This is a genomic window from Micromonospora sp. NPDC005087, from assembly GCF_042872965.1.
GTDB lineage: Bacteria > Actinomycetota > Actinomycetes > Mycobacteriales > Micromonosporaceae > Micromonospora.
Window position 1 is genome coordinate 130,643 of record NZ_JBIALB010000006.1, and the last position, 55,759, is coordinate 186,401.

The window sequence follows — 55,759 nt, forward strand, 5'->3', positions numbered from 1 at the left end:
CGGCACGACGGCGAACCGGGTGGGCGGCTGGTACGCGAACTCCCCGCCCGGAATCACTTCCACCGCGTTGACCGCGGCGAACCCGGTGGCGGTGGTCACCACCGGCGAGGACTTCTTGCCGGGGACCGTCATCACCCAGTCACCCGTCAGCCCGGCGGGCCGGGTCGTGCCGTCAGTGACGACCACCGTCAACCCGTCCACCTGGAGCCCGTAGGAGTTGCCGGCCGCCCGCCCGCCGTCGGCTTCGAACCCGGCCAGCCGCAGCCGCGCCCCGCCCACGTCGGGCAGTCGCACGGTGAACCGGGTGGCCGCGCCAGCACTGTCGGAGTCGGCTACCGGCAGCCGCAGGGCGAGCCCGTTGGAGCTGGTGACCAGCAGCGACACCGCGACCCGGAGCGGCTGTTCGGCCCTGCTCACCGGGGTGCGGACCGTGCCGGTGATCGCGCGGGCGTCGGCGGGCAACTCGATGCCCGCGGGCTCCCCCCGCGCCCCGACCATCCGCTTGTACTGGTCCGACACCGGTTCGTCGCTCAGCCGGTCGGCGAGTCGGACGACGCCGGGGGCGCTGGCGGGGTCAACGCCGATCACGGTGACCGGCAGGTCCTCCCGGCCGACCCGCGTCTCGTCCCGCCACGCCGGCAACACCCGGTCCACGCCCGGCAGCGCGGAGAGTTGACCGGCGCGGCTCGGCGGGGCTGACCCGGTCCGTTCGGTCACCCGCAGGTCGGCGCCGACCGTGTGACTGGCCTGCTCAACCTGGGACCGTTCCCCCGTGCTGATCAGGGACCAGGCCAAAGTGCTGCCGCCGACGGCGAGGGCGAGGAGCAGCACCGGGCCGGCGTGTGGACGCCGACCGGCCTGCCACATGCCGAACATGGTGGCCGTCCAGGGCCGTCGGTCGACGAACCGCTCGGCGAACCGCGTGAGCGGCGGGAGCACCCGCAACGCCAGCACGGCGCCGGCCAGCACGCCGAGCGTGGGGGCGGCGATCAACAGCGGGTCGAGCCCGAGCCGGCCACCCGAGCCGGCCAGCGGGGAGGCGTACCGGCGCAGCTGCACCCAGGCGAGCACGGCGAGCGCAACCAGCACCAGGTCGACGCTGGCCCGCTGGACGCTCGCGGCCCGGTTCGGCCGCGACCGGGCGGCCATGTCCGCCACGTACGTGCCGGCGCTGCGCAGCGCCGGAAGAACCATGGCGACCAGGCAGCCGGCCGCGGCGGCCGCGGCGGCCGCCCAGACCAGGGTGGTGTTACCGCCGGCGGTGGAGAGTTCCGCCGACCCGCCGGGCCGGATGTACCGCAGCGCCTCACCGGCGATCAGCGGGCCGAGCACGGCGGCCGGGGCGACCACCAGGGTCGCCTCGCGGGCGGCCAGGCCGGCCAACTGCCGGCGAGCGGCGCCACGGGCGCGCAGCAGCGCGGTCTGCGAGCGGCGATCCTCGTGCAGCAGGGCCGCGACCAGCACCAGCGCGTACCCGCCGAGCACCAGGATGAGCAGCAGCGGGGTGGCGAGCGATGAGCGGCCCACCAGGTCGGCGCGGGCGATCCGGTCCAGCAGCAGTTCCATCTTGGTCACCGCCTGCCCGGAGCTGCCCAGTTGAGCGGCCTCGGGCACCGCCGTGGTGGCCTCGGTGAGGGCTTTCCGCATGGCCGGCAGGTCGGCGGCGTCGACGCCGCCGAGGTCCGGTTCGGCCAGCCAGGACGCCGACACCGAGCCCGGGAAGGTGGCCGCGAAGTCAGCCGGGTCGAGCGCGAACGGCCCGTACGAGGTGGTGGATCCGACGCCGCCCTCCCCCACTCCGGGGGCCAGGAGCCAGTACGCGTCTGTCGGGTCGCGGGGCCGCCAGGTGCCGGCGACCACGAGTTCGCCGCGCTGTTCGGTCGACCGGTCGCGCACCGGGACGCGTTCGCCGACACTCAGGCCCAGCTGGCCGGCGACCCGCTCGGGGAGGCTCACCTGGATCGGGTTCGCCCCGGGCCGGGGCCACGCCCCGCTGGTCAGCTCCGCGTGCCCGGCCAGGTCGTCGAACGTGGCCACATTCGCGAAGATGGGCTCGTCGTCGGTGCGGGGCACGGGTCCGAGGTCGCCGGTCAACTCCCGGCCGGTGCCGTACCGGGCCGCGGCGACGGTGACCGGGACGCCGGCGAACCCGCCGTCGAATCCGGCCCGCACGGCCTCGTCCCGGGCGGCGAACTCGGCGGCGTCGCGCCCACCGGAGCCGCTGACCAGCAGGCCGCGCTCCTCGGCCGGCGAGGCTGCCACCAGCGCCCGCTGCCCGGCGTCCACCGCGCGGCGGTTGTAGTCGGAAAGGCCGGTGACCAACACGACGGCGACCAGGGCGGCGATCACCGCGGCAACCAGCAGACCGCGCGCCTCGCGGGCCCGCCTCCACACCAACTTCATCCGACGCCTCCCCTGGCCCTGGCGGGCCGACGACCATCAAGACAGGTCATCTACCGGGAAAGGTTCGCGCCCGTTACTTGATCGTTACTCGGGAGCGTCAGGTGAGCTCGGCCCGCACGCCAGGACGGCTAGCTGCCGCCCCGAACGTTCCGTATTCCGAACGCAACCGCGCCGATCACCAGCACGACGCCCAGGAACTGGAGGCCCGGCGAGTCGTCGGCCTCGCCGTGCACGATGGCGGCGACGCCGAGCGCGGTCGCGAGAATGGCCGCGACGGTCAGGACGTACCTCATGAGGTCTCCTCTTCAACCCACTCGAGCAGGTCGCCGGGCTGGCATTCGAGCACCCGACACATCGCTTCCAGCGTGCTGAAGCGGACGGCCTTGGCACGGCCGTTCTTCAGCACCGCCACGTTGGCTGGCGTGAGCCCGACACGTTCGGCGAACTCACCGACGCTCATCTTGCGCTTGGCCAACTCGACGTCGATGCGGACGACGATGGGCATCAGATCACCGCTTCCATGTCGGTCCGCAGCGTGGTTGCCTGCCGCAGCAGCGCACGCATCACCACCATCAGGAGCCCCAGCACGGTGACGCCCACCGTCAGGAGGAACAGCAGGAGTGGCACTCCCGGGTCATCCGCGTTGAACCCGACGTAGAGAAAGACACCCACGAGCACCACCCACGCGGCGGCGATGGCCCACACGATCGCGTCCACCCACTTCAGGGACGCCTCGGTGAAGATGCGGTCGTCCTTGACCAGGCTGAGCAACTTCCACGTCGAGACGATGACCACCTGGACGCACAGCACCCAGAACACCGCCACGGCAGTCGCCGGCCACCGAAGGTAGGCGTCGTCCGGCGACTCCTGGGCCATGTGCGCGAACTGCCCCGGCAGCGAGAAGGTCTGGAACAGGACCAGGACCCCGAACAGCACCACGAGAAAGACCCGGAGAGCGGCAACCGCTCGATGTTCTGTCACCATGCATCGAGCTTCGCTCGCTATCTATCGAAAGTCAATCGGTATGTTGTTTCCTGTACTGAGTGAGCCGGCAGGTCTGCCGCGAGCAACGCCTGATATTGACCCTGGCGGTATCGGCTCCTCACGTGCGCCGGTGGTATTGGTTGCGACGCGGAAGCTGCTCGGGATCCAGCCAGGCCGGCGGCACGAACTCCGGGTGGCCGTCGCCAGCGAGTTGGACCGCCCAGTCGGTCTGGTGGACGTGTCAGTGGTGGTGGCCGCAGAGCAGCACCGCATTGTCGAGGCTGGTCGGACCGCCGTCGGCCCAGTGGTCGATGTGATGGGCGGCGCACCAGCGGGGTGGTCGGTCGCAGCCCGGGAAGGCACAGCCGCCGTCCCGCAGCACCAGTGCCCGCCGCAGCGGGCCGGTGACAAGGCGACGTTGTCGGCCCACGTCGAGAACCTGGCCGGCACCGCCGAGCACCGCGGGCAGGATGGCGGCATCGCAGGCGAGCCGGCGCACCGTGTCGGGGGTGAGCTGCAGGCCGATGTCGAGGGCGCCGGCGTGCAACTGCCGCGTCAGTCCGTCGTAGCTGGTGGTGACGACAACCTGGGCGCTCTCGCCGCCGTGCTCCGGCAGCCCACCGGTGCGCAGCGCGAGCCGACACACGTCGGCGAGAGCGTCATGGCGGCGCTGCCCGGCGGAGCGGGTGTCGTCGGGCCCGGAGGGTGCGCTGAGCGGGTCGATGACGGCGCGCAGCAGCGCGGCGCCCTCCGCGTCGAGGGTGCCGGTGAGCCGTAGCCGCTCGCCGGCCTGCTCGGAGATGGTGACGTGCCGGTCGCGCGCAGCCCGGGCGGCCTCGGCGGCGAGGGCCGCCGCGGCGCCGTCGTCGGCGAGGTCGTCGGCGAGGTCGGGAGCGACATGGTCGAGAATCCGGGCACCCATCCGGCGCAGCAGCGACGGGTCGAACTGCTCGGCCCACTCGACCAGCAGGCCAACGGCCTTGTCGGCCACCTCGGCGCCCGCCGAGGCCGACACCACGGCGGCCGTGCCGGCGATGACCCGGGCCTGCTCCACAGTGACCGCCCCGCTCGCCAGAGCGTCGCGCACGCCGGACGGAGCCGCCTCGACTGAGGCGGCGAGGCCGACCAGCCGACGGGCGGCGGAGACGTCGAGTCGCAGGCGGTGGCGCAGCCACACCGCCGACGAGGACGCGCCCTGCGCGACCAAGGTGCCCCGACCGTGCAACTGCCGAACAACCGCCAACTGCGCTGCCGCCAGCCGCTGCTGAAGCCGGTGCGTGGCATCGAGCGCCGCGATCAGATCGTGCTCGGAGAGCGCCCAGACGGCGGCGTCGACGCAGGCCGCCACCGCAATCTCCGCCCGCGCCAACTCATCGATCACACCCAAATTTTAGAACAGGTGTACGACAGTTCCCGGCCGCGCCGAGGGCCCTTCTCAGCCTTCGGCCAACTCCGGCCGATGCTCCCTGATCCAGGCCATCACATCCGACTTCCGCCAGACCTTTCCCTGCACCAGGTCCGCCACCGGATCCGGGAAGTTCCGGTGACTGGTGATCACGTACACCCGCTGCTTGCTGATACCGCCGAGCATCACGCGAATCTCCGCAGCGCCCACCAGCTCCATACGGCGGACCGTAAACAGTTGACCAGACTCCTTGACCCGAGGCAACGCCTCGGTCACCGTAAAGGGTATGCCCGCGCCGAACACCTCACCCGCCGATTACCGCGGTCCACTGAGAAACCTTCATCCCGTGCACCAGCACCTGCCGCGCCGACCCCTGTGGCTCTGCCGGGTGTGCGCTGCCCCCTGGCCGTGCGCCTCCGCCCGGATGCTGATGCGGGTGGAGTACCGGGCAGACCGGGTGGCATTGTCGATCTACATGGCCGGTCAGCTGTTCGACGCCACGGCCGACCTGTACAGGCTCAACCCCAACCCCGCACCCGACCCGCAGGAGTTGTTCAACCGGTTTCTGGCATGGACGGCCCAGCCGCCGCCATGAGGCAGGGGTCGGTCAGGCGCTGTCGTCGCCAGGGGTGCGCTTGGCGCGGCTGGGCTGGACCCGCTTGGGCTCGCCGGGCATCTTCGGGTGGTCCGGCGGGTACGGCAGGTCGCCCTGGCCGGCGGCGGCGTCCCGCTCGGCCCACTCCAGCAGCGGGGTGATGTCCCACGGGGTGTCGTCGATGCCGGCGTGCGGGTCGGCCCGCTCCTTGAGCCGGGCCGGGACGGTGCGCAGGTCGAAGTCGTCGGGGTCGACGTCGGGCAGCTCGTCCCAGGTGACCGGGGTGGAAACGGTGGCACGCGCGTTGGCCCGCAGCGAGTACGCGCAGGCGATCGTCCGGTCCCGGGCCATCTGGTTGAAGTCGACGAAGACCCGGCTGCCCCGCTCCTCCTTCCACCAGGCGGTGGTGACCAGCTCGGGGCAGCGGCGCTCCACCTCCCGGGCGAGCGCGATGGTCGCCCGGCGCACCTCGGTGAACGTCCAACGTGGGGCGATGCGCAGGTAGACGTGCACGCCCCGACCGCCGGAGGTCTTCGGCCAGCCGGTGGCGCCCAGCTCGTCGAGCACCGCGCGGACCTCCCCGGCGGCCCGCGCCGCGTCGGCGAAGTCGGTGCCGGGCTGCGGGTCCAGGTCGATGCGCAGCTCGTCGGGGCGGTCCACGTCGGCGGCGCGCACCGGCCACGGGTGGAACACGATCGTGCCCATCTGTGCCGCCCAGGCCACGTGGGCCAGATCGGCCGGGCAGAGCTCAGCCGCGCTCCGGCCGCTCGGGAAGGTGATCTCCGCGGTCGTCACCCAGGGCGGGACACCCCGGGTCGGCACCCGCTTCTGGAAGAACATCTCGCCCTCGACGCCCTCGGGGAAGCGTTGCAGCGTGGTGGGCCGGTCCCGCAGGGCGCGCATGATCCCGTCGCCGACCGCGAGGTAGTAGTGGAAGACGTCCGCCTTGGTGAAGCCCCGCTGCGGGAAGATCACCCGGTCGGGACTGCTCAGTCGGACGGTGTGCCCGGCCACCTCGACCTCGGCGACCGCTGCCTTGGTGCCACCCATCCCGCGACCTTATGCCACGCCCCCGACGTTCGACGTACGGTTGGGGCGTGAGTCTTGACGACAACGAACTGCCCCAGACCGATGACGAGTGGCGGGTCCGGCTGACCCCCGAGGAGTTCCACGTGCTCCGGGAGGCCGGCACCGAACGCCCGTGGACCGGTGAGTACGTGGACACCAAGACCGCTGGCGTCTACAACTGCCGCGCCTGCGGGCTGGAACTCTTCTCCAGCGACACGAAGTTCGACTCGCACTGCGGGTGGCCGAGCTTCGACGACGCCATCCCGGGTCGGGTCAAGGAGATCGAGGACCGCAGCCTCGGCGCGGTCCGTACGGAGATCCGTTGCGCCCGCTGCAACAGCCACCTCGGGCACGTCTTCCACGGCGAGGGCTTCACGCCGAAGGACACCCGGCACTGCGTCAACTCGGTCTCCATCCGGCTGGAATCGCGCTGAGCTGAGCAGCCACCGCGCGGCGGGGCGTCAGCGGCGTACCCCGGTCACCGCCGCGCGGCCGGCGGCCCCGGTCAGCAGCTCGACCTCGGCGGTGCGGGACTGCTCGATCCGCCGGGCCAGGTCGCGAACCTGCTCGCTGCGGCCCACGTCGACCTGGGCCCGGGCCAGGTCGGCCGCCGCCCGCTGGTGGTCGGCGAGCACCTCGCGCAGCACCCGGTCGACGTCGGCGTCCGATGCGGCCCGTAGCCGGTCGAGCGCGGCGTCGTCGCCGTGTCCGGCGTGGTGGTGCGCGCCCGCGCTGGCACTCGGGCCCGCCGTGAGCAACCAGCCGCGCATGGCGGCCAGCTCATCCGCCTCGGTCGCGTCGATGGCGGCGGCCAGGGTGCGCAGCGAGCCGTCCCGCACCCGGTCCCGAGCCAGCCGGACGATCTCCAGGGTGCGTTCGCTGTGCCCGACCATCGTGGTCAGGAAGACCACGTCGATGCCGCTCAGCGCGTCCCCGGCCGCTGCCGACCCGGCCGGGGACGTGGGCGCCGGTTGAGGCACGGCCGACGGGGTCGACGCGGGCGGTCCGGCGCAGGCGGCGGTGAGCAGCAGCACGGCGAGCAGGGGCGCCAGCGGGGTTCGGCGGGTCATGCCGGGTTGCTCCGATCACGCGAGGACGGCGACACGGGTGCGACCGGGGCCGCACCCGTGCGGTCAGACCTGACTCCAGAGCGCCGGCACGTTCGGCGGCTCCCACCCGGCGATGGCGGTGTGCGCCTGCCGGCAGCGGTACGTCGACCCGCCGTAGGTGGCCTGGTCACCGACCTGATACGCCCGACCGGCCGCCCAGGTGCCGCCCGCAGGCGGGTTGGTCGGCGTCGGGGTGGGGGTCGGCCGCGGGGTCGGAGTCGGGGTGGGGGTCGGTGTGGGGCTGGGCCCCGGGCCGCCACCGCCGCCGATCTGCACGTCGATGCAGGAGTAGAAGGCGTTCGCGGTGTCGGCGATGTTCCACACCGCGAGGATCTTCTGCCGGCCGGAGAAGCCACCGAGGTTGACATTGTGCGAGACGGTGGCGCCCGGCTGTTGGCCGTTGCCGTTGACCGAGGCGACCCGGGTGTTGCCGATCCAGTACTCCCAGTTGCTGGTCGCGTGCCGGGCGGTGTTCACCCACGTGAAGGTCAGCGAGCTGCCGACCGACGTCGCCGGCCAGCCCCGGCTGTCGTCGTTGAGGACGGCGAAGTGGGCGATGCCGGCGTGGCAGCTGCGGAGGCCCTTGGGCCCCTCGACGCTCTGCGGCTCGTACTTGATCTGCCCACAGTCGGGCACCCGGCCCTGGGCGCAGAGCGCCTGCCGGCTCGGTGGGGCGGACACGTAGCCGTGCGCCTGGGCGGGCGCGGCGACGGTGAGGGTGGCGGCGACGGCGCCCGCCGCCACCAGCGGGACGGTGATTCTTCGACGCATCGGGGCAGCTCCTTCTCCAGGTCCGGTGAGTGCCCCTCAACGTAATTTAAACTTTGTTAACAGTAAAGACCCCCATCGATAAATACATCGATGGTGACGAGTTTTCTGTCAGAGCCGGAGCAGGCCACCCCGCTCGTCGACCTGGTCGGCCGACTCGTCGTCCAACCAGACCCCACCGCTGGCGAGGTAGCGGAACCGGTACTCGCCCGGCCCGAGCCGCACGGTCACCGTCCGGGTGCCGTCGCGGCGGCTCACCAGCTCGTGCCGACCGGGCTCCCAACCGTTGAAGCAGCCCACCACGCTCACCGGGCCGGACGGGATGTCCCGGGGCAGGCAGAAGGTGACCCGGGTCTGGTTGCCGAAGAGTTTGTTGCGCTTGATCATTGCGATCCCTCCCGGTGCTGCGGCGGTTCACTCGGCCTAACGGACGACACGCCGGAGCCGACACGCCGCTGAGGTCGTCCGGGTAGCGGCATTCCGCCCGGTACCGCCACACGGCGAGGCATTCTGAAGACACATGTCCTGATACGGGGGTTTCTATGGCTACGTGCGAGGTCTGCGGCAACGACTACTGGATGGCGTTCGAGGTGCGCACGGTCAGCGGCGACGTGCACACCTTCGACTCGTTCGAGTGCGCGATCCACCGACTGGCACCGATCTGTGAGCACTGCGAAATCAAGATCGTCGGGCACGGCGTGGAGGTCAACGGCCGGTTCTTCTGCTGCGGGCACTGCGCCCGCGCGGTCGAGGGCGCCGAGGGCGCCGAGATCCGCGACGCCGTCGGGGCACGCCCCGCCTGATCCCGCCCCTGCGGTACGGTCGTGGAATGCGGCCGTTCCTGGGCGTCCTGCCCCCGCCGCGCTCCTGACCGGAGCGCCACGCCTCTCGCCGAGCGGTCACTGACCCGACTCGGCCACCTCGCCGTACGCGCTCCGTCGACGTCGTCCCGTCAACGGCTCACCCTTTCGGAGCGCACCCGTGTCCACCTCCCGTACCGCGCCGCCGGCCGCCCCGGCCCCGGCCGTCACCCAGGCCCGCACCGGCCTGATCCAGATCACCGTCACCGGAGTGCTGTGGGGCACCACCGGCGTAGCGGTGCAACTGTTGCGCGAGAGCACCGGGCTCAGCCCGGTGAGCATCGGTTTCCACCGCCTGGCCATCGCCGCGCTCGTCCTGCTGGCGTGCACCGCCGGTCGGCTCGGCGCGATCCTGGCCGCCCTGCGCGCGGCGCCGGTGCCGCTGCTGCTCACCGGCGTGGGCCTCGGCCTCTACCAGGCGCTCTACTTCGCCGCCGTGGCCCTGGCCGGAGTCGGCGTGGCCACCGTGGTCAGCCTCGGCCTCGCCCCGGTGCTCGCCGCGGCGTGGGAATCGGTGCGGGCCCGCCGGATGCCCGGCCCGCTGCGGCTCGGGACGCTGGGTGCCGCCGTGGCCGGCCTCGCCCTGATCACCGGTGCCACCGCGGAGCCCACCACGGCGGCGCCCGCCCCGCTGCTCGGCCTGCTCGCGGCGGCCGGATCCGGCCTCGGCTACGCCGTGACCACCCTGATCACCCGGCAGGTGTCGCAGCGCACCGCGCCGATGACGCTGACCACCATCTCCACCGTGATCGGTGCGCTGACCCTGGCCCCGCTGGCGCTGGTCGCCGGGGTCGGCGTACCGGTACGCGTCGACACCGTGGCGCTGCTGCTGCACCTGGGCGTGATCACCACCGCGGTGGCGTACGCGCTGTTCTACGCCGGGCTGCGCACCACCGCGGGCAGCGTCGCCGCTGTACTGACCCTGCTCGAACCACTCACCGCGGCGGCGCTGGCCGTGGCGTTGCTGCACGAGCCGCTCCCGCTGCCGGTGATCGTCGGCGGCGCGCTGCTGCTCACCGCCGTGGCCGCCACCTACCTCGCCCCCACCCGGGCGGACGTACCGTGACCATCGGCAGGACGCCTCGGGCCCCGCCCGACCGGACGGCCTACCATCGGTGGGTGCCCCAGCAGACCATCGAGGTCCGGACGGCGTCCTTCGCCGACCTGAACGCCCACACCTTCCACGACCTGCTCAAGCTGCGCATCGACGTGTTCGTGGTCGAGCAGCACTGCCCGTACCCGGAGCTCGACGGACGGGACGTGGAACCCGGCACCCGGCACCTCTGGCTGACCGACGGCGGCGCGCCGCTGGCGTACCTGCGGATCCTGGCCGACCCGGACGGCGTCGCCCGGATCGGCCGGGTGGTGGTGGCCCCCGCCGCGCGCGGCGGCGGGCACGCCGGCCGGCTGATGACCGCGGCGCTGGAGGTGGTGGGCAACCGGCCCTGCGTGCTGGACGCCCAGTCGCACCTGGTCGCCTTCTACACCCGGCACGGCTTCACGGTCAGCGGCCCCGAGTACGTCGAGGACGGCATCCCGCACACCCCGATGCGTCGCGACGGCATTGACGGCTGACGATCTGCCTGGCATCGTGCCGGGTAGAGCCATCGCGGGAGCCTGCGAGTAGGCACGGGAGCGGGCATCTCCCGGCGGTCCGGGTGTCGTCGTCCGACCTCATCCCCCCGGGGGCTCCATGTCCACTCTCGTCCGATCACCACGCGTGCTCTGGCTGCTCGCCAGCGCGGCGGCCGCCACGCTCCTGCTCACCACCGCGCTGACCACCGCACTGGTCCGGCCCGCCTCGGCGCACGGCTCGGTCGTTGACCCGGCCTCGCGCAACTACAGCTGCTGGCAACGCTGGGGCAGCGACTTCCAGAACCCTCGGATGGCCACCGAGGACCCGATGTGCTGGCAGGCCTGGCAGGCCGACCCGAACGCCATGTGGAACTGGAACGGCCTGTTCCGCGAGGGCGTGGCCGGCAACCACCAGGGCGCCATTCCCAACGGTCAACTGTGCAGCGGCGGGCGCACCCAGAGCGGTCGGTACAACGCCCTGGACACCGTCGGCGCCTGGAAGGCCACCCCGGTGTCGAGCAACTTCCGGGTCCGCTTCTTCGACCAGGCCAGCCACGGCGCCGACTACATCCGGGTGTACGTGACCCGACAGGGCTTCAACCCGCTGACCGAAACGCTCGGCTGGGACGACCTGGTGCTGTCCGGCCAGATCGGCAACACCCCGGCCTCGCAGTGGAAGCAGGAGACCGGCGGCGTCTCCATCGAGATCCCGGTGAACGCGTCGGGCCGCACCGGCCGGCACATCGTCTACACCATCTGGCAGGCCAGCCACCTGGACCAGTCGTACTACCTGTGCAGTGACGTGGACTTCTCCGGCGGACCGGGCACCCCGCCGCCCACCACGCCTCCGCCGACCACTCCCCCGCCCACCACGCCGCCACCGACCACGCCGCCACCCACCACTCCCCCGCCGACCACGCCGCCGCCGGCCGGCGCCTGCACGGCGACGTACGCGGTCACCGGCCAGTGGCCCGGCGGCTTCCAGGCCGAGGTGCGGGTGACCGCCGGCGGCTCACCCACCAGGGGCTGGTCGGTGAGCTGGAACTACGCCAACGGCCAGCAGGTCACCTCGGCGTGGAACGCCGCCGTCGCCAGCAACGGCACGCTGGTCACCGCGCGCAACGTCAGCCACAACGGCAGCCTCGCCGCCGGAGCGAGCACCACGTTCGGTTTCCTCGGCTCGTGGAACGGCAGCAACCAGGTTCCGCTGGTCTCCTGCACGACGACCAGTTGATCCCCGGTCGGCGCCGCACCCGGGCGGGGGTGCGGCGCCGGCCGGCGGGGAAATCCGGTGGTGCGCCCCCGCCGGTCACCGGCATCATCCCGACATGATCGAGATGACCGTGCTCACCCCCGACGACTGGCCCACCTGGCGCGAGCTGCGGCTCGCCGCCCTCACCGAGGCACCGGAGGCGTTCGGCTCCCGGCTGGCCGACTGGCAGGGCGACGGCGACCGCGAGCAGCGCTGGCGCGACCGGCTGAGCATCCCCGGCTCGCACAACCTGCTGGCCAGCCTGAACGGGCGGCCGGTCGGGATGGCCAGCGGCGTACCCACGCCGGACCCGCTCGTCGCGGAGCTGATCTCGATGTGGGTGCACCCCGAGGGGCGCGGCCGCAAGGTCGGCCACCAACTGATCGACGCGGTGGCGAACTGGGCCCGCGAGAGCGGCGCCGACCGGCTGCGCCTCAGTGTGATGCCGGACAACGCGGCGGCGAAGGCCCTCTACCAGCGCGCCGGCTTCAGCCGCACCGACGAGCTCGGCGACCTCCTGCCCGACGGCGTACGCCGCGAACAGGTCATGCTCCGCCCGCTCTGAGCCGCGCCCCCGGGCTCAGACCAGGCAGTTGACGATCTCGGCGACCGAGCGGCGGCGACCGGTGTAGAAGGGAACCTCTTCCCGGACGTGCCGGCGGGCGCCGGAGGCACGCAGGTCACGCATCAGGTCGACGATGCGGTGCAGCTCGTCGGCCTCGAACGCGAGCATCCACTCGTAGTCGCCCAGCGCGAACGAGGCCACGGTGTTGGCCCGCACGTCCGGGTAGCCACGGGCCTGCCGGCCGTGCTCGGCCAGCATCTCGCGCCGCTCGGCGTCGGGCAGCAGGTACCACTCGTACGAGCGGACGAACGGGTAGACGCAGAGGTACGGGCGGGCCTCCTCCCCGGCCAGGAACGCCGGGATGTGGCTCTTGTTGAACTCCGCCGGCCGGTGCAGCGCCATCTGCGACCAGACCGGGGTCATCGCCCGCCCCAGCGTGGTGCGGCGGAACCGCAGGTACGCGTCCTGGAGCGCGTCACTGGAGGCGGAGTGCCACCAGATCAACATGTCCGCGTCGGCGCGCAGCCCGGATACGTCGTACACGCCGCGGATCACGACGTCCTTGCCGGCCAGCTCCTCGAAGAGGGACTCGACCTCACCGGTGACGTTGTCCCGCAGCGACGGCAGCGGGGCGCTGGCCCGGAACACCGACCACATGGTGTAGCGGATGCTGTCGTTCAGCTCCCGCATTCGGGCCGCGTTGGTCTGCTCGGTCATCTCGCCGATCCTCCCAGTGCTGTGATGATCTCGTCGGCCGCCGTCTCGCCGGAGCGGACGCAGACCGGAATGCCGACGCCGTCGTAGCCGGCGCCGGCAAGGACCAGGGTGGGGTGCGCGGCCCGCAACGCCGTCCGCGCGGCGGCGACCCGGTCGGCGTGCCCGGGGGTGTACTGGGGCAGAGCCCCTCCCCATCGCTGCACGTGCCCGTCGACCGGGGCGGGCAGCGGCGCGCCGAGTACCGCCGACAACTCCCGGTGCACGGTGGCCGCCAGATCCGCGTCCGGGCGCTGGAGCTGCGCTTCCTCGCCGTACCGACCCACCGAGGCGCGGACCAGCGCCAGCCCGTCGGGCCGGCGCAGGTGCCCCCACTTGGTGGTGAAGAAGGTGGACGCCTTGATCAGCAGCCCCTCGGTGCTCGGCACCAGGAAGCCGGACAGCTCGGGCAGCTCCGGCTGCGGCAGCGCCAGGGTGACCAGCGCGACGCTGGCGTAGTCCAGCGCACCGACGCCCGCGGCGGCCGCCGGGGCCGGGCCGGCGAGCAGCCGGGCCGCCGGGCGGGCCGGCACGGCCAGCACCACGGCGTCCACCTCGACCAGCTCAGGGTCCCGGGTCGGGCCGACCGTGAGCCGCCAACCCGTGTCGGTCGGGGTCAGTTCCCGGACCGCGGCGTCGCGCCGCACCGTCGCGCCGCTGGCCGTCACCGCCGCCTCGACCAGCGTGCTCAGCCCGCCGGCCAGGGTGCCGAAGACCGGAGTGCCGGGAGCGCGCGGCGCGGCGGCCTGCGCCGCCCGGACCGCGCCGGTCAGGGTGTGCTCCACCCGGGCCGCCCGGGCCAGCGCCGGCATGGTGGTGACCAGGGAGAGATCGTCGGCGCGGCCCGCGTACACGCCGCCCAGCATCGGGTCGACCAACCGGTCGACCACCTCGTCACCGAAGCGGGACCGGACCAGCGCGCCCACCGAGACGTCCGCGTCGGGCCCGACCAGCGGCCGGCCACCGTCGGTGTCGGCGTCCGCGACCGGGCGGGCGACCGTTCGCACCCGATCCAGATCCCCGGGTACGCCCACCAGGGTGCCGCCCGGGATGGGGCGCAGCCCCCCGTCGACCACCAGGGCGGCCTGCCCGACGGTGGGGTGCACGATCTCGTCGGCCAGCCCGAGCCGGCGGGCCAGCGCCACCGCGGCGGACTCGGCGCCCGTCGGGTCGCGCATCAGGAACGACTCGGCGCCGAACTCCACCGGCTGCCCGGCCAGCTCCCCGGTGCGCAGCTTGCCGCCCAGCGCGCCGGACTGCTCGTACACCGTGATCTCGGTGCCCGCCGGTGTGCGGTCGCGCAACCGGACCGCGGCCGCCAGCCCGGCGATCCCGCCGCCGACCACCGCCACCCGCCAGGGCTGCCGCATCGCGTGTCAGCCCTGGTCGGCCCGGCGGCTGGAAAGCTCGTGCACCAGCGCGACCACCCGGGTCAGCACGTCCGGGTCGGTCTCCGGCAGCACCCCGTGGCCGAGGTTGAACACGTGCCCGTGTGTGGCCCTGCCCTGGTCCAGGATCCGGCGCACCTCGGCCTCCACCACCGGCCAGGGCGCGAGCAGCACGCACGGGTCCAGGTTGCCCTGCACCGCCTTGTCCGGGCCGATCCGGCCGGTGGCGACGTCCAGCGGGGTCCGCCAGTCGACGCCGACCACGTCCGCGCCGGCCTCGCCCATCGCGCCGAGCAGCTCGGCGGTGCCCACCCCGAAGTGGATCCGCGGGATCCCGGCGTCGACCAGCCCGCTCAGCACGGCGGTCGAGTGCGGCAACACGTAGCGGCGGTAGTCGGCCTCGGAGAGCGCGCCGGCCCACGAGTCGAACAGCTGCACGGCGGATACCCCGGCCTCGACCTGCACCCGGAGGAAGGCGAGCGTCACCTCGGCCAGCCGGCCGCAGAGCGCGTGCCACAGCTCCGGATCGCCGTACATCAGGGCCTTGGTCTTCGCGTGGGTCCGCGACGGGCCCCCCTCGACCAGGTAGCTGGCCAGGGTGAACGGCGCGCCGGCGAACCCGATCAGCGGGGTGTCGCCCAGCTCGACCACCAGCTGCCGGACCGCCTCGTCCACGTACCAGACGTCGTCGCGGTTGATCGGGCGGATCCGCTCCACGTCGGCGGCGGTGCGGATCGGCTCGGCGACCACCGGGCCGGTGCCCGGCACGATGTCCAGGTCGACCCCGGCCGCGGCGACCGGCACCACGATGTCGCTGAACAGGATCGCCGCGTCCACTCCGTGCCGGCGCACCGGCTGGAGCGTGATCTCGGTGACCAGCTCCGGGCGACGGCAGGACTCCAGCATCGGCACGCTCGCCCGGATCTCCCGGTACTCCGGCAGTGAGCGGCCAGCCTGCCGCATGAACCAGACCGGGGTGTGCGGGCCTGGCCGGCGCCGGCATGCCCGGATGAAGGGCGAGTCGGCCGGCCCTCCGGGGCGCTGTTCTCCGTCTCGGGCGGCAGTGCCCGTGGTCTCCGTGCTCATCGCCGCAATCGTGCCACGGCACCCACCCCCTCCCCGCCCGGGGTGAAAGGAAGAACACCTTCCCGCCGCCGAACGGGGCGTCGGCGCGCCGTCGAAGCCGGGGGACCGACGGCGGCATAGGCTGCCTGCATGGCCCCCCCGATCGCGCTCCCGGAGACCTTCGCCCGCGCGGTCACCGGGCTGCGGTCGGCGGCGCCCCGGCCGGAGATCACGCTGGAGGAGGTCGGTGCCCCCCAGCGGCTGGCCCCGTACGCGTTCGCGCTCTCCGCGACGGTGCTGCGCGACGGCGACGAGGTGACCACCGGCCGGCTGATCCTGCTGCACGACCCGGTCGGGCACGAGGCATGGCAGGGCACCCTGCGGCTGGTCACCTACGTGACCGCCGAGCTGGAGGTCGACCTGGCCGCCGACCCGCTGCTGCCCGGGGTCGGCTGGACCTGGCTGACCGACGCGCTGGACGCCCACGACGCCGGTCACCGCGCCATCGGGGGGACGGTCACCCAGACCATGTCCACCCGGTTCGGCGACCTGGCCGGCCCACCCACCGCCGGTGACATCGAGATCCGCGCCTCGTGGACCCCGGTCGACGACGACCTGACCCCGCACCTGCTCGGCTGGTGCGCGCTGCTCTCCTCCACGGCGGGCCTGCCTCCACCCGGGGTGACCGCCCTGTCCGACCGCCGCCCCGCCGGCGCCACCTGACCCGTCGACCACCCTCGACCGGCATCCAAAGGCCACCTTGCGGACACCCGACCGACACACGCCGGACCGGCTGCACCCGCCGGATCACCGCGCGCACTAGGGTTGGCAGGTGACCGACGAACCACCCCTGCGCCGTCGGCCCGCCGAAGAGCTCCAGGGCACCGCACCCCAGCACCCGCCGTCGGCCCAGCCGCAGCCGGCGGGCGACGGGGTCGACCCGACCGACGGTGGGCCCGTTCCGCTGACCGCCCCGCGTGACGGCACCCCCGATCCGGTGGCCACTCCGACCGAGCTGGCCGAGGTCGTGGCGCGTTTCGCCGCGGGCACCGGCCCGGTCGCCCTGGACGCCGAGCGGGCCTCCGGCTACCGCTACAGCCAGCGCGCCTACCTGGTGCAGCTGCGCCGGGCCGGTGCCGGCACAGTGCTGATCGACCCGCTGCCGCTGCCCGACCTCAGCGCGCTGGACGCCGTGATCGGTGAGGCCGAGTGGGTGCTCCACGCGGCGAGCCAGGATCTGCCCTGCCTGGCCGAGGTGGGGCTGCGCCCGCGCCGGCTGTTCGACACCGAACTGGCCGCCCGGCTGGCCGGGTTCGAGCGGGTCGGCCTGGCCGCGCTGACCGAGCAGTTGCTCGGGTTCACCCTGGAAAAGCACCACTCGGCGGCCGACTGGTCGAGCCGACCACTGCCCGAGTCGTGGCTCACCTACGCCGCCCTGGACGTGGAGATGCTCACCGACCTGCGTGACGCGCTGGACGCCGAGCTGGCCCGGCAGGGCAAGTCGGCCTGGGCCGCGGAGGAGTTCGCCGCCCTGGTCCGGACCGGGGCCCGCCCACCCCGGGTCCGCGCGGAGCCCTGGCGGCGTACCTCCGGCATCCACCGGGTGCGCGGGGCGCGGGCCCAGGCCCGGGTCCGCTCGATGTGGTACGCGCGGGACCAGATCGCGGCCCGGCGGGACGCCGCGCCCGGCCGGGTGCTGCCCGACTCGGCGATCATCGCCGCTGCCGAGTTGGACCCGAAGGACGAGAAGACCCTGCTGACGCTGCCCGGCTTCGGCGGTCGGTCGGTGCGCCGGCTGGCCCGCACCTGGCTGGCCGCGCTCGACGACGCCCGGCAACTGCCGGATGACGCACTGCCGGTCACGCCCGCGGTGGAGGGCCCGCCTCCGCCACACCGGTGGGCCGAGCGGGACCCGGTGGCGGCCGGTCGGCTGGCCCGCTCCCGGGAGGTGGTGGTCCGCATCGCCAGCAAGCACAACCTGCCCCCGGAGAATCTGATCACCCCGGACTCGGTGCGCCGGTTGGCCTGGACCCCACCGGAGGAGCTCACCGAGGACACCGTGGCGGAGACCCTGCGGGGCTTCAACGCCCGCGAGTGGCAGATCGCCCTCCTCACCCCCCACCTCACGCCCGCCCTCAACCCGGACCCTCCCACCCCCGAACTCCCCTGACCCACCCCCACCCCGACCGCGGTTGGTGATGAAGTAATTGCCGTCCGGCCCGACGGGTGTGGGGTGGGCCACAGTGGGGGGTGGGGACGAGTTTGGTTACTGGCGAGTAGCATCCGGGGGACCTGCCCGTGTCGGCGACCCTCGTTCAGTCCGGAGTGCCGTCTGTCGGCGCGAAGGCCGGATCATGGTCGAAAAGGAGGCTCAAGTGCCCCGTGAAGTTCGGGATGTCGTCTTCGTCGACGGCGTCCGTACCCCGTTCGGCAAGGCGGGCGGCATGTACGCCAACACCCGCGCCGACGACCTGGTGATCCGCTGCATCCGTGAACTGCTGCGCCGCAACCCGCAGCTGCCGCCGGAGCGGGTCGAGGAGGTCGCCATCGCGGCCACCACCCAGATCGGCGACCAGGGCCTCACCATCGGGCGGACCGCCGCCCTGCTGGCCGGTCTGCCCAAGACCGTTCCCGGCTTCGCCATCGACCGGATGTGCGCCGGCGCGATGACCGCGGTGACCACCGTCGCCGGTGGCATCGCCATGGGCGCGTACGACATCGCCATCGCCGGCGGCGTCGAGCACATGGGCCGCCACCCGATGGGTGAGGGCGTCGACCCCAACCCGCGCATCATCGCGGAGAAGCTGGTCGACCCGTCCGCGCTGGTCATGGGCGCCACCGCGGAGAACCTGCACGACCTGGTCCCGCACATCACCAAGGCGCGCACCGACGCGTTCGCGCTCGCCTCGCAGCAGAAGACCGCGAAGGCGTACGCGAACGGCAAGCTCCAGGACGACCTGGTGTCGATGTCCATCCGTGACGCGGAGGGCGGCTGGGGTCTGGCCACCGTCGACGAGGCTCCCCGGGACACCTCGCTGGAGAAGCTCGGCACCCTGAAGACCCCGTTCCGCCCACACGGCAAGGTCACCGCGGGCAACGCGGCCGGCCTGAACGACGGCGCCACCGCGAGCCTGCTCGCCGACGAGGCCACCGCCCGCGAGCTGGGCCTGCCGGTCGCCATGCGCCTGGTGTCGTTCGGTTTCGTCGGCGTCGAGCCGGAGGTGATGGGCGTCGGCCCGATCCCGTCGACGGAGAAGGCGCTGCGCATCGCCGGGCTCAGCATCGACGACATCGGCCTGTTCGAGCTGAACGAGGCCTTCGCCGTCCAGGTGCTCGCCTTCCTCGACCACTTCGGCATCACCGACGACGACCCGCGGGTCAACCCGTGGGGCGGCGCGATCGCGATCGGTCACCCGCTGGCCTCCTCGGGCGTGCGGCTGATGACCCAGCTGGCCCGCCAGTTCGCCGAGCACCCCGAGGTCCGCTACGGCGTGACCGCCATGTGCATCGGCATCGGCATGGGCGGCACCGTGATCTGGGAGAACCCGCACTGGACGGAGGGCAACAAGTGAGCGCGCTCGCCGCACCGAACGAGGTCGTCACCAGGGCGCTGCTGCGTCAGGTGAACGTACCGGGGCTGGACCGACCCGCCGCCCTGATCACGCTGGACAACGGCTTCGACCACACCAAGCCGAACACCTTCGGCCCGGGTGGGCTGGCCAGCCTGGACGAGGCGATCACCGCCGCGCTCGCCGCCGACCCGGCATTCATCGCGGTCACCGGCAAGCCGTACATCTTCTGCGTGGGCGCGGACATCGTCGGCCTGCCGCAGCTCGCCGACCGCGCGCAGGCGCTGGAGATCGGCCGGCTCGGCCACCGGGTCTTCGCCCGGCTGAAGGACAGCACCGTGCCCACGTTCGCGTTCGTCAACGGCGCGGCGATGGGTGGCGGCCTGGAGCTGGCACTGCACTGCCACTACCGGACGCTCTCCGGCGGCGCCGCGGCCCTCGCGCTGCCCGAGGTCTCCCTCGGTCTGGTGCCCGGGTGGGGCGGCACCCAGCTGCTGCCGAACCTGATCGGCATCCCCGCCGCCACCCAGGTGATCATCCAGAACCCGCTCATGCAGAACAAGATGCTCAAGCCGAAGCAGGCCGCCGAGCTGGGCATCGCTGATGTGCTGCTGGAGCCGGCCGACTTCCTGGAGCGGTCTCTGGAGTGGGCGGCCGGCGTGGTGCGTGGCCAGGTAACCGTGACCCGGCCCGAGGTCGACAAGGACATGTGGGCGGGCGTGCTCTACTTCGCCCGGCAGACCCTCGACCAGCGACTGCACGGCGCGGTTCCGGCCGCGTACAAGGCGCTCGACCTGCTGGAGACGGCGAAGGACGGCGACTTCGCCGCCGGTACCGCCGCCGAGGACGAGGCCCTCGCGGACCTGGTCTTCTCCGAGGAACTGCGCAGCGGCCTGTACGCGTTCGACCTGGTGCAGCGGCGGGCCAAGCGGCCAGCCGGCGCGCCGGACAAGGGCCTCGCCCGGCCGGTCACCAAGGTCGGCATCGTCGGCGCCGGCCTGATGGCCAGCCAGCTGGCGTTGCTGTTCGCCCGCCGCCTCCAGGTGCCGGTCGTGATGACCGACCTGGACCAGTCCCGGGTGGACAAGGGCGTCGGCTACGTGCACACCCAGATCGAGAAGGCCGTCACCAAGGGCCGGATGGACAAGGGCACCGCCGCCAAGCTGTACGGCCTGGTCAGCGGCACGGTCGACAAGAGCGCCTTCGCCGACGCCGACTTCGTCATCGAGGCGGTCTTCGAGGACCTGGGCGTCAAGAAGCAGGTCTGGGCCGAGCTGGAGAAGATCGTCTCGCCGGAGGCGGTGCTGGCCACCAACACCAGCTCGCTCTCCATCACCGAGATGGCCGCGGAGCTGGAGCACCCCGAGCGGGTGGTCGGCTTCCACTTCTTCAACCCGGTGGCGGTGCTGCCGCTGCTGGAGATCGTCCGGGGTGAGCGGACCGACGACGCCACCCTCGCGACCGCGTTCGCGGTGAGCAAGCAGCTCAAGAAGTCCTCGGTGCTGGTCAAGGACGCCCCGGCGTTCGTGGTGAACCGGCTGCTCACCCGCTTCCTGGGCACCGTCTTCGCCGCCGTCGACGCCGGCACCCCGCTGGACGTGGCGAACAGCGCACTGGACCCGCTGGGCCTGCCGATGCGCCCGCTCGCCCTGCTCCAGCTGGTCGGGCCGGCCGTCGCGCACCACGTGGGCGGCACCCTGCACGCGGCGTACCCGGACAGGTTCGGCGTCAGCGAGAACCTCAAGCGGATCGCCGACTCGGGCCAGCCCATCGTGGTCGACGACAAGGTCAACGAGGAGGTCGCCAAGCTGCTCGTCGTGGGTGACCAGCCGCTGACCGCCGAGCAGGTACAGCAGAACGCGCTCGACGCGCTGGCCCAGGAGACCCGGCTGATGCTGGACGAGGGCGTGGTCGCCGAGGCGCAGGACATCGACCTGTGCATGATCCTCGGCGCCGGCTGGCCGTTCCACCTGGGCGGCGTCACGCCGTACCTGGACCGGACCGGCACCAGCGAGCGCGTCACCGGCCAGCGGTTCCTGCCGCGCGGGGCCGCGAGCCTGCCCGCCTGACCGTTCGCGGCACCACCATCGCGGTGGTCGGGCCGTCCCTCGTGGACGGGCCGGCCACCGCGATCGCGTCTGCCCCGGCGTACCGAGGACGGGAGCACCGGCCGCGGGCAGCGCGCGGACTCGTCACCGGGTTAAAATCACCCGCTTTGCTATCCGATCTTGGAGCTGACTGATGTCCCAGCCGCCGGCCGACCCCTACGGACCGCCCCACGGTTCCTATCCCCCGCCGCAGCAGCCCGGCCAGCCGGTGCCGCCGCAGCCCGGCGGCCAGCCCGGCTTCCCGCCCGCACCGCAGGGCTTCCCGCCCGCACCGCAGGGCTTCCCGCCCGCACCGCAGGGCTTCCCGCCCGCACCGCAGGGCTTCCCACCCGCGCAGCAGGGCTTCCCGCCGCCGCCGCAGGGCTTCCCGCCCGCTCAGCAGGGTCAGCCGTGGGGCGACCCGAGCATGGTTGGCGGCCCGCCACCCGCGAAGAAGTCGAAGGTCGGCCGCATCGTGCTGATCGTGCTGGCCGTGGTGCTGGTGCTCTGCCTCGGCGGCGCGGCGATCACCTGGTTCGCGGTCAAGGACGAGGTGGGCGAGGTCGTCGACGCCACCAACACGCGGGTGGTCGCGCCGACCACCCTCGCCGGCCGGCCGAAGATCGACGACCCGGAGCTGCAGAGGCTCTCCGACGATCTGGTCGCCGAGATGAAGTCGACGGTGCAGAACGAGACCAGCGCCGTCGGCGCCTTCTACGGCAACCCCGCCGAGGAGGACCTCGTCATGATCGCCGGCACGTCCGGCCTGATGTCGGACCCGAAGAAGGAGTTGGACACCGCGGTGACCGGGCTCTCCACCGAGCTCGGGGTGGCCACGATGGCGGCCGTCGAGCCCGGTCCGCTCGGTGGCGAGGCGCGCTGCGGCGACGGCACGACCGACGGTGTGCCGCTGGGCGTCTGCGTCTGGGCCGACAAGGGCAGCGTGGGTCTGGTGGTGATGTTCTTCAAGTCCGGCGCGGAGGCGAAGGCCGAGTTCGTCACCATCCGGGGTCAGGTCGAGCAGCGCTCCTGAGCCGTACGGACCGAACGGGCCCCGGCCACCCTCGGGTGGCCGGGGCCCGACGCCGTACGCCGGCGGTCAGGCCTGTTCGCCGTCTTCCGCGGCGGCCCGCGCCGCCGCCGCTGACGCCTCCCGTTCGGGCGCGCTGCGCAGCACGCAGAACTCGTTGCCCTCCGGGTCGGCGAGCACAACCCAGCCGGAACCGTCCGGCTTGATCTGGTCGTCGACGCGCGTCGCGCCGATGGCGAGCAGTCGCTCGACCTCCTCGTCCCGGGTTCGGTCGGCGGGCTGCAGGTCCAGGTGCAGCCGGTTCTTCACCGCCTTGCCCTCCGGCACGGCGATGAACAGCACCTCCGGTCCACCCGGAGGCAGGAGCATCGCCTCCGGGTCACCGGGAAAGTCGTCCGGCTGCCGGGGGCAGTCGAAGACCTGCGACCAAAAGCCGGCCAGCGCGTACGTGTCGTGGCAGTCGATGCTGATGTTGTGAATCGTCGAACTCACGCTTGGTCCTTCACAGTGGTGGTGGGGACACGCTCCCCGGCGCTGCGTACCACGCAGAACTCGTTGCCCTCCGGGTCGGCGAGCACCGCCCAGCCCGTACCGTCGGCGTTCCGTCGGTCGGCGACCATGGTGGCTCCGAGGCCGAGCACCCGCTCGATCTCCTCGTCCCTGGTCCGTTCGACGGGTTCCAGGCAGATGTGCAGCCGATTCTTGGTCACCTTGTCCTCCGGCACCGCCTGGAAGAACAGGTCCGGGGTCGCCTCGTCCGGTGGCAGCAGCGCCGCCTCCGGATCACCCGGGACGTCCTCGGGATGCCGGGCGTACCCGAGCACCGCCGACCAGAAGCCGGCCAGGGCGTACGTGTCGTGACAGTCGAAACTGATGTTGCGGATCCGTGGATACACGGGTGTTCCCTCCGTACTGGATGGGGACGCTCCGCCTCCGGGGGTCAGCCGACGCAGACCCGGGGCGCGGAGCCTGACATGGTGGACATCGACGCACCCCCTCTCGATCTCGAGCTGACACGTGATCGTGCCATCGGATCCGCGCCGCCCGCAACCCCGCCGAGCCGGGTCAGCCGGCGGTGGGCACCGGGCCGGTCACCGCCGGGGCGTCCGCCGACGGCAGGGTGACCGTCACCTCCAGGCCCCCACCGGGCTGCGCGATCACCCGCACCGTGCCGCCGTGCGCGTCGCAGACCGCCCGGACGATGGACAGCCCCAGGCCGGAACCACGGGCCCCGGTGCGTTCCCGGCCACCGCGCCGGAACGGCTCGAACAGGCCCGGCACGTCGGCCTGGTCCACCTCGAAACCGGTGTTGCCCACCACCAGCCAGGAGCGCTCGCGGTCGGTGCCGGTGCGCACCCAGAGCCGGCCGTGCAGGTGGTTGTAGCGAACGGCGTTCTCGATCAGATTGCCGGCCAGCCGGTCCAGCAGCCCCGGGTCGCCGACCACCGGCGCGGACTCCAGCGACGTCTGCACCCGCAGGCCGATCCGCTCCACCTCCCGGCGCATCGCCGACAGCGCGTTGGCCGTGCCGGCGGCGAGGTCACACTCGGTGCGGCGGCCCAGCCGCCGCCCGGCCTGCGCCTCGCTGCGCGCCAGCACCAGCAGCGCGTCGACCAGGCCGTTGGCCCGCTCCGAGGCGTCCCGGACCACCGTCGCCATCCGGCGGTACTCGGCGGCGTCCGCATCGTCGTCGCTGAGCGTCACGTCGATCTCGGTCCGCATCACGGCGAGCGGGGTACGCAGCTCGTGCGAGGCGTTGGCCACGAAACGTTTCTGCGCCTCGAACGCGGACGCGATCCGGTCCAGCATGGCGTCGAAGGTCTTGGCCAGCTCGGCCACCTCGTCGTCGGCGCCCGAGTAGCCGATCCGCTGGTCCAGGGTCGCCTCACCGAGCCGCTGCGCGGTCGCGGTGACCTGGTGCAGTGGCCGCAGAGCCCGGCCGGCCACCGCGTACGCGCCGGCCACCCCGACCACGCTGATCGCCAGCAACGCGACCAGTCCCTTGGCCAGCAACTCCCCGGAGGCGGCGTCGACCAACTGGCGCTGCCACTGGGCGGCCTCGAGCACCCGGCCGTCGGACAGCACCACGGTCGTGCCCGGCAGCAGCTCGTCGGTCGGTCGCAACGCGTCACGAACGAGCAGCCAGGCCAGCAGCACCAGGATCGCTCCCGCGCCGATCAGCAGCACGCCGTTGAGCAGGGTCAGCCGCAACCGCAGGGTGGGCCGCAGACGGCGGCTCATGCGCCCACCCCGGCGGTGCGGTAACCCGCGCCGACCACCGTCTCGATCAGCGGTGGGTCGCCGAGCTTCTTACGCAGGGTCATCACGGTGACCCGGACGATCGTGGTGAACGGGTCCGTGTTGGCGTCCCAGACCCGTTCCAGCAGCTCCTCGCTGGACACCACGGCGCCGCGCGCCTTGAGCAGCTCGCTGAGCACCCCGAACTCCTTGTTGGTCAGGTCGACCGGCACGCCCGCCCGGGTGGCGACCCGGCGGGCCGGGTCGAGCACCAGATCGGCCAGTTCGAGCACCGGCGGCGCGGCCGGGGTGGCCCGCCGGCCCAGCGCCTGCACCCGGGCGACCAGCTCGTCGAAGGCGAACGGCTTGGGCAGGTAGTCGTCGGCGCCGAGCTGCAACCCCTCCACCCGGTCGGCCACCGTGCCACTCGCGGTCAGCATCAGCACCCGGGTCAGCGCGCCGGAGGCGGCCAGGTCGGCGCAGATCTGGTCGCCGTGCACGCCGGGCAGGTCGCGGTCCAGCACGACGACGTCGTACCGGGTGACGAACGCCGCCTCGTGCCCGGCGTCACCGTCGTAGGCCACGTCGACCGCCATGCCCCGCTTGCGCAACCCGCGCGCGATCGCGTCGGCGAGGTTGCGCTCGTCCTCCACCACCAGTACCCGCATCCCGGCCTCCTCGCTGCTGACCACCGACAACCTAGTGCCGGCCGGCAACCATCGTCCCTCGCCGCCCGCGCGGGCCGGCGTTGCGGACCATCGCGGCGTACGCGATGCTTCCGGCACCGAGCGACGGACGGACCTGTCATGACCATCGCGGCACCACCCGCCCTGCGGGACATCGCCTACCGGGGCTTCCGCCTGCCAACGGACCGGACGGCCGGCACCGGTGACGGCCCGCGCGCCGACGACCGGGGGCTGACCCCGGTCGACGCGGACCCGTCGGTGGCCCGGGGCAGCTGGACGTCGCCGCCGGTCCGGGTTGGTTTCCCGGTCGCCGAGGTGGTGCCGTCCTGGACCGCCGACACCCCCGACGGCTGCTGGATCGAGGTCGAGCTGCGCGGCTGGCACGGGGACGGGCCCAGCACCGGTTGGTACCTGCTGGCCCGCTGGGCGGCCGACGACCACGCGGTGCGGCGCACCTCGGTGCCCGGGCAGCGCGACGCCGACGCCCGGGTGGACACCGACACGCTGATCGTGACCGGGGCGGTGGTCACCGGCTGGCAGGCCCGGGTGACCCTGTGCCGGCCGGCGGGCAGCCCGGCCGGCCCGGTGCTGCGCAGCATCGGCGCGGTCGCCACCGGCCACCCACCGACCGACCCGGCCGGCGAGCCGGGGGGCGCGGTCGACCGGGCACCCGCCGCCGGTCCGGTCCCCGAGCTGCCGGCCGGCGCCGGCCGCGGGAGGGTGCTGGACGTTCCGCGCTACTCGCAGCGGCTGCACACCGGCCAGCACCCGCAGTGGGGTGGCGGCGGCGACTCCTGGTGCAGCCCCACCTGCACCTCGATGGTGCTCGCCTACTGGGGCGCCGAGCCGGCGCCGGAGCGCTACGCCTGGGTGGAGCCGCCCGGCCCGCGCCCGATGGTGGTGCACGCCGCCCGGCACTGCTACGACCACGGGTACGCCGGGGCCGGCAACTGGCCGTTCAACACCGCGTACGCCGGGCTGCACGGGGTGGACGCGTTCGTCACCCGGCTGCGGTCGCTGGCCGAGGCGGAGGAGTTCATCGCCGTCGGCATCCCGTTGATCGTCTCCGCCGCCTTCCGGGCCAGCGAGGTGCCGGGGCTGGCGTACGACACCAGGGGGCACCTGATGGTGCTGGTCGGCTTCACCGCCGACGGTGACCCCGTGCTCAACGACCCGTACGCACCGGACGACGACGCGGTACGCCGTACCGTGCCCCGGCAGCGGTTCGAGGTGGCCTGGCAACGGGGCAGCGGCGGTGTGGCATACGTGCTGCGACCGGCGTCGGTGCCGCTGCCCCCGCCGCCCGCCCAGGCCAACTGGTGATCAGTCGGGTAACCGCCACAGCCCGAACGAGCCGTCGACCCGCCGGCACAGCAGCCGACCCGGGCTCGCCTGGCACTCCCCGGTCGCGTCCGGCAGCACGTCCAGCATCCGCACCGCGCCCACACGGACGTCCAGCTCGGCGACGAGCAGCCCGCCGCCGGGATGCCGGCGTAGCCCGATCATCGGACCCCCGAGATCGGACCCGGCCAGCTCCCAACGGCCCAGCTCGGCCAGCACCCGGCCGGTCGCCGGATCGAGCACGACCAGTTCCTCCGCTCCGGGACCGGCGCTGCTCAACGTGGTGGCCACCAGCCGGCCGGCGACCGGCCAGACCCACCCCCAGCGATCGCTGCTCCAGAACTCCCGGCCGGTCGCGGGATCGACCGCCCGCAGCCGACCGGCCCGGGTCAGCAGGCAGACGACGGGGCCGCATTCCGTCGCGTACAGCGAGCCGTCGGCGGTGGTGCTCCAGCGCTGGTCCAGCCGGTCCAGCTCGTAGGCGGTGACCGTGGCCCGAGCCCCGCCGACGGTGAGCAGGAGGCCGTCCACCACCTGCATGGTCTCGTACGCCCCGCCGCGCGCCCGCAGGTCGCGCCGGGCCAGCATTCTGCCGGTGGCCGCGTCGCGCACCTCGACCGACCCGTCCGCGTTGCTGAGCAGCACCCGGTCCACCGCGTACCCGACCGTCCGGTAGTTGATCTCACCCGGGGCGGTGGTCTGCTGCCAGCGCACGGTGCCGCAGCACGGGTCGACCGCGCGCAGGCTGCCCGGCTCGTCACCGCCGCCGGACTGCAGCAGCAGGTTGCCGTCGGTCAGCGGAATGGCGTTGCCCGGCTGCTGCCACCGATACGCCCCGGTCGCCCGGTCCAGCACCACGGTCAGCGTGCCCCGGCCGTCCGAGCCGATCTCGTGCCCGGTGACCAGCAGCATCCCGGCCAGCGGCATGACTCCCCAGTACCGGCCCTCCGCGGGCAACGGCGCCTGCCAGACCGGCTCGCCGCCGGGCAGCCGGAAGGCGGCCAGCCGCCGCTGCGGCGTCTCGGGGGTGATCGGGTCGATGACCAGGAACAGGTCACCCGTGACCACCACATTGGCCCCGAGCCGGGCCGGCAGCGGCACCACGGCCCGCCCGGACACCGGCCCGGCGGCGACGAGGGTGGCCAGCACGAAGAGCAGGACCAGCGCGCAGCGCAGCGGCCGATTGTTGGCGCGGGGCGGGCGGGGCAGCGTGTCGGGCTCCGGCTCGTGCCGCAGCTCACCGAGCTCGATCACCGGGCCGGTCACCGCGGGAACCGCCACAGCGCGGTCGACCCGTCGAGGCGACGGCAGAGCAGGACCGGTGGGGCCGGTGTCGCGGCGGTCAGGACGGCCGGCACCGGCAGCGGCACCGCCGCGCCCAGCTCGATGATCGACGACACCGACCGTCCTTCCATCCCCGACTCCGGCTGGCCGGCGCACGGGCCCCGCAAACCTGCCGTTGGGCGTACCGGCCTGGCAAAAGCGACGCATCCTCGCCTGTACGATGGCGCGTCGTGGCCGTGCCGGTGGTAGACCCTTCGCTGAATTTCAGGACCGACGCCGACCCGGCCGAGGTCGAGCCGACACGACGGCCTCGACGCCGCCCGGCCCGTGCCGACCTGTTGGCCCTCGGAGCCTATGTGCTGCTGGGCATCTTCGTCTGCCTCAATTACTGGGGGGACGTGCAGGCTCGGGTGTCCTCGCACCTGCCCACCGACCACAGCTGGTTCGAGTGGCTGTTCGCGCATGGCGCGTACTCGCTGCGGCACCTGGAGAACCCGCTGTTCACGGCGCGGCAGAACGCCCCGGACGGGGTGAACATGATGGCCAACACCTCGCTGCTCGGGGTGACCCTGCCGCTGGCCCCGCTGACCATGCTGCTCGGCCCGCAGGTGATGTACGCGCTCTACCTCGGCGGAGCGTTGGCGGCCACCGCCGGCACCGGGTACTGGGTGCTGTCCCGACACCTGGTGCGCTCCCGGGCGGCGGCCTTCGTCGGTGGCGCCTTCCTCGGCTTCGCGCCGGGGATCATCCACCACGCCAACGGCCAACCCAACTTCGTGTCCAACTTCCTGCTGCCGCTGATCGTGCTGCGGGTGCTGCGGCTGGGCGAGCCGGGCCGGTGGCGGCACAACGGGCTGGTGCTCGGGGTGCTGGTGGCGTACCAGATCTTCATCAACGAGGAGATGCTGCTGCTCACCGCGCTGGCCTGCCTGGTCGTCGTGCTGGCGTACACCGTGCAGCGGCCGTCCGCGGCGCGCGCCGCGGCGGGCCCGTTCCTGGCCGGACTGGGCGTCGCCGGCGGGCTGGCGCTGGTGCTCGCCGCGTACCCGATCTGGTTCCAGTTCAGCGGCCCGCAGTCCTACCGCGGCCTGCAGGGCGGCGTCTTCCACAACTGGGGCGAGGACCTGGTCGCCTTCGTCACCTTCGCCCGGGACACCTGGGCCGGTGACCCGGCGGTGGAGCAGACGATCGGGCTGACCGAGCAGAACACCTGGTTCGGCTGGCCGCTGGTGCTGCTCTCGGTGGTGGCCCTGGTGCTGCTCGTGCGCCGGTCGTTGGCCGCCCGGATCGTCGCGGTGCTCATCGTGGCCTTCACCGTGGCCTCGATCGGGCCGCGGGTGCGCTTCAACGGCGTGGAGACCGGGATTCGCGGACCGTGGTCGTACGTGTCGGACGACCTGCCGCTGGTCGAGATGATGATGCCGACCCGGCTGAGCCTGGTGGTCACCGCCGCCGTGGGCGTGCTGCTCGCACTGACCTGGGACGCGGCGTCCCGCCAGGGCCGCTCGGCGGCCGACCGAGCCCGGGTGCCGGCCCCGCGTGCCGGCGAGCCGGACCCGGCGACGCCCGGCGACGCAGCGGCACCGGCCGCGTCGCGCCGGCGGTGGTTGCGTCCGGTGGGGTACGCGGCGGTCGCCCTCGCCGTGCTGCCGCTCCTCCCCCGCCCGCTGCCGGCCCAGCCGATGGACCCGCCGCCACACTTCATCACCGCGGGCGGCTGGCGGCCGTACGTGCCGGTGGGCCGCACGTTGGTGCCGGTGCCGATCCCGAGCAACGTGCACGGTCTGCCGACGCTGCGCTGGAGTGCGCTGACCAGGCAGGAGTTCCCCATCCCGGGCGGCTACTTCATTGGCCCGAACGAGGTGGGCGAGGGAGTCTTCGGCGCACCGAACCGGCCAACCAGCAGCCTCATCTACTCCACCATGGACGCTGGCGCGGTCCCCGCGCTCACCGACGAGAATCGCCGCCAGGCGGTCGAGGATCTGCGGTTCTGGCGGGCGTCGGTGGTGGTGCTCGGAGCGCATCCGCGCGAGGCGGTGCTGCGCGAGCTGGTCACCGCCCTGATCGGGCCGCCGCAGCGGGTCGACGACGTCTGGGTCTGGGACGTCCGCGCGCTGGTGGGCTAGTCAGCCGACGAGGCCTCGGACGTCCCACACCCACCCGCCGTCGACGGGCTGGCCCGGCCCGAGCAGCTCCTCGACGGTCCGGCGGACCGGTTCGCCGTGCGCCAGTCGGCCGAGCACCACCAGCGCGGCCCGCCAGTGCCGCAGATCCTCGACCGCCTGACGGCGGTCGGCGTCGGTGAGCACCGGCACCGCGCCGGTCTCGGCCACCCGGCGCAGCAGCACGGCGGTGGGCCGGTCCGGCGCACCCCAGCGCGCCGCCGGGTCGTCGGGACCGGTCGGGCCGATGAAGTACCCGCCGGGCGCGCGGAAGGCCAACCCGGTGCGGGCGGACCAGAGCATCACCGGGCTCAGCGCGGCACCGGTGACCGGGGGCACCGCGACCACGGTCCGGCCGGGCGGCACCAGCGGGCGCCACCCGCCGCCAGCGACGAACTCCGGCACGGGCGCGACCGGTACGGCCCGGATCGGCGTCGGGACCAGGGGCAGCAGCGCGGCGGCCACCGCACCGGTCCACAGCAGCCGCACCGGTAGGCCCGGCGCGGTCCTCGGCCGACATGCCGCCCGGACCCGGTCCAGGGAGAGCGCCATCAGCACGCCCAGCACCGGCACGCAGACCAGCGCGAACCGCGCCGGGACCGCGAGGTCGAGCAACGGCAGCTCGGCGACCAGCCGGTACGGCCCGGGAATGCCGGTGGCCGTGCCGTCCACCCGCAGCTCGGTGCCGAGCGAGAGCAGAGCGAAGACCAGCCCGCAGCCGGCCAGCGCGCGGACCAGCGGCCGTCGCCACAGCCAGATCACGACCACCACGGCGAGCACCAGCAGCCCGGGACCGAAGAACGAGTTCTCCTCGGTGGGATTCGGCGAGAGCAGCCCCGGCAGCCAGTCGTCACCGAGCACGGTCTGCCGGGCCGACGCGGTGAACGACGCCGCGTCCAGTTGGAAGCCATGCGTGGCGAAGGCCATCCCGGAGTAGTGCTGCGGGCCGTGGAACTGGAACCAGATCGGGTACGCCAGCAGCACCGCCGCCACGACGGCGGCCACCCCGAGCCGGCCGAGCAGGGCCGGCGCGAGCCGCCGGGCCGACACCCGGTCGGTGAGCGCGTAGCCCAGCGCGAACACCCCGGCGGCGAGCGCCAGGAAGACCAGCACCTCCTCGCCGATGAAGACCTGCCAGACGAGCAGCAGCCCGAGGCCCACACCGGGCCGCCACACCCCGCCCGGTCCGGGCCGGAACACCAGGGCGAGGATCGCGGGCACCAGGAACTGGGCGGCCATGTGCAGGTGCGCGCCCGCCTGAGCGATCATGCCGGGGGCGAAGCCGCAGATCAGCCCGCCGACCGCCGCCGCGGACCGGGCGGTGACCATCCGGCGGCGCAGCAGCGCGTACCAGGCCGTGGCGGTGCCGGCGAGGCAGCAGACGACCGCCACGCAGAACGCCGCCTGCGAGCCGAAGAGCAGGGTGACCGGGGTCAGCGGGACACCCAGGCCGAGCACCGAGGTGTTCGCCATCAGGTTGACGCCGTCCGGCGCGTTCAACGCGGTGCTGTAGAGCGGGTTCTCCCCCTCCACCACGGCACGGGCCGCGTGGGCCAGCATCCACTCGAACAGGACCTGGTCGCCCGCCTGGTGGAAGAGCCGCCCGGGGTGGCGCCACTGCCCGCTGGTCAGCAGCACGGCCAACCCCAGGTAGCCGACCACCACCAGGGCGTCCGGGAGCCAGGCGGGCCGGGACCGGCGTGCCGGCGCCGAAACCGCCGGCGCCGGGTCCGCGGTCGCCGTGGACGCCGTCCCGGCGGTCATCAGACTGAGCGGTCGGTCAGCGTCCGGACGTCCCACACCCAGACGTCCAGCTCCTGACGGCCGGGACCGACCAACTCCTCGACGGTACGCCGCAGCGGTTCGACGTTCTGCTGCCGGACCGGCAGCACCAGGATCGCCGCCCGCCAGTGCCGCAGCTCGTCCGTGAAGCGGCGGCGCTGCCGGTCGTCCAGCTTCGGTGTCCGGCCGGTGGTCGCCACCTCCTCCAGCAGCTGACCCACTCCGCTCGGTCGACCACCGAACCGGCCCGGGTCACCCGTGTTGCCGTTGCGGGGCGCGAGGAAGTAGCCGCCGGGAATCTTGAAGTCGAGGTTGGTGGCCGCCGCCCAGCGCATGCCGTGCGTGTTGCCCATGCTGGGCACCGGGACCGGCACCAGCGTCTCGTCCGGGCCGACGTACGCCCGCCAGCGGTCGGCGGTGATGAACTCCGGCACCGGCGGCCGGGACACCATCCGCAGCGGCATCGGGGCGACCGGCAGCAGCGCGAACGCCAGGCCTGCGACGACGAGCTTCCGCACGGTGCGCCGGTCGGCCGGACGCAGCGCCCAGGCCCGTTCGACCGCGAGCGCGATCAGCAGACCGACCACCACGCTGGTGATCAGACCGAACCGGGTCGGCACCACCGCGTCCAGCAGCGGCAGGTGGACGAGCCACTGCCAGGGCCCGGTGACCAGCTCCCGGTCCCACCAGGAGATCCGTTCGCCGAGGGAGAGCACGGCGAAGAACCCGCCGGTCACCGCGAGCGCCCGCACGATCAGGTCCCGCCGCAGCCACACCACGACACCGACGGCGAGCAACGACAGGCTCCAGCCGAAGAAGGCGTTCTCCTCCGAGTAGTTCGGCGCCAGGTTGATGTTGGCCCGCTGGTTGCCGCCGAGGGTGGGCGAGCCGGGGGCGAAGAAGGCGGCGACATCGTTGCCGTAGTCCTGCACCGCGTCGCTCAGCCCGTGGTACGCCATCGGCCCGGCGAACTGCACGTACAGCGGGTACGCCAGCAGCGCCCCGGCCAGCAGCGCGCAGGCGGCCAAACCGGCGCCCAGCGGTCGCCACACCGCCGACCAGCGGGCCGGCTCCTGGGCGAGCACCGCCAGCAGGAAGACCCCGCAGGCCATCGCGGTGAAGAGCAGGATCTCCTCGTTGATGAACGCCTGCGCGGTGACCAACAACGCCAGCAGCACCCCGTCGCGCACCGGCCGGTGGGACCGGGTGAGCACGAGGAGCCGCCAGACGATGAACGGCAGCAGGAACTGGCTGATGATGTTCGGATGCCAGCTGGCGTGCGAGAGCATCGCCGGGGAGAACCCGCAGAACCAGCCGCCGACGGCCGCGGCGAGCGGCGTGCGCACCAGGTGCCGGGAGAGCACCGTGTACCAGGCCATGGCGGTGCCGGCGAGGCCGAGCGTCACCAGCACCACGAAGGACACCGCCGGTCCGAAGAGCAGGGTCACCGGCACCATCGGGATGCCCAGCGCCAGCACCGCCGTGTTGGCCATCAGGTTGACGCCATCGGGGTAGTTGAACTGCTCGGTGTAGAACGGGAACTCGCCGTGCAGCACCACACGTACCGAGTGGGCGAGGAAGAACTGCACCTGGGCCGGGTCGCCGGTGTAGAGCGAGGCCACCCGGCCGGAGGGGTCCAGCCAGAGCCGACTGGTCACCCAGAGCGCAGCGAGCAGGAACAGCGCACCCACGGCCAGGTCCTGCCGCCGCCGGGTCCAGCCGATCCACCAAGGTCGCCGTGTCCGGCCCGGGGCCTCCACTGCGGATTCCGCTTCCTCGTCCGCCCCGGCCGCGGCGGGCGCGGACGTCGGCGCCGCGGGCGGCCCCGCGAGCACGGATTCGGCGACGCGGGGAACCCTGGCGGGCGCGACGGGAGCGGCGGCCGAAGTGTGGTGGCTCACTGTCTCGTCGGAGCGGGCCTCCGCCTCCCGGTGCGGCGCGGACAGGGCGCGGGACTCGGCAGGCGTCACAGTCGGCGGAGTCTACCCGAGCGACGAAAGGGTACTTAAACCCCGGTGTCGTCCAATGTGGTGGATGGACCGACCGCCACCGGAGGCGTCGCGTCGGACATCTCGTACTATGGCGCTTTCCCACAGCGACGACGAGGCGATCGGGAGGGCGGATCAGGTGACTCCAGACCGCCGGCACGGCAGGGCGCTCACCGTCCTGCTGGCCGCCCTGCTGGCCGCCACGGCATGCGGCCCGGTCGCCGACCGCAAGCCGAAGGATCTGCGGGTCGGGTACGACAGCCTGGACGGCACGCTGACGGTGTGGCCGCCCCGGGGCGACCTGTCCGGCGACGCCACCACGACGGCGGCGGTCACCGACGCGGTACGCGCCTGGCGGTCACCCGCCGACGATCGGGCGCACCTGCCCTCGTCCGGCATCCTCTTCTCCGGACGCGTCGAGGGCGCCCCGGTGGCGCTGGTCGCCACGGACGTGCCCGGCGAGAGCGCCTCCTGGCTGCTGCAACTCACCCGCGACGGCGACCGGTACGCGGTCACCCGCGCCACCGAGTACACCGACCCCGGCTACCTGGTCTACTCCGACGTGCTGCCGGTGCAGGCCCCCGGCGGCCGGCGCTACCTGGTCTCCGCCCGGGTGCAGCGGCTGCTCGGGCCGCAGGGCCGGGCGCTGACCGTCGCCGACGGCCTCAGCGCGCCGGTCGACGTGCCGGCCTGCGCGGCGGTCCCGGTGACCGCGACCCTGCGGGCCACCGAGTCGCTGCCCCGGGGGCGGGCCGCCGACCGGCTCCTCGACCTGGGCACCGGCACCGCCGATCCGCGTTATCCGCTGGTACGCGACGAGTCCGGCACGGGCCGGCGGGCGCTCACCGGCCTGGACACCTGCGTGCTGGCCGACGACCGGGGCCCCTTCGGCAGCATCCCCCGCCGGATCGGCGACCGCGACGCGCCGCGGTCGGTGCCGACGTCCTGGCCGATGGCGAAGCTCACGATCCGCTCGCTCGGCGAGGTCGCTCTCGGCGGCGGCGAGCCGGCCGAGTTGCAGCAGCTCAGCTGGGCCACCGACGCCGGCACGATGACCGCGGTGGTCTACCGACCGGCGGACGGGAGCGCGCCGGTGGTCTCACCGGCCGACCGGGCCACACCGTTGCAGACGTACCAACTGCCGGTGCCCGGCCAGCCGCTGGTGGTGCTCAGCTGGCGGGCCACCCGGGACAACTCGCTCTCCGTCCCGCCGGGCACCCCGCTGCTGGTCGAACGCCCCGGCCTGGTGGTCATCCCCGAACCGTCACGCCCCCAGACCTTCAGCCTCGCCGGCACCGACAAGACCCACTACCGCTCGGTCAGCCCCCGCTGACCCACCCCGTCGTCCCGGGGCGCACGGAAACGACGGGCGGGCCCGGAGGGGCCGCCCGCCGTCGTGTGCCGTGGGTCAGTTCTGGGCGGTGGCGTCGGTGGGGGTGAGGCGGTCCGGGGTGGCGTCCAGACCGGAAATCCAACCGGTGACGTTCCGGGCCACGTCCTGCGCGGTCAGGCCCAGGTCGGCGAGGATCTGGGCGCGGGTGCCGTGCGGGTGCCAGTCGGCCGGTACGCCCAGGTCCTTCAGCGGCACCCGGACGTCGGCGTCACGCATCGCCTGACCGAGCGCGTCGCCCACGCCGCCGACCCGCACGCCGTCCTCGACGCTGACCACGAGTCGGTGGCCGGCGGCCAGCTCGACCAGCTCGGCCGGGACCGGGCGGACCCATCGGGGGTCGACCACGGTGACGCCGTAGCCCTGCTCGGCGACCCGGGCGGCCACCTCCATGCCCAGCTGCCCGAAGGAGCCGACGGCGACCAGCAGCACGTCGGTGCGGGCCGACTCGGCCAGCACGTCGACCGGGCCGACCCGGCGCAGCGCCGGCAGGTCCGCGGCGACCGCACCGGTCGGGAAGCGCACGACTGTCGGGCCGTCGTTGACGGCCAGCGCCTCGCGCAACTCCTCGCGCAGGGTGGCGGCGTCCCGGGGGGCGGCGATCCGCAGCCCGGGCACCACCCCGAAGACCGACATGTCCCAGATGCCGTAGTGGCTGGGGCCGTCCGGGCCGGTGATGCCGGCGCGGTCCAGCACGAAGGTCACCGGCAGCTTGTGCATCGCCACGTCGAGCAGGACCTGGTCGAAGGCACGGTTGAGGAAGGTGGCGTAGACCGCGACCACCGGGTGCAGGCCGCCCAGCGCCAGCCCGGCCGCCGAGGTGGCCGCGTGCTGCTCGGCGATGCCCACGTCGTACACCCGCTCGGGGTACTTGCGGGCCAGCTTGGCGATGCCGGTCGGCTCCGCCATCGCGGCGGTGATGCCCACCACGTCCGGCCGCTCGTCCGCGACGGCCAGCAGCTCGTCGGCGAAGACGTGGGTCCACTTCACCGAGGGGGCGGCCAGCAGGGCGCCGGTCTCCACGTCGAAGGCGCTGCCGGGGCCGTGCAGGCAGTCCGCCTCGTCCTCCTCGGCCGGGCGGTAGCCGTAGCCCTTGCGGGTGACCGCGTGCACGATCACCGGGCCGCCGAAGTTCTTCGCCGCGCGCAGCGCCGACTCGACCGCCGCCACGTCGTGCCCGTCCACCGGGCCGACGTACTTGATGCCGAGGTCCTCGAACATGGCCTGCGGGGCGACGGCGTCCTTGATGCCCTTCTTGACCGCGTGCAGCACCTCGTACATCGGCCGGCCGACGAGCGGCGTGGAGCCGAGGGCGTCCTTGACCGTGTCGAGGACCTTCTCGTAGCCGGGGTTGAGCCGCAGCGAGGAGAGGTGGTCGGCCAGCCCGCCGATGGTGGGCGAGTAGGACCGACCGTTGTCGTTGACCACGATGACCAGGGAGTTGCCGGCGGTGGCGATGTTGTTCAGCGCCTCCCAGCACATGCCGCCGGTGAGCGCGCCGTCGCCGACCACGGCCACGACGCTGCGCGCCTCGCCCCGCAGGGCGTACGCCTTGGCCAGGCCGTCGGCGTAGGAGAGCGCGGTGGAGGCGTGCGAGTTCTCGATCAGGTCGTGCTCGCTCTCGGCCTGGCTGGGGTAGCCGGAGAGGCCACCGCGCTGGCGGAGCTTGTCGAAGCCGGCCTGGCGCCCGGTGAGGATCTTGTGCACGTACGACTGGTGACCGGTGTCGAACAGGAGCCGGTCGCGGGGGGAGTCGAAGACGCGGTGCATGGCCAGCGTCAGCTCGACCACACCGAGGTTGGGCCCGACGTGCCCGCCGGTGCGGGAGACCTTGGCGATCAGGAAGTCCCGGATTTCGGCGGCGAGGACGTCCAGCTCCTCGCCGGACATCCGCTTGACGTCCTGCGGACCGCGCACCGTCCCCAGCAGCCGACCGTGGTTGGCCCTGTCCTCTTCAACGCTCATGACCGCAGAGTCTATCGGCCCTCCGGTACTCCGCAGCCCGGCCCGAGCACCGCACGCTCGGACCCGGTCCGCACCCGCCGGCTGAGCGTTCGGTCAGACACGGTTCGGCCGGGTCACCCGGCGGGTGGGCGCGTGCCTGGTCAGGACCGGATCCGCAGCCGGCGCGGCGGGTCGGCCGGCGTTCCGGGGTACGCCGGCCCGGCCGGGGTCCAGGAGCCGAGCACCGCGCCCCGGGTGGCGCCGGTCACCGACGGGAGCGACCCGGGCAGGCCGTGCCAGGACAGCCACCCGAGCAGCGCGAAGGCGTACGCCTCCTTGGCCTGCGCGGGCACGCCCAGCTCGTCGGTGCCGCGCAACCGCCACCGGCCGGCGCCCAGCGCGGCGAGCCGGCCCAGCAGGGTGGGATTGCGCACACCGCCGCCCGCGGCGACCACCTCGACCACGTCGTGCCGGTCGCACTCGGCGGCCACCACCCGGGCGGTCAGCTCGGTCAGCGTCGCCAGCAGGTCGTCCACCGGCACCGGCGCGCCGAGCGCGGCCAGGTGGCGGTCCAGGTAGCCGGCGTGGAACAGCTCCTTGCCGGTGGACTTCGGCGGCGGCGCCGCGTAGTACGGCTCGGCCAGCAGCTCGGCGAGCAGCCCCGGGTGCACCCGGCCGGCTGCCGCCCGGGCGCCGTCGAGGTCGCACGGCCGATCCAGGAAGCGCCGGGCCGCCGCGTCCAGCAGGGCGTTGGCCGGGCCCACGTCGTACCCGAGCACCGGTGCCCCCGGCGCGACCACGGTGAGGTTGGCGATGCCGCCGAGGTTCAGCGCCGCGCGCGGCGCCGCGGCGCCGTCTGCCGGGTCCAGCAGCAGCGCGTCGAAGGCCGGCACCAGCGGCGCGCCCTGCCCGCCGAGGGCGATGTCCGCCGAGCGGAGGTCGCTGAGCACAGGTACGCCGACCCGGGCGGCCACCCGGGCCACCGCGCCCAGTTGCAGGGTGCCGAGGGCCACCCCGTCGGCGACCCAGTGGAAGACCGTCTGCCCGGGCGAGACCACCGCGTCGGCCCGCCCGCCGGCCAGCTCCACGCCGACCGCCGCCGCCTCGGCGAAGACCTCTCCGAGGCGGTTGTCGAGCCGGCAGACCGCCTCGATGGTGGTGGCCGCCGGTGGCAGCAGCGCGGCGATCTCGGCGCGCAGCCGCTCGTCGTAGTCGAGGCCGCGGTGCCCCAGCGGGCGCAGCCACAGGGTGTCCCCCTCGGCGGTGAACTCCGCCGCCACGACGTCCACCCCGTCGTACGACGTCCCCGACATCAACCCGACGATCCGCATGAAGGAAGGGCCCCCTGTTAACGCCTCGTGTATAGGAAGGGTCCCCTGCTAACGCGCAGCGGGCGGGAGCAGCAGCCCGACCAGCTCGACGTGCTGGGTCATCGGGAACAGGTCGAAACCGCGCACTGCCTCCAGCCGCCAGCCCAGCTCGGCGAAGGTGCGCACGTCCCGGGCGAAGGCGGCCGGGTCGCAGGCCACGTACGCCACCGCGCGCGGACCGGCGGCGGCCAGCGCGCGCACCACCGGGGCGCCCGCCCCGGAGCGCGGCGGATCGAGGACCACCACGTCGACCGGGCCGGTGATCCGTCGGCGGGCCAGCGCCGTCTCGACCCGGGCCGACACCACCTCGACCCGGGGCAGGTCGGCCAGGTTCTCCCGGGCGGCGGCGACGCCCTGGGCGGATGCCTCCACCAGGGTCACCCGGCCGGTCGCACCGACCCGGGCGGCCAGCCCGGCGGCGAACAGTCCAGCACCGCCGTAGAGGTCCCAGGCCACCTCGCCCGGTCGCGGGTCGAGCAGTTCCAGCACAGCCGTGGACAACGTGTCCGCAGCCGCCGGATGCACCTGCCAGAAGGCGGACGCGGGCAGCTCCCAGTCCCGCCCGGCGGCCACCTCGCGGACCGTCGTCGGCCCGCTCACCGGGGTTGCCGCACCGTCGCGGACCTCCGCGACGGTCACGTCCCCGCCGGTGCTGGCGACGGTCTCCACCGCCTCGGCGGCCGGCCAGCGCGCGCCGGTCGGGGTGAGTACCGGCAGCTGCTGGATGGCCGGGTGGGCGATCCGGCAGCGGTCGATCGGCACCACCTCGTGCGAGCGGTGCTTGAGCAGGCCGGCCCGGTCGGCGGCGTCCACCGCGTAGCGGACCCGGGAGCGCCAGCCCAGCAGCCCGCCGGGCAGCGCCTCGACCCGGACTCCGAGCCGGTCCAGCTCGGCGTCGGTCAGCCCACCGAGGCGGACCAACTGCTCACGCACCACGGCGGCCTTCCAGGCCAGCTGCGCGTCGGGTGCGACGTGTTGCAGGTCGCAGCCACCACAGGCGCCCGGCTTCGCGTACGGGCAGGGCGGCTCGACCCGGTCCGGCGAGGGTTCCAGCACGGTCACCGCGTCGGCGCGGACGAACCCCCGGTGCACCTCGGTGACCTCGGCGATCACCCGCTCGCCGGGCAGCGCGTGCCGGACGAAGACCACCTGGCCGTCCACCCGGGCCACGCAGTGCCCGCCGGGGGCGACCGCGTCGACGGTCAGCTCGACCAGCTCCGCCTCGGCCAGCCCGCGCTCCGGCGGCGGTGGTGTCTCGGCCCGCCGTACTCCCGGCTCAGTCACGGCCGGTCCCGACCGGGCCGCCGTCGACCGGGCCGCTCTCGCCGGACGGCGCGCTGACGACCGGCGGCGGGGTGCCGGGCGGGGCCACCCGCGGGCCGCGCGCCGGGGTCCGGGACAGCGTGGCGTCCAGCCGGTCCAGGTTCTTGCTCGCGGTCGAGGCGAGCTGCCACGGAACGCTGACCACCATCACCCCAGGTTCGAAGAGCAGCCGCCCCTTGAGGCGCAGCGCACTCTGGTTGTGCAGCAGGTTCTCCCACCAGCGCCCGACCACGTACTCCGGGATGAAGACGGTGACCACGTCCCGGGGCGACTTACGGCGGGTGGAGGCGACGAAGTCCAGGATCGGCCGGGTGATCTCCCGGTACGGCGAGTCGATCACGGTGAGCGGGATGGCCATCTCCCGCCGTTCCCACTCGACCTGCAGGTCCCGGGTGTCCTTGTCGTCCACGTTGACCGTCACCGCCGTCAGCGTGTCCGGCCGGGTGGCCCGGGCGTACGCGATGGCCCGCAGGGTCGGCTGGTGCAGCTTGCTGACCAGCACGATCGCGTGGTTGCGGGCGGGTAGCACGGCGCGGCCCTCGTCCGGCGGGGTCAACTCCCGGGCGACCCGGTCGTAGTGCCCACGGATGGCCAGCATCAACAGGTAGATCACCGCCATCGCCGCGATCGCGATCCAGGCGCCGAGCAGGAACTTGGTGATCAGCACGATCACCAGCACCGTACCGGTCAGGCCCGCGCCGAACGTGTTGATGGCCCGGGACCGTTGCATCCGGCGACGCGCCTCCGGATCCCGCTCGGTGCGCAGGCGCCGGTTCCAGTGCCGGATCATGCCGACCTGGGAGACGGTGAACGAGACGAAGACCCCGACGATGTAGAGCTGGATGAGCCGGGTCACCTCCGCCTGGAAGCCGACGATCAGCACGATCGCGAAGAGGGCGAGGAAGACGATGCCGTTGGAGAAGGCCAGCCGATCGCCCCGGGTGTGAAACTGCCGGGGCAGGTAACGGTCCTGCGCGAGGATCGAGCCGAGCACCGGAAAGCCGTTGAACGCGGTGTTCGCGGCCAGGAACAGGATCAGGGCGGTCACGCCGGCCACCACGTAGAGCAGGATCGACCCGGACCCGAAGACCGTCTCGCCGAGCTGGGTGGTGACGGTCTTCTGCACGTACCCCTCGGGACCGGAGACGATCTGCAGGGCCGGGTCCTCGACGAACTGCAGGTGGGTCAACCGGGCCAGCCAGATGATCCCGACCAGCATGCTCACCGAGATGGTGCCGAGCAGCAGCAGCGTGGTGGCGGCGTTGCGGCTCTTCGGCGCCTTGAACGCCGGCACCCCGTTGGAGATCGCCTCGACTCCGGTGAGCGCGGCGGCGCCCGAGCTGAACGTCCGCAGCAGCAGGAAGATCAGTGCGAAACCGGTCACGCTGTGCTCGGCCTGGATCACCAGATCGGCGCTCGGCGCGCGGAGTTCGTCGCCCAGCACGAAGACCCGGACCAGCCCGGTGAGCAGCATCCCGCCCATCACGATCACGAAGCCGTAGGTGGGGATGGCGAACGCGGTGCCCGACTCACGCAGGCCGCGCAGGTTCACCGCGCTCAGCAGCACCACCGCCGCCACCGCGATCATGACCTTGTGGGTGGCCACGAAGGGCAGCACCGAACCGAGGTTCGCCACCCCGGAGGAGACTGACACCGCCACCGTGAGCACGTAGTCGACCAGCAGGGCGCTGGCCACGCCGACGCCGAACTTCGGGCCCAGGTTGACCGTGGCCACCTCGTAGTCGCCGCCCCCGGAGGGGTAGGCGTGCACGTTCTGCCGGTAGCTGGCCACCACCGTCAGCATCACCACGACCACCGCCAGCGCGATCCACGGCGAGAAGACGTACGCCGACGCGCCGGCGATGGAGAGGGTTAGCAGGATCTCGTCAGGCGCGTACGCGACGCTGGACAGCGCGTCGGAAGCGAACACGGGCAGCGCGATGCGCTTCGGCAGGAGGGTGTGCTGCAGCCGGTCGGACCGGAACGGTCGACCGAGGAGCAGCCGCTTCAGCAGCGAGGTGGGACTGGCCACGAACGCCAAGAGTACGACCACCACGGCGGGGGCGCGGGGGTGGGCGATCACGGCTGGCTGGAGCGGCGGGGTACGGTCGGTCCCCGCTTCCGACCGGGACGTGGCAGGCTCGCACTCGGAGGCCACCGGCAGCGGGAGCGGTACGCACCTTGGGAGGGACAGCGTGCACGTCGTGATCATGGGTTGTGGCCGGGTCGGGTCGACCCTCGCGCACAGCCTGGAGTCCCGGGGGCACTCGGTGGCGGTGATCGATCAGGACGCCGACGCCTTCCGCCGGCTCGGCCCCGACTTCGCCGGGATAACGGTGACCGGGGCGGGCTTCGACGGCGAGGTGCTGCGGCAGGCCGGCATCGAGCGGGCGGACGCCTTCGCCGCCGTCTCCAGCGGCGACAACTCCAACATCATCTCCGCCCGGCTGGCCCGGGAGACGTTCGGCGTGTCCCGGGTCGCGGCCCGGATCTACGACCAGCGCCGGGCGCAGGTCTACGAGCGGCTGGGCATCCCCACCGTGGCGACCGTGCGCTGGACGGCGGACCGGATGCTGCGGCACCTGGTGCCGGAGGGCAACGTGGAGATCTTCCGCGACCCGACGAGCACCGTGTCGATCGTCGAGGTCCCGGTGCACAAGGACTGGATCGGCCGGTCGGTGCGCGCGCTGGAGGAGGCGACCGGGGCACGGGTGGCCTATCTGATCCGCTTCGGCATCGGCACGCTGCCCACCGCCTCGACCGTCGTACAGGAGGGTGACCAGGTCTTCATGCTGGTCAGTGACGACATCGTGGCGACGGTCACGTCGGTGGCGGCGACGCCGCCGGAAGGGGGACAGTGAGCCATGCGGATCGCCATCGCGGGCGCCGGCAACGTGGGCCGCTCGATCGCCCAGGAGCTGATCGACAACGGTCACCAGGTGATGTTGATCGAGCGCCAACCGAAGATGCTGCGCCCGGACCGGGTGCCGGCCGCCGAGTGGGTGCTGGCCGACGCCTGTGAGCTGGCCAGCCTGGAGGAGGCCAACGTCGCCGGCTGCGACGTGGTGGTCGCGGCGACCGGCGACGACAAGGTCAACCTGGTGGTGTCGCTGCTGGCCAAGACCGAGTTCGCGGTGTCCCGCGTGGTCGCCCGGGTCAACCGGGCCGAAAACGAGTGGCTGTTCACCGAGCAGTGGGGCGTGGACGTCGCGGTGAGCAAGCCGCGGGTGATGGCGGCGCTGGTCGAGGAGGCGGTGACCGTCGGCGACCTGGTCCGGCTGATGACCTTCCGGCAGGGCGAGGCGAACCTGGTCGAGATCACGCTGCCGCCGACCGCGCCGTACGTCGGTCAGCCGATCCACGCCGTGCCGCTGCCCCGCGACTCCGCTCTGGTGGCGATCCTGCGCGGCAAGCGGGTCCTGGTGCCCAGCCCGGACGACCCGATCGAGGCCGGCGACGAGTTGGTCTTCGTCTGCACCGCCGAGGTGGAGGACCAGGTCCGGGCGGTGATCCTCGGCCCGGACAGCGTCGAGCGGACCCGCAGCTCCCGCTGAGCCGTCGCCCGGCGGCCCGGCGCTGCGCTCAGGCGCCGGGCAGCGGGGTCGGTTGCGACTCCCGAGTGACCCGGCGCACCGTCCAGACCGTGATCAGCAGCAGCAGCGCGTACGGCGGGTAGCCCAGCGCCAGCCGGGCCACGCCCAGCGCGGTGTCCTGGTGCGCCAGGTAGAGCCCCGCCTGCACGCCCACCTTGGCCAGCCAGACCACGCCCCAGAGCACGGTCAGCTGGGTGAAGGTGCGCACCAGCTTCGGGTCGTCCCGCCACTCCGCACGACCCTTGGCCACCAGCACCGACCAGATCCAGCCCACCAGCGGCTGCCGGATGGCCGCCGAGACCAGCAGGGCGATGCCGTAGCCGATGCCGTAGAGGATGCCGGGGAGGTAGAAGTCGCGCTCGTCGCCGGTACGCCAGGCGATGGCCGCACCGATGCCGACGCCGAACAGCCCGTTGACCGCGTGCCGGATCGGCCGGCGTTGGACCAGCCGCAGCCCGGCGATCAGCAGCGCGACAGCCACCGAGGCGATCACCGCGGGCCGCAGCTCGCCGATGATGTTGGCGATGACGAAGACCACCACCGGGATGCTGGACTCGACCAGCCCCCGCCAGCCGCCGAGCTGGTCGGCCATCTGCTCGGCGATCGTCGGCAGCCGCTCGTCGTCCTGAGGACCGGTCTCCGGCTGCGCCGCCCGGTGCTGTCCCGTCGTCATCGCCGGCCTTCCGTCCGCAACGCCGTCACTTCGGCGAGTCCAGCTCGTAGTAGGGGTTGTAGATGACCTTGCGGTCGTCCCGCACCGCGACCCGGCCGCGCGCGGTCAGGTGCCGCCCCGGCTCGATCCCGGCGATGTGCCGCCGACCCAGCCAGACCAGGGTGACCACGTCGCTGCCGTCGTACAGGTCGGCCTCGAGGGTGGGCAGGTTGGTCCGCGGCGTGTAGACCACCGTGCGCAGTCGACCGGCGACCGAGACCACCTGGCCCCGGGAACACTGCTGGGCCGGGACACCGCCGCACTCGGCGCTCTCCCGACGCAGCTCCTGCGCGTCGATCTCGGCCTCGCTGGCGGTGAGCCGTTGCAGGATGCGCCGCAGCGACACCCGGCTCTCGTCGGTCGTCATGACCTCCGCGTCACCCTCTCCACGATCACCGGCCCCGGCCGGCACTGGCCCGGCCGCCGGCGACGCCGGAACCGTGCCGCCAGCGTACGCCGACGGGGGCGGTTCCGGCGGGCCGGTGCGCGTGGGTCAGACCTGGCGCGGTTCAGCGGCGGACGCGTCCCCGGCCTCGGCGTCGGCGTCGGCCTGGTCGGCGACCTCCTTGGGCAGCCGCAGCGGCAGCGGCTCGCGGACCGGCTTCGCCTCCTGCCCCCGGTCGACCACCAGGCCGTCCAGGCACTCGGCGAGCGGCCCGGCGGTGGCCGGGTCGAGGGCCACCGGGCCCTGGAACACGCCGCGGACCATCCAGCGCGGCCCGTCGACGCCGACGAACCGCAGATTGGTCGGGCCGTCCGGGGTGTTCACCTGGGCGTGCAGCTCAGGGCCGTACTCGCCGTCGACCTCCTGGGCGGTGGCGCCGTCGCGGAGCAGCGACTGGCGGATCTCCTCGCGCACCTCGTCCCAGATCCCCTCGGACCGGGGGGCGGCGAAGACACCGAGCTGCAGCGCGTTCTCCCCGTGCACCAGCACCACCTGCTGGATCACGCCCTGCGGGTCGGCCTGCACCCGCACCTCCACCTCGGCGACCGCCGGGATGTGCAGGCTGCCGAGGTCGAGCCGCTGCACGTCGTCGTTGACCTCGGAGATGTCGTACGGGCCGCGCTCCAACGTCGGCGTCGACTCCTCGGTGCTCTGGCCGCCGACCTCGGTGGTCCGCTCGTCACGGGTGTGCCGCCCGGCATCGGCCCGCTTTCGGGAGAAGATCACTGCGCCCACCCTCCGCTGTTCACACTCACCCTGCCACCTCTTCCGTCTGCCCGCGGCTCGGCTCGTCCCGCTGCTCGACCAGGCCCGCCGGCGACGGCACCAGCCCGGCGTGCCCGCCGGTGGAGCCGTGCCCACCGGTCCCGCGCTGGGACCCGGGCAGCTCGGCCACCGGCTCGAACCGCGCCCGCGCGACCCGCTGGACCACGAGCTGCGCGATCCGGTCGCCGCGGGAGATCTTCGCCGGCGTTTCCCGATCATGGTTGATCAGGTTGACCAGGATCTCACCCCGGTAGCCGGCGTCGACCGTACCGGGCGCGTTGAGCACCGTCACGCCGAGCCTGGCCGCCAGGCCGGAGCGGGGATGGACCAGGCCCACGTACCCCTGGGGCAGCGCGATGGCAACGCCGGTGGGCACCAGGGCCCGGCCGCCGGGCGGCAACTCCACGTCCGCGGCCGCCACCAGGTCGGCCCCGGCGTCGCCGGGATGGGCGTACGCGGGCAGCGGCAGCTCGGCATCGAGCAGCCGTACGGGCACGGGTACGACGTCGGTCACGGGTCTCTCTTCCATCCGGTGGATCGGGGTGACCCTGCCATCCTGCCGGTTACCCGGGCCGTCGTGCGCCGTACCCTCGCAGGAGTGAGCATGTCGCCCTCTCCGTCCGCCGGTCAGCCACCGGTCGTGGCCCGCACGGCGTACGCCGAACGGCTGGATCTGCCCTGGTGGTTGTGGCTGGCCGGGCTGGCAAGCGCCGCGCTGCTGGCCGTCGAGATCTGGATGGGCGCCGACGGCGTCCGCACCTGGCTGCCGTTCGCGGTGCTGCTGCCGGCCACCGCGGCCGGGCTGTGGTGGCTGGGCCGGATCCGGGTCGCGGTCGCCGACGGTGAGCTGCGGGTGGACGACGCCCGGCTGCCGGTGCGCTTCGTGGCGGACGTGGTGCCGCTGGACGCGGCCGGCCGCCGTGAGGTGCTCGGGGTAGGCGCGGACCCGCTCGCCTTCGTCGTCCAGCGGCCGTGGATCGGCGGGGCCGTGCAGGTGGTGCTCGACGACCCGGCCGACCCGACCCCGTTCTGGGTGGTGAGCACCCGGCATCCGGTCGAGCTGGCCGAGGCGCTGCTGACCGCCCGGGACGCCCGCGCCCGCGTCGACCGCACGGCAGGCGAGCCGGGCTGACCGCGGCGGCGCCGCGTGTCGGCCCGCTCAGGTGCCGGTCGGCGGGCCGGGCAGGGCTGGCGGCGGGGCCGGCCGGGCGATGCCGCGCCGACGCAGGTCGACCTGGAGCTGGTCGGCCATCGACCGGGTCGCCCGGCGGTTGAGGAAGCTGGCCACCGCCGCGCCGGTGAGGAACGGCCCGAGCGTGGTGAGGTTGCGTCCGAAGCGCCGGAGCAGGGTGTCCCGCAGTTCCTTGCGCGCGGCGGTGCCGAGCACCGCGCCCACCCCCACGCCGGGCAGCATCGGGTTGACCCCGCGCTGGGTGGCCCAGGAGTGCACCAGGGCGACCGACCGTTGGCTGCCGGCGGCCGGCAGCGCCACGCCGTGCACCTCGTGCAACTCGCCGACCAGCTTCAGCTCGACCGCCACCACGGCGACCGTCTCGGCGGCCAGCAGCACCGGCGCAGACAGGAGGGTCGGGGCGACCGTCCACTCGACGGCGGCGACTCCCCCGCCGGCGGCGCCGATCCCGGCGGTGGTCCGGGCCGCGTTGCGGATCAACCGCTCGGCCAGGGCGTTGTCGTCCAGCCCCGGGAAGTGCCGGCGCAGGGTGGCCAGGTCCCGCACCGGTACGTGCGGGGCGATCTCGGCGACGGTGTCGACCATCCAGCGCACGGCGGAGCGGGGCTTGAACAGGTCGCCGATGCCCCGGGCGCGGGCCTGCCCGACCATCCGGGTGAGCAGTTGGCGGCGCTTCGCGGGCTCGATGTCGTCCGCGGTCAACGCCGCGACGGTGGCGCCGAGGTCGTCCGCGCCGGCGCCGGTGGTGTCGCCTCGATCGCTCATGGGGTCGGACCTCCCGGTGCTGTGGCTACCCCTACGAGTCAAGCAGGTACCCAGCGGTGGCGCATCGCTACACCGGCAGCGGCGGCCCCGATCAGGAGGCCGCCGCTGGTGTCGTGAGTGTCAGACGCACTCGCGGCAGATCAGTTCGCCGTTACGCTCGACCGCCAGCTGGCTGCGGTGGTGCACAAGGAAGCAGCGGGCGCACCGGAACTCGTCCTGCTGCATCGGTAGCACCTTGACCGTGAGCTCCTCGTCGGCCAGATCGGCGCCGGGCAGCTCAAAGCTCTCGGCCACCTCGGCCTCGTCGACGTCCACCGCGCCCGACTGTGAGTCGACGCGCCGGGCCTTGAGCTCTTCCAGGCTGTCCTCGCCGAGGTCGACCTCATCGCGACGCGGGGCGTCGTAGTCGGTGGCCATCGGTTTCACTCTCCCATATCGATGTTGTCGCTTCCGGTTGTAACGCCGGACGACGCTGTTTCGGTTCCGCTGGCCGGCCACCAGTTGTGTCGGGCACCCGACCCGGGGACCGAACGGGTTGAGCCCGCTGGGGCGACTCCCCTGCGAGCGCGGAACCTTACCCCCCCTTTGGGCGAGGCATGTATACCGCCCTTGCGGCTGAGATGTACGCCCCAGCCCCCCAAGTTGTTCCCAATGTGACTCAGGCGACACGAAGATAGGGGTAGTAGTACCCGGTTCGCGGTCGGCGCGCCGGCATGTCGGACTGTTTCCACGCGACGGCCGGACAACCGTTAACCTCAGCGGCGTATTCGACGGCCGCCGGTCAGTGCGATCGTTGGCGGCCGCCGCCACCCACCTGACGTCCGGGAGCGCCCAGATGAGTTTTGCGCGAGTGCGAGCACTCGTCGTCGTCGGCATGCTCGGGGTGCTGGCCCTGGCCTTCGTGATCACCGCGCTGGTCCGCGACACCCAGGGCAATGCGGGCACGGCCGAGGGTTGCCCCGATGGCTGGCCGCTGGCCGACGTGACTCTGCACGAGCCCAAGGACGTCAAGATCAACGTCTTGAACGCGACCGACGAGCCGGGCCGGGCCGGCAGCGTCGCGGACGACTTCCGCAACCGCAAGTTCCAGGTCAAGAAGGTCGGCAACGCGCCCAAGGGGATCGACGAGGTGGCCGTGCTGCGGTACGGCCCCAAGGGCGTCGGTTCGGCGCACCTGCTGCAGGCGTACTTCCTCAACAACGCCGAGCCGGGCTACGACCCGAAGCGCACCGACGACACGGTGGACGTGGTGCTGGGCAGCCGCTTCCAGCAGCTCGCCACGACGACCGAGGTGAACCAGTCCCTCGGTGACCTGGGCGCCCCGGCGGCGCCCCCGGAGTCGTGCCCGTCCCCGGTCGCCAAGAACTGACCGGGCAGGTCGGCGGGCGCTGACCCCTTCCGTCACCGCCCGCCGGCTCGGTGTCGCCGACGGACCCTCGGACGCACCGGCCACGCCGGTCAGGGGCCGCCGGCGGCATCCAGGGCGGCCAGGCGGTCGTGCAGCGGCGCGAAGAGCGCCGGCGGGGCCGCGAGCACCAGGTCCGGGCCGGCCGGACGCCCCTCCAGGCCGGTGACCCGCACACCCGCCTCGGCGGCCACCAGCCCACCGGCAGCGAGGTCCCAGGCGGCCAGACCCTTCTCGAAGTACGCGTCCAGGCGTCCCTCGGCGACCAGGCAGAGGTCCAGCGCGGCCGCGCCGAGCCGGCGGATGTCCCGCACGTGCGCGATCAGCCCGGCCACCACCCGGGCCTGGTGCGCCCGGCGACCGGCGTCGTAGCCGAAGCCGGTGGCGACCAGCGCCTGCCCCAGGTCGGTCTCGCCGGAACAGCGCAACCGGACGCCGTCACGCCACGCGCCACCGCCGGCCGTGGCGGTCCACTCCTCGCCGGTGCTGACGTTGCGCACCACGCCGGCGACCACCACGCCGTCCACCTCGGCGGCGAGCGACACCGCGCTGTACGGCAGCCCGTAGAGGTAGTTGACGGTGCCGTCGATCGGGTCGACGATCCAGCGCACGCCGCCCGGCCCGACCGGCCCGGTGTCCCCCGTGCCGTACTCCTCGCCGAGCACCGCGTCGCCCGGCCGCAGCCGGTGCAGCGCGTCGAGCACCTGCCGCTCGACCGCCCGGTCGGCCGCGGTGACCACGTCGGTGACCGTACTCTTGGTGGCGGCCACGGTGACGCCCTCGGCCCGCATCCGGTACGCGGTGGCCGCGGCGCCCCGCGTAACGTCGAGCGCGACAGCCAACAAATCCTCGGTCGCCGGCACCGAACGGTCCATCCCACGTCCCCTTCCCGCACGAGCGGGCCGTTCCGGGCCGCGCGTGAGTATCATCCTTACAAAGTCCACATCTGCGCCGAATCGGCGGTCCCCGCCGCCGTTACGCCGTGCGGCGCAGGATGATCGCCGCAGACGGCGTTACAATTCACCCCTGCGCCCACGCGCCACGGACCGCCGACCACCGGCCGGTCCGGGACACGGGGGTCCCTCACCACAACGCCCGGCCTGTCGCCCCACGCTGTGCCGGACGACCCGGCCGTACCCGCTCTTCGCCTCCGGAAGGTCATTCGTGACAGAACCCCGCCAGCCCGGCGCCGACGTTCGCTCGCTCACCGACACTCTGATCGCCCACGCGCAGAGCGCCGGCGGTCAGCTCACGTCGGCTCAGCTCGCGCGCACCGTCGAGTCCGCCGAGGTGACTCCGGCCCAGGCCAAGAAGATCCTGCGGGCGCTCTCCGAGGCGGGAGTGACCGTGGTGGTGGACGGCTCGGCCAGCACCCGTCGCCGGGTCGCGGCGGCCCGCTCGACCACGCCGGCGTCCCGGGCCACCACCGCCAAGACCACCAAAAAGGCCGCCGCACCGGCGCCCAAGCAGGCACCCGCCTCCGACGACGGCCCGTCCACGCCGGGCCCGCGGAAGGTGGCCCCGCGCAAGGCGGCCGGCACCACCGCCGAGGTCGCCACCGCCGCCGCGCCGGCGAAGGCCGCGACCAAGTCGACCCGGGCCACCAAGGCGACGGTCGCCGCGGCCGCCGGCGCCAAGCCGGCGAAGGCCGGCGGCAAGAAGGGCGAGGGCGCCGACGGCGAGATCGACCCGGAGGAGCTCGCCGCCACGATCGAGGACGTGGTGGTCGAGGAGCCGGCCGCGCTGACCCAGGCCGCCGAGACCGACGCCGCCGCCTCGGCCACCGACAACGACTTCGAGTGGGACGACGAGGAGTCCGAGGCGCTCAAGCAGGCCCGGCGGGACGCCGAGCTGACCGCCTCCGCCGACTCGGTGCGCGCATACCTGAAGCAGATCGGCAAGGTCCCGCTGCTCAACGCCGAGCAGGAGGTGGAGCTGGCCAAGCGGATCGAGGCCGGGCTCTACGCCGCGGAGCGGCTGCGGGCGGCCGACGAGGGCGAGGAGAAGCTCACCCGGGAGATGGTCCGCGACCTGGGCTGGATCTCCCGCGACGGCGAGCGGGCCAAGAACCACCTGCTGGAGGCGAACCTCCGCCTGGTCGTATCGCTGGCCAAGCGGTACACGGGGCGTGGCATGGCCTTCCTCGACCTGATCCAAGAGGGCAACCTCGGCCTGATCCGCGCGGTCGAGAAGTTCGACTACACCAAGGGCTACAAGTTCTCCACGTACGCCACCTGGTGGATCCGGCAGGCGATCACCCGCGCGATGGCCGACCAGGCCCGCACCATCCGCATCCCGGTGCACATGGTGGAGGTCATCAACAAGCTCGGCCGCATACAGCGCGAGCTGCTCCAGGACCTGGGCCGCGAGCCCACGCCGGAGGAGCTGGCCAAGGAGATGGACATCACACCGGAGAAGGTACTGGAGATCCAGCAGTACGCCCGGGAGCCCATCTCGCTGGACCAGACCATCGGCGACGAGGGCGACAGCCAGCTCGGCGACTTCATCGAGGATTCCGAGGCCGTGGTCGCGGTCGACGCGGTCTCGTTCACGCTCCTGCAGGACCAGCTCCAGCAGGTGCTGCAGACGCTCTCCGAGCGTGAGGCGGGTGTGGTACGCCTGCGCTTCGGCCTGACCGACGGCCAGCCGCGGACGCTGGACGAGATCGGCCAGGTCTACGGGGTGACCCGGGAGCGGATCCGGCAGATCGAGTCCAAGACGATGTCCAAGCTGCGTCACCCGTCCCGGTCGCAGGTCCTCCGGGATTACCTGGACTGAGCGGGTTTCGTCAACCGAACGTGTCGTTTTGACCACCTGGTGTGCAACACCAGATGGTGATCGTCCGGATGCACGAATGTGATCGTTGACGTGGCACCCTGGGTGCACGGCACACTGTCCCAGCCATGTGTGACCTCGGTCCCCCGCGGGCACACAGGGAAGGCAAGGCCCGGCAAGGGTGTTGCACGATAGGTGAGCAACGACCGAAGAGATTGTTCATCGGTGACGACCAGAGGAGGAAGGCGATGAACTCGACCCTCACGCCGCCGCCCGAGACGGTGGCGCCCCCAGCCGCCGATGAACGGTGCGACCGCTGCAATGCTGCCGGCAAGCTCCGGATCACTCTGGCGGGTGGGAGCGAGTTGGTTTTCTGTGGGCACCACGCGAACAAGTACGCGGAGGATCTCGCGAAGATCACCGTCCGGTTCGCAACGGAGCCCGATTTCAGTTGGCGTGGCGCCGATCTGATGGCGAACTGAATCCGCAACCCGACATAGCCGACCGGAGACACCCCGAGGGTGTCTCCGGTCGGCTTTTCTCTGCGCGCGCCCCGCGCCCCGCGCCCCGCGCCCCGCGCCCCGCGCCCCGCGCCCCGCGCCCCGCGCCCCGCGCCCCGCGCCCCGCGCCCCGCGCCCCGCGCCGGAGATCGTGCTCGATCCAGGATTTAGTGGTCTCGCCGACGCGCCGATGCCACTACATCCTGGATTTGGCACGATCTTGGCGAGGTGACGCCGCTGGGGAGGGCGGGCGGTCGCCGATCGCGGCCAGGTCGCGGTCTGGATGGTCCGGTGCTGCGGATGCGGCGGATGGGTCAGAGGGTCTGCACGGTGGCGATGCGTTCCTCAAGCTGTTCGATGGTGGCCTGGGCGCTCGGCGGGCCGCCGCAGATCCGGCGCAGCTCGGCGTGGATCTTGCCGTGCGGCTGGCCGGTGCGGTGGTGCCGGGCGGCCACCAGAGCGTTCAGCTGGCGCCGGAGCGCCACCCGGCGCTGGGCGGCACTCATTGGTGCCGGCGGCGCCGCGACGGGCGTACCGGCCGGCTGAGCGGCCCGATCGGCGCTGCGGCGGCGCTGCTCGGCCTGCCGTTTGGTCAGCAGCAGAGAGACCTGGTCGGCGGTGAGCAGGCCGGGCAGGCCGAGGTACTCCTCCTCCTCGGGAGTGCCCGCCTGGGCCGCCGTGCCGAATGACGCGCCGTCGAAGATCACCTGATCCAGCTCGGCGGTGGCCGAGAGCGCCGCGAACCGCTTCTCCAGCTCACCGCTGGCCTGATCGTCGCGCTGCGCCCGCTCCAGCAGATCGTCGTCGAAACCGTCCGATTCCTTGGGCTTGCCGAGCACGTGGTCCCGCTCGGTCTCCATCTCGCTGGCCAGCCCGAGCAGGTGCGGCACGCTGGGCAGGAAGACCGACGCGGTCTCCCCGGGCCGGCGGGCCCGGACGAACCGGCCGATCGCCTGGGCGAAGTAGAGCGGGGTGCTGGCGCTGGTGGCGTAGACCCCGACGGCGAGCCGCGGGATGTCCACCCCCTCGGACACCATGCGCACCGCGACCAGCCACCGCTGCTCGGAGGCCGCGAACGTCGCGATCCGTGCGGACGCGCCCACGTCGTCGGAGAGCACCACGGCGGCCTTCTCGCCGGTCACCTGCTCGATCAGCTTGGCGTACGAGCGGGCGGACTGCTGGTCGGTGGCGATGATCAGCCCGCCGGCGTCGGCCATCCCGGCGTTGCGCAGGACGGTGAGCCGGGCGTCGGCGGCCCGCAGCACCTGCGGCATCCAGTCCCCGGCCGGGTCCAGAGCGGTACGCCACGCCTGCGCCACCAGATCCTGGGTCATCGGCTCACCGAGCCGGGCCGCCAACTCCTCGCCCGCGTTGGTCCGCCAGCGGGTCTCACCCGAGTACGCCAGGAAGAGCACCGGCCGGACCACGCCGTCGCGCAGCGCGTCCGAGTAGCCGTACACCGAGTCGGCGCGGGAGCGCAGCAGCCCGTCACCGCCGCGCTCGTAGCTGACGAACGGGATGGGGTTGTCGTCGGAGCGAAACGGCGTCCCGGTGAGCATCAGCCGGCGTACGGCGGGCTCGAAGGCCGCCTTCACCCCGTCGCCCCAGGTCCGGGAGTCGCCCGCGTGGTGGATCTCGTCGAGGATGACCAGGGTGCGTCGGGTCATGGTGCGCCGCCGGTGCACCTGCGGGGCCATCCCCACCTGCGCGTAGGTGACCACCGCGCCGTGGAAGTCGGCCGCGGAGTGCACGTCGGCGTTGCGGAACGCGGCGTCGAGCTGGATACCCACCCGGGCCGCGGCCTCGGCCCACTGGTTCTTGAGGTGCTCGGTCGGGGCGACGACCGTGACCGCCTCGATGGTGCCGTCACCGAGCAGCTCGGCCGCGATCCGCAGGGCGAAGGTGGTCTTGCCGGCGCCGGGTGTGGCGACCGCGATGAAGTCCTCGCTGCGCCGGCGCAGGTACTCCACCAGGGCCTTGCGCTGCCAGGCACGTAGTGCCGGGAACGTCTCGAGCACCGGCGTCCGGGCTGCCACGCGAAGCTCCTCTCCGACCGCACGACGGCGGACCCCGGGCGAGGGCCACGAGTACCGCCGCCCATGAAAACGCCTCCGCGCAGAAGCTGCCGCGAAGGCCGACTCAGCATAACCAGCGCGGGCCCCACGGCCCAGGCGACGCCACGCTGGTCACATCCACCACCCAGACCCCGGGCCCACCGGGGTCACGGAAAGCCCCCGCCGACCCGTCGGCTTGAGCCCTCACCAGTCCCGGTCGGTGCGCGGATCCGCGCCACCGCTACGGGGCGGGCGCAGCGTCGCTACCGGGACGGACCAGCGCCGGCGCAGGGCGATCAGGCGCAGCCCGAAGACCAGCACGGCGGCGGCGGTGAGCGGCAGCGGCCCGGTCTGGTCGGTGACGTACAGCAGCACCACCACGACCGATCCGACCAGGGCGACGACCGCGTAGATCTCCCGGCGCAGCACCACCGGGATCTCGGCGGTGAGCAGGTCCCGGCCGAGGCCGCCGCCGATCGCGGTGAGCATGCCGATCAGGCAGGCGCCGACCGCCGGCACCCGGGCGTCGAGCGCCTTGAGCGTGCCGGTCACGGTGAACAGCGCGAGGCCCGCCGCGTCCAGCACCAGCACCGTGGTGCGTAGCCGGGCCAGCTGCGGGTGCAGCCAGAAGACGGCTAGCGCGGTGACGGCGGCGGTCGCCGCGTACCGCCAGTCGGCGAAGGCCAGCGGCGGCACCTCGTCGATGACCAGGTCCCGGAAGATTCCGCCGCCGAGGGCGGCCACGAAGCCGACGAACGCGACGCCGAAGAGGTCGAGCCGCTTGGCCACCGCGGCCGAGGCCCCGGACGCGGCGAACACCGCCACCCCGGTCAGGTCGGCGAAGAGCAGGGCGGTGGAGGTGGTCACCGCCGCAGGCTACGTCGCCGGCCGGGACAGCGGCCGTCGTTCACTCGCGGTACGAGTCGTAGATCTCCTTGCACTTGGGGCAGACCGGCGAACCCGGCTTGGCCGCCTTGGTGACCGGGAAGGTCTCCCCGCAGAGCGCGACGACGAAGGTGCCCATGACGGCACTCTCGGCGATCTTCTCCTTGCGGACGTAGTGGAACATCTCGGGACCGGTATCGGCGTCCTTCAGCTCCGGACGCTCGAGAACCTCTGTGCTCACGTCTGCACCTCCGACCGTCAAGTTTGGCAGGTCATCACGGCCGGGTCCACTTGAGGCCGGCCGCGGCCCCACCCCGTACCGTGCCCCCCGTGACTGACTTTCGCATCAGCTACGGCACCGAGGTGGCCGACGCCCTGCACGACGGCCGGCCCGTCGTCGCCCTGGAGAGCACCATCGTCTCGCACGGCCTGCCCCGGCCGGCGAACCTTCGGGTGGCTCGGGAGATCGAGCAGGCGGTCCGGGACGCCGGGGCGGTCCCGGCGACGATCGGCATGATCGGCGGCGAGCTGGTGGTCGGCCTGGACGACGCGCAGCTAACCCGCCTGGCCACCGTCGATGGAGTGACCAAGCTCTCCGTCCGCGACCTCGCGGTGGCGGCGGCGACCGGCGCGGACGGCGCCACCACCGTGGCCGCGACCAGTGCGGTGGCCGCCGCGGCCGGG

General features: G+C 73.2%; 57 protein-coding genes (2 of these 57 cut by a window edge). 22 read left to right on the forward strand and 35 right to left on the reverse strand.

Features of this window, described 5'->3' with window-relative positions:
- From ACFYPS_RS16535 to ACFYPS_RS16560, 6 genes are all read right to left on the reverse strand, one after another.
- Positions 1-2,403, reverse strand: partial view of an ABC transporter permease gene (locus tag ACFYPS_RS16535; RefSeq protein WP_354963084.1) — the 5' portion only. Its footprint begins 780 nt before the window's first position; 2,403 of the gene's 3,183 nt are visible here — the first part of the coding sequence; it begins with the start codon at positions 2,401-2,403; its stop codon lies off the left edge, out of view.
- A gap of 128 nt (positions 2,404-2,531) precedes the next feature.
- The gene (locus ACFYPS_RS16540) at positions 2,532-2,696 is read right to left on the reverse strand and encodes a hypothetical protein (protein ID WP_354963085.1); all 165 of its coding nucleotides are present in this window, start codon (positions 2,694-2,696) and stop codon (positions 2,532-2,534) included.
- Positions 2,693-2,908: a helix-turn-helix transcriptional regulator gene (locus ACFYPS_RS16545; protein ID WP_238648963.1), complete on the reverse strand. Its 216-nt coding sequence runs from the start codon at positions 2,906-2,908 to the stop codon at positions 2,693-2,695. Before ACFYPS_RS16545 ends, ACFYPS_RS16540 begins: the two co-directional genes overlap by 4 nt.
- Positions 2,908-3,387 (reverse strand): DUF2975 domain-containing protein, encoded by a 480-nt coding sequence (locus ACFYPS_RS16550; protein WP_354963086.1) that lies wholly within the window; start codon positions 3,385-3,387, stop codon positions 2,908-2,910. The genes ACFYPS_RS16545 and ACFYPS_RS16550 overlap by 1 nt, the downstream gene beginning before the upstream one ends.
- Positions 3,388-3,628: 241 nt before the next feature.
- Complete coding sequence (locus tag ACFYPS_RS16555; RefSeq protein WP_387325276.1) at positions 3,629-4,768, reverse strand: DUF222 domain-containing protein; 1,140 nt, start codon at positions 4,766-4,768, stop codon at positions 3,629-3,631.
- A gap of 54 nt (positions 4,769-4,822) precedes the next feature.
- Complete coding sequence (locus tag ACFYPS_RS16560; protein WP_387325279.1) at positions 4,823-5,068, reverse strand: hypothetical protein; 246 nt, start codon at positions 5,066-5,068, stop codon at positions 4,823-4,825.
- A gap of 10 nt (positions 5,069-5,078) precedes the next feature.
- On the opposite strand from ACFYPS_RS16560, the gene ACFYPS_RS16565 reads away from it, so the two are divergent.
- Complete coding sequence (locus ACFYPS_RS16565) at positions 5,079-5,387, forward strand: hypothetical protein (protein ID WP_387325282.1); 309 nt, start codon at positions 5,079-5,081, stop codon at positions 5,385-5,387.
- A 12-nt stretch (positions 5,388-5,399) separates the two neighbouring features.
- On the opposite strand, the gene ligD is transcribed toward ACFYPS_RS16565, so the two are convergent.
- Positions 5,400-6,437 carry a non-homologous end-joining DNA ligase gene (ligD, locus tag ACFYPS_RS16570; protein ID WP_354963088.1) on the reverse strand — a complete coding sequence of 346 codons (1,038 nt, stop codon included), beginning with the start codon at positions 6,435-6,437 and terminating at the stop codon, positions 5,400-5,402.
- Positions 6,438-6,484: 47 nt separating this feature from the next.
- On the opposite strand from ligD, the gene msrB reads away from it, so the two are divergent.
- Positions 6,485-6,889: a peptide-methionine (R)-S-oxide reductase MsrB gene (gene msrB, locus ACFYPS_RS16575; protein ID WP_354963089.1), complete on the forward strand. Its 405-nt coding sequence runs from the start codon at positions 6,485-6,487 to the stop codon at positions 6,887-6,889.
- A 27-nt stretch (positions 6,890-6,916) separates the two neighbouring features.
- Here msrB and ACFYPS_RS16580 read toward each other — a convergent pair whose 3' ends face one another.
- The 3 genes from ACFYPS_RS16580 to ACFYPS_RS16590 form a co-directional block, all read right to left on the reverse strand.
- Positions 6,917-7,525, reverse strand: coding sequence for a DUF305 domain-containing protein (locus tag ACFYPS_RS16580; protein WP_354963090.1), 609 nt, complete (start codon positions 7,523-7,525; stop codon positions 6,917-6,919).
- 63 nt (positions 7,526-7,588) lie between these two features.
- Entirely contained in the window at positions 7,589-8,335 is a 747-nt protein-coding gene (locus tag ACFYPS_RS16585) for a lytic polysaccharide monooxygenase (protein WP_354963091.1), read from the reverse strand.
- Between the two features lie 108 nt (positions 8,336-8,443).
- Complete coding sequence (locus ACFYPS_RS16590) at positions 8,444-8,719, reverse strand: isoamylase early set domain-containing protein (protein ID WP_354963092.1); 276 nt, start codon at positions 8,717-8,719, stop codon at positions 8,444-8,446.
- A gap of 155 nt (positions 8,720-8,874) precedes the next feature.
- Between ACFYPS_RS16590 and ACFYPS_RS16595 the strand changes: the two genes are divergently transcribed.
- The 5 genes from ACFYPS_RS16595 to ACFYPS_RS16615 all read left to right on the forward strand — a co-directional run bounded on the left by ACFYPS_RS16595 (position 8,875) and on the right by ACFYPS_RS16615 (position 12,584).
- Complete coding sequence (locus tag ACFYPS_RS16595) at positions 8,875-9,135, forward strand: Prokaryotic metallothionein (RefSeq protein WP_089017074.1); 261 nt, start codon at positions 8,875-8,877, stop codon at positions 9,133-9,135.
- 178 nt (positions 9,136-9,313) lie between these two features.
- Positions 9,314-10,258, forward strand: coding sequence for a DMT family transporter (locus ACFYPS_RS16600; protein ID WP_354963093.1), 945 nt, complete (start codon positions 9,314-9,316; stop codon positions 10,256-10,258).
- A gap of 53 nt (positions 10,259-10,311) precedes the next feature.
- Positions 10,312-10,767, forward strand: coding sequence for a GNAT family N-acetyltransferase (locus tag ACFYPS_RS16605; protein ID WP_354963094.1), 456 nt, complete (start codon positions 10,312-10,314; stop codon positions 10,765-10,767).
- A 118-nt stretch (positions 10,768-10,885) separates the two neighbouring features.
- Positions 10,886-12,001, forward strand: a complete 1,116-nt coding sequence (locus ACFYPS_RS16610) for a lytic polysaccharide monooxygenase (RefSeq protein ID WP_354963095.1) — start codon at positions 10,886-10,888, stop codon at positions 11,999-12,001.
- Between the two features lie 94 nt (positions 12,002-12,095).
- A complete protein-coding gene (locus ACFYPS_RS16615; RefSeq protein ID WP_354963096.1) occupies positions 12,096-12,584 on the forward strand; it encodes a GNAT family N-acetyltransferase in 489 nt (162 codons plus the stop codon).
- 15 nt (positions 12,585-12,599) lie between these two features.
- Here the strand turns inward: ACFYPS_RS16615 and hemQ are convergent, their stop codons facing one another.
- The 3 genes from hemQ to hemE are packed head-to-tail and all read right to left on the reverse strand — an operon-like array spanning position 12,600 to position 15,811.
- On the reverse strand, positions 12,600-13,301 hold the full coding sequence (gene hemQ, locus ACFYPS_RS16620; RefSeq protein WP_354963097.1) for a hydrogen peroxide-dependent heme synthase: 702 nt from the start codon (positions 13,299-13,301) through the stop codon (positions 12,600-12,602).
- Positions 13,298-14,707 (reverse strand): protoporphyrinogen oxidase, encoded by a 1,410-nt coding sequence (hemG, locus tag ACFYPS_RS16625; RefSeq protein ID WP_354963098.1) that lies wholly within the window; start codon positions 14,705-14,707, stop codon positions 13,298-13,300. The genes hemQ and hemG overlap by 4 nt, the downstream gene beginning before the upstream one ends.
- Positions 14,708-14,713: 6 nt before the next feature.
- Positions 14,714-15,811, reverse strand: a complete 1,098-nt coding sequence (gene hemE, locus ACFYPS_RS16630) for a uroporphyrinogen decarboxylase (protein ID WP_354963099.1) — start codon at positions 15,809-15,811, stop codon at positions 14,714-14,716.
- 129 nt (positions 15,812-15,940) lie between these two features.
- On the opposite strand from hemE, the gene ACFYPS_RS16635 reads away from it, so the two are divergent.
- The 5 genes from ACFYPS_RS16635 (at position 15,941) to ACFYPS_RS16655 (ending at position 22,479) form a co-directional block, all read left to right on the forward strand.
- Entirely contained in the window at positions 15,941-16,513 is a 573-nt protein-coding gene (locus tag ACFYPS_RS16635; RefSeq protein ID WP_354963100.1) for a DUF3000 domain-containing protein, read from the forward strand.
- A gap of 109 nt (positions 16,514-16,622) precedes the next feature.
- Positions 16,623-17,960, forward strand: a complete 1,338-nt coding sequence (locus ACFYPS_RS16640) for a ribonuclease D (RefSeq protein WP_354963101.1) — start codon at positions 16,623-16,625, stop codon at positions 17,958-17,960.
- A gap of 205 nt (positions 17,961-18,165) precedes the next feature.
- A complete protein-coding gene (locus ACFYPS_RS16645; RefSeq protein WP_354963102.1) occupies positions 18,166-19,362 on the forward strand; it encodes an acetyl-CoA C-acyltransferase in 1,197 nt (398 codons plus the stop codon).
- A complete protein-coding gene (locus ACFYPS_RS16650) occupies positions 19,359-21,428 on the forward strand; it encodes a 3-hydroxyacyl-CoA dehydrogenase NAD-binding domain-containing protein (protein WP_354963103.1) in 2,070 nt (689 codons plus the stop codon). Before ACFYPS_RS16645 ends, ACFYPS_RS16650 begins: the two co-directional genes overlap by 4 nt.
- A 172-nt stretch (positions 21,429-21,600) precedes the next feature.
- Entirely contained in the window at positions 21,601-22,479 is an 879-nt protein-coding gene (locus ACFYPS_RS16655; RefSeq protein WP_387325294.1) for a hypothetical protein, read from the forward strand.
- A gap of 66 nt (positions 22,480-22,545) precedes the next feature.
- On the opposite strand, the gene ACFYPS_RS16660 is transcribed toward ACFYPS_RS16655, so the two are convergent.
- The 4 genes from ACFYPS_RS16660 to ACFYPS_RS16675 all read right to left on the reverse strand — a co-directional run bounded on the left by ACFYPS_RS16660 (position 22,546) and on the right by ACFYPS_RS16675 (position 25,382).
- Positions 22,546-22,968 (reverse strand): VOC family protein, encoded by a 423-nt coding sequence (locus ACFYPS_RS16660; protein WP_354963105.1) that lies wholly within the window; start codon positions 22,966-22,968, stop codon positions 22,546-22,548.
- Positions 22,965-23,372, reverse strand: a complete 408-nt coding sequence (locus tag ACFYPS_RS16665; protein WP_387325297.1) for a VOC family protein — start codon at positions 23,370-23,372, stop codon at positions 22,965-22,967. Before ACFYPS_RS16665 ends, ACFYPS_RS16660 begins: the two co-directional genes overlap by 4 nt.
- Before the next feature lie 169 nt (positions 23,373-23,541).
- Positions 23,542-24,717, reverse strand: coding sequence for a HAMP domain-containing sensor histidine kinase (locus tag ACFYPS_RS16670; RefSeq protein WP_354963107.1), 1,176 nt, complete (start codon positions 24,715-24,717; stop codon positions 23,542-23,544).
- On the reverse strand, positions 24,714-25,382 hold the full coding sequence (locus ACFYPS_RS16675) for a response regulator transcription factor (protein WP_354963108.1): 669 nt from the start codon (positions 25,380-25,382) through the stop codon (positions 24,714-24,716). The genes ACFYPS_RS16670 and ACFYPS_RS16675 overlap by 4 nt, the downstream gene beginning before the upstream one ends.
- Positions 25,383-25,520: 138 nt before the next feature.
- Here ACFYPS_RS16675 and ACFYPS_RS16680 point away from each other — a divergent pair, with 138 nt between their 5' ends.
- On the forward strand, positions 25,521-26,723 hold the full coding sequence (locus tag ACFYPS_RS16680) for a peptidase C39 family protein (protein WP_354963109.1): 1,203 nt from the start codon (positions 25,521-25,523) through the stop codon (positions 26,721-26,723).
- On the opposite strand, the gene ACFYPS_RS16685 is transcribed toward ACFYPS_RS16680, so the two are convergent.
- On the reverse strand, positions 26,724-28,007 hold the full coding sequence (locus tag ACFYPS_RS16685; RefSeq protein ID WP_354963110.1) for a PQQ-binding-like beta-propeller repeat protein: 1,284 nt from the start codon (positions 28,005-28,007) through the stop codon (positions 26,724-26,726).
- Positions 28,004-28,141, reverse strand: coding sequence for a hypothetical protein (locus ACFYPS_RS16690; protein WP_354963111.1), 138 nt, complete (start codon positions 28,139-28,141; stop codon positions 28,004-28,006). Before ACFYPS_RS16690 ends, ACFYPS_RS16685 begins: the two co-directional genes overlap by 4 nt.
- A gap of 120 nt (positions 28,142-28,261) precedes the next feature.
- On the opposite strand from ACFYPS_RS16690, the gene ACFYPS_RS16695 reads away from it, so the two are divergent.
- The gene (locus tag ACFYPS_RS16695) at positions 28,262-30,151 is read left to right on the forward strand and encodes a hypothetical protein (RefSeq protein ID WP_354963310.1); all 1,890 of its coding nucleotides are present in this window, start codon (positions 28,262-28,264) and stop codon (positions 30,149-30,151) included.
- Here ACFYPS_RS16695 and ACFYPS_RS16700 read toward each other — a convergent pair whose 3' ends face one another.
- Both ACFYPS_RS16700 and ACFYPS_RS16705 read right to left on the reverse strand, forming a co-directional pair.
- Positions 30,152-31,951 carry a hypothetical protein gene (locus ACFYPS_RS16700; RefSeq protein WP_354963112.1) on the reverse strand — a complete coding sequence of 600 codons (1,800 nt, stop codon included), beginning with the start codon at positions 31,949-31,951 and terminating at the stop codon, positions 30,152-30,154.
- Positions 31,951-33,729 (reverse strand): hypothetical protein, encoded by a 1,779-nt coding sequence (locus ACFYPS_RS16705; RefSeq protein ID WP_387325524.1) that lies wholly within the window; start codon positions 33,727-33,729, stop codon positions 31,951-31,953. The genes ACFYPS_RS16700 and ACFYPS_RS16705 overlap by 1 nt, the downstream gene beginning before the upstream one ends.
- A 367-nt stretch (positions 33,730-34,096) precedes the next feature.
- On the opposite strand from ACFYPS_RS16705, the gene ACFYPS_RS16710 reads away from it, so the two are divergent.
- Positions 34,097-35,290, forward strand: a complete 1,194-nt coding sequence (locus ACFYPS_RS16710) for a hypothetical protein (protein WP_387325303.1) — start codon at positions 34,097-34,099, stop codon at positions 35,288-35,290.
- 75 nt (positions 35,291-35,365) lie between these two features.
- Here the strand turns inward: ACFYPS_RS16710 and dxs are convergent, their stop codons facing one another.
- From dxs to ACFYPS_RS16730, 4 genes are all read right to left on the reverse strand, one after another.
- Positions 35,366-37,312 carry a 1-deoxy-D-xylulose-5-phosphate synthase gene (dxs, locus tag ACFYPS_RS16715; RefSeq protein ID WP_354963113.1) on the reverse strand — a complete coding sequence of 649 codons (1,947 nt, stop codon included), beginning with the start codon at positions 37,310-37,312 and terminating at the stop codon, positions 35,366-35,368.
- A 140-nt stretch (positions 37,313-37,452) separates the two neighbouring features.
- Positions 37,453-38,622 (reverse strand): anhydro-N-acetylmuramic acid kinase, encoded by a 1,170-nt coding sequence (locus tag ACFYPS_RS16720; protein ID WP_354963114.1) that lies wholly within the window; start codon positions 38,620-38,622, stop codon positions 37,453-37,455.
- 48 nt (positions 38,623-38,670) lie between these two features.
- Complete coding sequence (locus ACFYPS_RS16725) at positions 38,671-39,945, reverse strand: TRAM domain-containing protein (protein WP_354963115.1); 1,275 nt, start codon at positions 39,943-39,945, stop codon at positions 38,671-38,673.
- The gene (locus ACFYPS_RS16730; protein WP_354963116.1) at positions 39,938-42,016 is read right to left on the reverse strand and encodes an APC family permease; all 2,079 of its coding nucleotides are present in this window, start codon (positions 42,014-42,016) and stop codon (positions 39,938-39,940) included. The genes ACFYPS_RS16725 and ACFYPS_RS16730 overlap by 8 nt, the downstream gene beginning before the upstream one ends.
- A 163-nt stretch (positions 42,017-42,179) precedes the next feature.
- Between ACFYPS_RS16730 and ACFYPS_RS16735 the strand changes: the two genes are divergently transcribed.
- Both ACFYPS_RS16735 and ACFYPS_RS16740 read left to right on the forward strand, forming a co-directional pair.
- On the forward strand, positions 42,180-42,845 hold the full coding sequence (locus ACFYPS_RS16735) for a TrkA family potassium uptake protein (protein ID WP_354963117.1): 666 nt from the start codon (positions 42,180-42,182) through the stop codon (positions 42,843-42,845).
- A 3-nt stretch (positions 42,846-42,848) separates the two neighbouring features.
- Positions 42,849-43,538 carry a TrkA family potassium uptake protein gene (locus tag ACFYPS_RS16740; protein ID WP_354963118.1) on the forward strand — a complete coding sequence of 230 codons (690 nt, stop codon included), beginning with the start codon at positions 42,849-42,851 and terminating at the stop codon, positions 43,536-43,538.
- A 28-nt stretch (positions 43,539-43,566) separates the two neighbouring features.
- Here the strand turns inward: ACFYPS_RS16740 and ACFYPS_RS16745 are convergent, their stop codons facing one another.
- The 4 genes from ACFYPS_RS16745 to dut form a co-directional block, all read right to left on the reverse strand.
- Positions 43,567-44,250, reverse strand: a complete 684-nt coding sequence (locus tag ACFYPS_RS16745; RefSeq protein WP_354963119.1) for a DUF3159 domain-containing protein — start codon at positions 44,248-44,250, stop codon at positions 43,567-43,569.
- Between the two features lie 25 nt (positions 44,251-44,275).
- The gene (locus tag ACFYPS_RS16750) at positions 44,276-44,656 is read right to left on the reverse strand and encodes an OB-fold nucleic acid binding domain-containing protein (RefSeq protein WP_089017103.1); all 381 of its coding nucleotides are present in this window, start codon (positions 44,654-44,656) and stop codon (positions 44,276-44,278) included.
- 126 nt (positions 44,657-44,782) lie between these two features.
- Positions 44,783-45,460, reverse strand: coding sequence for a DUF3710 domain-containing protein (locus ACFYPS_RS16755; RefSeq protein WP_354963120.1), 678 nt, complete (start codon positions 45,458-45,460; stop codon positions 44,783-44,785).
- Between the two features lie 25 nt (positions 45,461-45,485).
- Positions 45,486-46,028, reverse strand: a complete 543-nt coding sequence (gene dut, locus ACFYPS_RS16760) for a dUTP diphosphatase (protein WP_354963121.1) — start codon at positions 46,026-46,028, stop codon at positions 45,486-45,488.
- Between the two features lie 69 nt (positions 46,029-46,097).
- Here dut and ACFYPS_RS16765 point away from each other — a divergent pair, with 69 nt between their 5' ends.
- Positions 46,098-46,631: a DUF3093 domain-containing protein gene (locus tag ACFYPS_RS16765; RefSeq protein WP_387325311.1), complete on the forward strand. Its 534-nt coding sequence runs from the start codon at positions 46,098-46,100 to the stop codon at positions 46,629-46,631.
- Positions 46,632-46,658: 27 nt separating this feature from the next.
- Here the strand turns inward: ACFYPS_RS16765 and ACFYPS_RS16770 are convergent, their stop codons facing one another.
- Complete coding sequence (locus tag ACFYPS_RS16770; protein ID WP_354963123.1) at positions 46,659-47,456, reverse strand: hypothetical protein; 798 nt, start codon at positions 47,454-47,456, stop codon at positions 46,659-46,661.
- Between the two features lie 120 nt (positions 47,457-47,576).
- Positions 47,577-47,873 carry a DUF4193 domain-containing protein gene (locus ACFYPS_RS16775; RefSeq protein WP_007075406.1) on the reverse strand — a complete coding sequence of 99 codons (297 nt, stop codon included), beginning with the start codon at positions 47,871-47,873 and terminating at the stop codon, positions 47,577-47,579.
- Positions 47,874-48,306: 433 nt separating this feature from the next.
- Here ACFYPS_RS16775 and ACFYPS_RS16780 point away from each other — a divergent pair, with 433 nt between their 5' ends.
- Positions 48,307-48,825, forward strand: a complete 519-nt coding sequence (locus ACFYPS_RS16780; protein ID WP_354963313.1) for a LytR C-terminal domain-containing protein — start codon at positions 48,307-48,309, stop codon at positions 48,823-48,825.
- Positions 48,826-48,914: 89 nt separating this feature from the next.
- Here ACFYPS_RS16780 and ACFYPS_RS16785 read toward each other — a convergent pair whose 3' ends face one another.
- Entirely contained in the window at positions 48,915-49,736 is an 822-nt protein-coding gene (locus ACFYPS_RS16785) for an inositol monophosphatase family protein (protein WP_354963124.1), read from the reverse strand.
- A gap of 289 nt (positions 49,737-50,025) precedes the next feature.
- Here ACFYPS_RS16785 and ACFYPS_RS16790 point away from each other — a divergent pair, with 289 nt between their 5' ends.
- Positions 50,026-51,639 carry an RNA polymerase sigma factor gene (locus ACFYPS_RS16790; protein WP_354963125.1) on the forward strand — a complete coding sequence of 538 codons (1,614 nt, stop codon included), beginning with the start codon at positions 50,026-50,028 and terminating at the stop codon, positions 51,637-51,639.
- A gap of 245 nt (positions 51,640-51,884) precedes the next feature.
- On the forward strand, positions 51,885-52,118 hold the full coding sequence (locus tag ACFYPS_RS16795; protein ID WP_354963126.1) for a hypothetical protein: 234 nt from the start codon (positions 51,885-51,887) through the stop codon (positions 52,116-52,118).
- A 332-nt stretch (positions 52,119-52,450) separates the two neighbouring features.
- Here ACFYPS_RS16795 and ACFYPS_RS16800 read toward each other — a convergent pair whose 3' ends face one another.
- The 3 genes from ACFYPS_RS16800 to ACFYPS_RS16810 all read right to left on the reverse strand — a co-directional run bounded on the left by ACFYPS_RS16800 (position 52,451) and on the right by ACFYPS_RS16810 (position 55,316).
- Entirely contained in the window at positions 52,451-54,172 is a 1,722-nt protein-coding gene (locus tag ACFYPS_RS16800) for a DEAD/DEAH box helicase (protein WP_354963127.1), read from the reverse strand.
- A 222-nt stretch (positions 54,173-54,394) separates the two neighbouring features.
- Positions 54,395-55,057: a TRIC cation channel family protein gene (locus ACFYPS_RS16805; RefSeq protein ID WP_354963128.1), complete on the reverse strand. Its 663-nt coding sequence runs from the start codon at positions 55,055-55,057 to the stop codon at positions 54,395-54,397.
- Positions 55,058-55,097: 40 nt separating this feature from the next.
- Positions 55,098-55,316 (reverse strand): DUF3039 domain-containing protein, encoded by a 219-nt coding sequence (locus ACFYPS_RS16810; RefSeq protein ID WP_007456912.1) that lies wholly within the window; start codon positions 55,314-55,316, stop codon positions 55,098-55,100.
- An 89-nt stretch (positions 55,317-55,405) separates the two neighbouring features.
- On the opposite strand from ACFYPS_RS16810, the gene ACFYPS_RS16815 reads away from it, so the two are divergent.
- Positions 55,406-55,759 carry the start of a pseudouridine-5'-phosphate glycosidase gene (locus ACFYPS_RS16815; protein ID WP_354963129.1) on the forward strand. Its footprint extends 579 nt past the window's final position, so the window shows 354 of its 933 coding nt (coding positions 1-354); it begins with the start codon at positions 55,406-55,408; its stop codon lies off the right edge, out of view.

What these genes read in the sequence shown, in the direction of transcription:
- dut (WP_354963121.1), bottom strand. Translation starts at nt 46,028, where the DNA reads ATGGAAGAGAGACCCGTGACCGACGTCGTACCCGTGCCCGTACGGCTG.
- dxs (WP_354963113.1), bottom strand. Translation starts at nt 37,312, where the DNA reads ATGAGCGTTGAAGAGGACAGGGCCAACCACGGTCGGCTGCTGGGGACG.
- ACFYPS_RS16590 (WP_354963092.1), bottom strand. Translation starts at nt 8,719, where the DNA reads ATGATCAAGCGCAACAAACTCTTCGGCAACCAGACCCGGGTCACCTTC.
- ACFYPS_RS16670 (WP_354963107.1), bottom strand. Translation starts at nt 24,717, where the DNA reads ATGAGCCGCCGTCTGCGGCCCACCCTGCGGTTGCGGCTGACCCTGCTC.
- ACFYPS_RS16680 (WP_354963109.1), top strand. Translation starts at nt 25,521, where the DNA reads ATGACCATCGCGGCACCACCCGCCCTGCGGGACATCGCCTACCGGGGC.
- ACFYPS_RS16565 (WP_387325282.1), top strand. Translation starts at nt 5,079, where the DNA reads ATGCCCGCGCCGAACACCTCACCCGCCGATTACCGCGGTCCACTGAGA.
- ACFYPS_RS16635 (WP_354963100.1), top strand. Translation starts at nt 15,941, where the DNA reads ATGGCCCCCCCGATCGCGCTCCCGGAGACCTTCGCCCGCGCGGTCACC.
- ACFYPS_RS16610 (WP_354963095.1), top strand. Translation starts at nt 10,886, where the DNA reads ATGTCCACTCTCGTCCGATCACCACGCGTGCTCTGGCTGCTCGCCAGC.
- hemE (WP_354963099.1), bottom strand. Translation starts at nt 15,811, where the DNA reads ATGAGCACGGAGACCACGGGCACTGCCGCCCGAGACGGAGAACAGCGC.
- ACFYPS_RS16675 (WP_354963108.1), bottom strand. Translation starts at nt 25,382, where the DNA reads ATGCGGGTACTGGTGGTGGAGGACGAGCGCAACCTCGCCGACGCGATC.
- ACFYPS_RS16580 (WP_354963090.1), bottom strand. Translation starts at nt 7,525, where the DNA reads ATGACCCGCCGAACCCCGCTGGCGCCCCTGCTCGCCGTGCTGCTGCTC.
- ACFYPS_RS16540 (WP_354963085.1), bottom strand. Translation starts at nt 2,696, where the DNA reads ATGAGGTACGTCCTGACCGTCGCGGCCATTCTCGCGACCGCGCTCGGC.
- ACFYPS_RS16545 (WP_238648963.1), bottom strand. Translation starts at nt 2,908, where the DNA reads ATGCCCATCGTCGTCCGCATCGACGTCGAGTTGGCCAAGCGCAAGATG.
- ACFYPS_RS16550 (WP_354963086.1), bottom strand. Translation starts at nt 3,387, where the DNA reads ATGGTGACAGAACATCGAGCGGTTGCCGCTCTCCGGGTCTTTCTCGTG.
- ACFYPS_RS16700 (WP_354963112.1), bottom strand. Translation starts at nt 31,951, where the DNA reads ATGACCGCCGGGACGGCGTCCACGGCGACCGCGGACCCGGCGCCGGCG.
- ACFYPS_RS16770 (WP_354963123.1), bottom strand. Translation starts at nt 47,456, where the DNA reads ATGAGCGATCGAGGCGACACCACCGGCGCCGGCGCGGACGACCTCGGC.
- hemQ (WP_354963097.1), bottom strand. Translation starts at nt 13,301, where the DNA reads ATGACCGAGCAGACCAACGCGGCCCGAATGCGGGAGCTGAACGACAGC.
- ACFYPS_RS16785 (WP_354963124.1), bottom strand. Translation starts at nt 49,736, where the DNA reads ATGGACCGTTCGGTGCCGGCGACCGAGGATTTGTTGGCTGTCGCGCTC.
- ACFYPS_RS16745 (WP_354963119.1), bottom strand. Translation starts at nt 44,250, where the DNA reads ATGACGACGGGACAGCACCGGGCGGCGCAGCCGGAGACCGGTCCTCAG.
- ACFYPS_RS16740 (WP_354963118.1), top strand. Translation starts at nt 42,849, where the DNA reads ATGCGGATCGCCATCGCGGGCGCCGGCAACGTGGGCCGCTCGATCGCC.
- ligD (WP_354963088.1), bottom strand. Translation starts at nt 6,437, where the DNA reads ATGGGTGGCACCAAGGCAGCGGTCGCCGAGGTCGAGGTGGCCGGGCAC.
- ACFYPS_RS16720 (WP_354963114.1), bottom strand. Translation starts at nt 38,622, where the DNA reads ATGCGGATCGTCGGGTTGATGTCGGGGACGTCGTACGACGGGGTGGAC.
- ACFYPS_RS16585 (WP_354963091.1), bottom strand. Translation starts at nt 8,335, where the DNA reads ATGCGTCGAAGAATCACCGTCCCGCTGGTGGCGGCGGGCGCCGTCGCC.
- ACFYPS_RS16775 (WP_007075406.1), bottom strand. Translation starts at nt 47,873, where the DNA reads ATGGCCACCGACTACGACGCCCCGCGTCGCGATGAGGTCGACCTCGGC.
- ACFYPS_RS16750 (WP_089017103.1), bottom strand. Translation starts at nt 44,656, where the DNA reads ATGACGACCGACGAGAGCCGGGTGTCGCTGCGGCGCATCCTGCAACGG.
- ACFYPS_RS16655 (WP_387325294.1), top strand. Translation starts at nt 21,601, where the DNA reads ATGTCCCAGCCGCCGGCCGACCCCTACGGACCGCCCCACGGTTCCTAT.
- ACFYPS_RS16795 (WP_354963126.1), top strand. Translation starts at nt 51,885, where the DNA reads ATGAACTCGACCCTCACGCCGCCGCCCGAGACGGTGGCGCCCCCAGCC.
- ACFYPS_RS16615 (WP_354963096.1), top strand. Translation starts at nt 12,096, where the DNA reads ATGATCGAGATGACCGTGCTCACCCCCGACGACTGGCCCACCTGGCGC.
- hemG (WP_354963098.1), bottom strand. Translation starts at nt 14,707, where the DNA reads ATGCGGCAGCCCTGGCGGGTGGCGGTGGTCGGCGGCGGGATCGCCGGG.
- ACFYPS_RS16595 (WP_089017074.1), top strand. Translation starts at nt 8,875, where the DNA reads ATGGCTACGTGCGAGGTCTGCGGCAACGACTACTGGATGGCGTTCGAG.